At 39.0% G+C, this 53,191-nt stretch carries 47 protein-coding genes; 2 read left to right on the top strand and 45 right to left on the bottom strand.

The window, feature by feature from the left end:
* Positions 1-147: 147 nt before the first annotated feature.
* The 15 genes from PK547_01400 to lepB form a co-directional block, all read right to left on the bottom strand.
* Complete coding sequence (locus tag PK547_01400) at positions 148-942, bottom strand: HD domain-containing protein (protein ID HPR91373.1); 795 nt, start codon at positions 940-942, stop codon at positions 148-150.
* A gap of 304 nt (positions 943-1,246) precedes the next feature.
* Positions 1,247-2,131 carry a KamA family radical SAM protein gene (locus PK547_01395; protein HPR91372.1) on the bottom strand — a complete coding sequence of 295 codons (885 nt, stop codon included), beginning with the start codon at positions 2,129-2,131 and terminating at the stop codon, positions 1,247-1,249.
* 115 nt (positions 2,132-2,246) lie between these two features.
* Positions 2,247-2,849, bottom strand: coding sequence for a nucleoside-diphosphate kinase (locus PK547_01390; GenBank protein ID HPR91371.1), 603 nt, complete (start codon positions 2,847-2,849; stop codon positions 2,247-2,249).
* Between the two features lie 4 nt (positions 2,850-2,853).
* A complete protein-coding gene (gene aspS / locus PK547_01385) occupies positions 2,854-4,272 on the bottom strand; it encodes an aspartate--tRNA ligase (GenBank protein ID HPR91370.1) in 1,419 nt (472 codons plus the stop codon).
* A gap of 94 nt (positions 4,273-4,366) precedes the next feature.
* Positions 4,367-5,236, bottom strand: a complete 870-nt coding sequence (locus tag PK547_01380; protein HPR91369.1) for an MBL fold metallo-hydrolase — start codon at positions 5,234-5,236, stop codon at positions 4,367-4,369.
* A 3-nt stretch (positions 5,237-5,239) separates the two neighbouring features.
* Entirely contained in the window at positions 5,240-6,739 is a 1,500-nt protein-coding gene (locus PK547_01375; GenBank protein HPR91368.1) for a ComEC/Rec2 family competence protein, read from the bottom strand.
* Entirely contained in the window at positions 6,720-7,418 is a 699-nt protein-coding gene (locus PK547_01370; GenBank protein HPR91367.1) for an anaerobic ribonucleoside-triphosphate reductase activating protein, read from the bottom strand. The genes PK547_01375 and PK547_01370 overlap by 20 nt, the downstream gene beginning before the upstream one ends.
* A 3-nt stretch (positions 7,419-7,421) precedes the next feature.
* Complete coding sequence (gene nrdD, locus PK547_01365; protein HPR91366.1) at positions 7,422-7,679, bottom strand: anaerobic ribonucleoside-triphosphate reductase; 258 nt, start codon at positions 7,677-7,679, stop codon at positions 7,422-7,424.
* A 24-nt stretch (positions 7,680-7,703) separates the two neighbouring features.
* Positions 7,704-9,836 (bottom strand): ribonucleoside triphosphate reductase, encoded by a 2,133-nt coding sequence (locus PK547_01360; GenBank protein HPR91365.1) that lies wholly within the window; start codon positions 9,834-9,836, stop codon positions 7,704-7,706.
* An 85-nt stretch (positions 9,837-9,921) separates the two neighbouring features.
* Positions 9,922-11,139, bottom strand: a complete 1,218-nt coding sequence (gene ftsZ / locus PK547_01355; GenBank protein ID HPR91364.1) for a cell division protein FtsZ — start codon at positions 11,137-11,139, stop codon at positions 9,922-9,924.
* A 59-nt stretch (positions 11,140-11,198) separates the two neighbouring features.
* Positions 11,199-12,449 carry a cell division protein FtsA gene (gene ftsA / locus PK547_01350; protein ID HPR91363.1) on the bottom strand — a complete coding sequence of 417 codons (1,251 nt, stop codon included), beginning with the start codon at positions 12,447-12,449 and terminating at the stop codon, positions 11,199-11,201.
* A gap of 12 nt (positions 12,450-12,461) precedes the next feature.
* Complete coding sequence (ybeY, locus tag PK547_01345; protein ID HPR91362.1) at positions 12,462-12,959, bottom strand: rRNA maturation RNase YbeY; 498 nt, start codon at positions 12,957-12,959, stop codon at positions 12,462-12,464.
* 20 nt (positions 12,960-12,979) lie between these two features.
* Entirely contained in the window at positions 12,980-13,219 is a 240-nt protein-coding gene (locus tag PK547_01340; GenBank protein ID HPR91361.1) for a hypothetical protein, read from the bottom strand.
* 133 nt (positions 13,220-13,352) lie between these two features.
* Positions 13,353-14,648 (bottom strand): histidine--tRNA ligase, encoded by a 1,296-nt coding sequence (gene hisS, locus PK547_01335; GenBank protein ID HPR91360.1) that lies wholly within the window; start codon positions 14,646-14,648, stop codon positions 13,353-13,355.
* A 20-nt stretch (positions 14,649-14,668) separates the two neighbouring features.
* Positions 14,669-15,388: a signal peptidase I gene (lepB, locus tag PK547_01330; GenBank protein ID HPR91359.1), complete on the bottom strand. Its 720-nt coding sequence runs from the start codon at positions 15,386-15,388 to the stop codon at positions 14,669-14,671.
* Positions 15,389-15,496: 108 nt separating this feature from the next.
* Here lepB and PK547_01325 point away from each other — a divergent pair, with 108 nt between their 5' ends.
* Positions 15,497-16,492: an LCP family protein gene (locus PK547_01325; GenBank protein HPR91358.1), complete on the top strand. Its 996-nt coding sequence runs from the start codon at positions 15,497-15,499 to the stop codon at positions 16,490-16,492.
* A gap of 1 nt (position 16,493) precedes the next feature.
* Positions 16,494-17,072, top strand: coding sequence for an aminoacyl-tRNA hydrolase (pth, locus tag PK547_01320; protein ID HPR91357.1), 579 nt, complete (start codon positions 16,494-16,496; stop codon positions 17,070-17,072).
* 18 nt (positions 17,073-17,090) lie between these two features.
* Here the strand turns inward: pth and PK547_01315 are convergent, their stop codons facing one another.
* The 30 genes from PK547_01315 to PK547_01170 form a co-directional block, all read right to left on the bottom strand.
* The gene (locus tag PK547_01315) at positions 17,091-17,774 is read right to left on the bottom strand and encodes a hypothetical protein (protein ID HPR91356.1); all 684 of its coding nucleotides are present in this window, start codon (positions 17,772-17,774) and stop codon (positions 17,091-17,093) included.
* Between the two features lie 5 nt (positions 17,775-17,779).
* Positions 17,780-20,395 carry an AAA family ATPase gene (locus tag PK547_01310; protein ID HPR91355.1) on the bottom strand — a complete coding sequence of 872 codons (2,616 nt, stop codon included), beginning with the start codon at positions 20,393-20,395 and terminating at the stop codon, positions 17,780-17,782.
* 202 nt (positions 20,396-20,597) lie between these two features.
* On the bottom strand, positions 20,598-21,842 hold the full coding sequence (locus PK547_01305; GenBank protein HPR91354.1) for a cysteine desulfurase family protein: 1,245 nt from the start codon (positions 21,840-21,842) through the stop codon (positions 20,598-20,600).
* Positions 21,793-22,209, bottom strand: a complete 417-nt coding sequence (locus PK547_01300; GenBank protein HPR91353.1) for an iron-sulfur cluster assembly scaffold protein — start codon at positions 22,207-22,209, stop codon at positions 21,793-21,795. The genes PK547_01305 and PK547_01300 overlap by 50 nt, the downstream gene beginning before the upstream one ends.
* Positions 22,196-23,416 (bottom strand): cysteine desulfurase, encoded by a 1,221-nt coding sequence (locus PK547_01295; protein HPR91352.1) that lies wholly within the window; start codon positions 23,414-23,416, stop codon positions 22,196-22,198. The genes PK547_01300 and PK547_01295 overlap by 14 nt, the downstream gene beginning before the upstream one ends.
* Positions 23,417-23,455: 39 nt before the next feature.
* A complete protein-coding gene (locus PK547_01290) occupies positions 23,456-23,935 on the bottom strand; it encodes a SufD family Fe-S cluster assembly protein (GenBank protein ID HPR91351.1) in 480 nt (159 codons plus the stop codon).
* Between the two features lie 3 nt (positions 23,936-23,938).
* Positions 23,939-25,276, bottom strand: a complete 1,338-nt coding sequence (sufB, locus tag PK547_01285; protein HPR91350.1) for a Fe-S cluster assembly protein SufB — start codon at positions 25,274-25,276, stop codon at positions 23,939-23,941.
* A 3-nt stretch (positions 25,277-25,279) separates the two neighbouring features.
* Positions 25,280-25,957, bottom strand: a complete 678-nt coding sequence (locus PK547_01280; GenBank protein HPR91349.1) for an ATP-binding cassette domain-containing protein — start codon at positions 25,955-25,957, stop codon at positions 25,280-25,282.
* 99 nt (positions 25,958-26,056) lie between these two features.
* A complete protein-coding gene (gene rpoC, locus PK547_01275; protein HPR91348.1) occupies positions 26,057-29,734 on the bottom strand; it encodes a DNA-directed RNA polymerase subunit beta' in 3,678 nt (1,225 codons plus the stop codon).
* Between the two features lie 30 nt (positions 29,735-29,764).
* Positions 29,765-32,971: a DNA-directed RNA polymerase subunit beta gene (locus PK547_01270; GenBank protein HPR91347.1), complete on the bottom strand. Its 3,207-nt coding sequence runs from the start codon at positions 32,969-32,971 to the stop codon at positions 29,765-29,767.
* Positions 32,972-33,199: 228 nt separating this feature from the next.
* On the bottom strand, positions 33,200-33,430 hold the full coding sequence (locus PK547_01265) for a hypothetical protein (protein ID HPR91346.1): 231 nt from the start codon (positions 33,428-33,430) through the stop codon (positions 33,200-33,202).
* Positions 33,431-33,433: 3 nt separating this feature from the next.
* Positions 33,434-34,453 carry an endolytic transglycosylase MltG gene (gene mltG, locus PK547_01260; protein ID HPR91345.1) on the bottom strand — a complete coding sequence of 340 codons (1,020 nt, stop codon included), beginning with the start codon at positions 34,451-34,453 and terminating at the stop codon, positions 33,434-33,436.
* Between the two features lie 6 nt (positions 34,454-34,459).
* Positions 34,460-35,539, bottom strand: coding sequence for an FtsW/RodA/SpoVE family cell cycle protein (locus PK547_01255; GenBank protein ID HPR91344.1), 1,080 nt, complete (start codon positions 35,537-35,539; stop codon positions 34,460-34,462).
* Between the two features lie 5 nt (positions 35,540-35,544).
* Positions 35,545-36,369, bottom strand: a complete 825-nt coding sequence (locus tag PK547_01250) for a hypothetical protein (GenBank protein HPR91343.1) — start codon at positions 36,367-36,369, stop codon at positions 35,545-35,547.
* A 51-nt stretch (positions 36,370-36,420) separates the two neighbouring features.
* Positions 36,421-37,641 (bottom strand): hypothetical protein, encoded by a 1,221-nt coding sequence (locus tag PK547_01245; GenBank protein HPR91342.1) that lies wholly within the window; start codon positions 37,639-37,641, stop codon positions 36,421-36,423.
* Complete coding sequence (gene ppsA / locus PK547_01240; GenBank protein ID HPR91341.1) at positions 37,638-40,037, bottom strand: phosphoenolpyruvate synthase; 2,400 nt, start codon at positions 40,035-40,037, stop codon at positions 37,638-37,640. The genes PK547_01245 and ppsA overlap by 4 nt, the downstream gene beginning before the upstream one ends.
* 182 nt (positions 40,038-40,219) lie before the next feature.
* Positions 40,220-41,026, bottom strand: coding sequence for a hypothetical protein (locus PK547_01235; GenBank protein HPR91340.1), 807 nt, complete (start codon positions 41,024-41,026; stop codon positions 40,220-40,222).
* Between the two features lie 17 nt (positions 41,027-41,043).
* On the bottom strand, positions 41,044-42,054 hold the full coding sequence (locus PK547_01230; GenBank protein ID HPR91339.1) for a carbohydrate kinase family protein: 1,011 nt from the start codon (positions 42,052-42,054) through the stop codon (positions 41,044-41,046).
* Between the two features lie 8 nt (positions 42,055-42,062).
* Positions 42,063-43,052, bottom strand: a complete 990-nt coding sequence (locus tag PK547_01225) for a transketolase C-terminal domain-containing protein (GenBank protein ID HPR91338.1) — start codon at positions 43,050-43,052, stop codon at positions 42,063-42,065.
* Positions 43,053-43,054: 2 nt separating this feature from the next.
* Complete coding sequence (locus tag PK547_01220) at positions 43,055-43,888, bottom strand: transketolase (protein HPR91337.1); 834 nt, start codon at positions 43,886-43,888, stop codon at positions 43,055-43,057.
* 5 nt (positions 43,889-43,893) lie between these two features.
* Positions 43,894-44,562, bottom strand: a complete 669-nt coding sequence (locus PK547_01215) for a hypothetical protein (GenBank protein HPR91336.1) — start codon at positions 44,560-44,562, stop codon at positions 43,894-43,896.
* Positions 44,563-44,571: 9 nt separating this feature from the next.
* The gene (locus tag PK547_01210) at positions 44,572-45,015 is read right to left on the bottom strand and encodes an RpiB/LacA/LacB family sugar-phosphate isomerase (GenBank protein ID HPR91335.1); all 444 of its coding nucleotides are present in this window, start codon (positions 45,013-45,015) and stop codon (positions 44,572-44,574) included.
* Positions 45,016-45,019: 4 nt separating this feature from the next.
* Positions 45,020-46,039: a type I glyceraldehyde-3-phosphate dehydrogenase gene (gene gap / locus PK547_01205; GenBank protein ID HPR91334.1), complete on the bottom strand. Its 1,020-nt coding sequence runs from the start codon at positions 46,037-46,039 to the stop codon at positions 45,020-45,022.
* Positions 46,040-46,060: 21 nt separating this feature from the next.
* A complete protein-coding gene (locus tag PK547_01200) occupies positions 46,061-46,591 on the bottom strand; it encodes a DJ-1/PfpI family protein (protein HPR91333.1) in 531 nt (176 codons plus the stop codon).
* 115 nt (positions 46,592-46,706) lie between these two features.
* On the bottom strand, positions 46,707-47,192 hold the full coding sequence (locus tag PK547_01195) for an RNA methyltransferase (protein HPR91332.1): 486 nt from the start codon (positions 47,190-47,192) through the stop codon (positions 46,707-46,709).
* Between the two features lie 50 nt (positions 47,193-47,242).
* Positions 47,243-47,485 carry a glutaredoxin domain-containing protein gene (locus PK547_01190; protein HPR91331.1) on the bottom strand — a complete coding sequence of 81 codons (243 nt, stop codon included), beginning with the start codon at positions 47,483-47,485 and terminating at the stop codon, positions 47,243-47,245.
* A 55-nt stretch (positions 47,486-47,540) separates the two neighbouring features.
* Positions 47,541-48,146: an HD domain-containing protein gene (locus PK547_01185; GenBank protein ID HPR91330.1), complete on the bottom strand. Its 606-nt coding sequence runs from the start codon at positions 48,144-48,146 to the stop codon at positions 47,541-47,543.
* A gap of 157 nt (positions 48,147-48,303) precedes the next feature.
* Positions 48,304-52,182, bottom strand: coding sequence for a lamin tail domain-containing protein (locus PK547_01180; protein HPR91329.1), 3,879 nt, complete (start codon positions 52,180-52,182; stop codon positions 48,304-48,306).
* Between the two features lie 36 nt (positions 52,183-52,218).
* Positions 52,219-52,713 carry a hypothetical protein gene (locus PK547_01175; GenBank protein ID HPR91328.1) on the bottom strand — a complete coding sequence of 165 codons (495 nt, stop codon included), beginning with the start codon at positions 52,711-52,713 and terminating at the stop codon, positions 52,219-52,221.
* A gap of 272 nt (positions 52,714-52,985) precedes the next feature.
* Positions 52,986-53,191, bottom strand: a 206-nt coding sequence (locus tag PK547_01170; protein HPR91327.1) for a type II secretion system protein GspE, incomplete at its 5' end; no start/stop codon positions are given.

Raw genomic sequence — 53,191 nt, 5'->3', positions numbered from 1 at the left:
ACTGAAACCAAAAATCACCGTCCAACGGTGATTTTTGAATGTCCAAAGTCTAATGCCTAATACCTAAACATCATATATTCGTGCAGAGTAAAGGCTGGCATAAACAGAAAAGCTTGTTATGAATACAAACTAAATCCAAAAATTCTCTTATTCTAGTTCATAACTTTTAAGAAGATTCTCCTTGCCATCTCTAAGTAAATAGATTTCTACTTCAAAATATTTGGCTATGCCAGAAGTCCTAAGCTTTTCCCCAAGTAAATCATCAGCCTGAAAAATACCAGCAGTATTAGACATGTGAATTTTTATTTTCAAGGGGCGCTTTACTCCTTTAGTAATTTCTACGTTTTCTATGCCCAAGGCAGAAAGAGAATGAATATTAACGCTTCCGGCCGTATAAGGAGCTCGCGCCCTCCCCTTCTCCATGTCTAATGCATCAGCTACTTTCACTATTCCAGCTTCAATGGTCAAAGGAATAATGTTTGGTTCGTGGCTATAAATAGCATGTAAAATTTCAAAAACCATAATAATTCTCTGCTCATCGGAGTAAAGACCCGTTAAGACTTGCTCAATAATGGGTTTAGCCAAGAGGGTCCCCACCAATTCATGTCCAGCTCTGTGCACGGCGTGACCAATATCGTGTAAATAACTGCCCAGCACTACAACCAATTCGGCATCTTGGTCCGTTAAATCGAAAGAGTTGTAGTTTTCTTGCAAACTAGAATGAAGTCCGTATTCGTTTATAATTCTCAGCATTAAAAGAGCTGAATTGGCAACGATTTTGACATGGGTAGGTCCATGGTCGTTATAGCCCAGGCGGTTGACAGCAGTAACATTAGACATTGTCAGCAAAGTTTGAATTTCTTTGTGGGACTCTAAATTAGTCACTAATTTGACTAATTTTGGATTTCCCTCTGTCGGTAAATGAAAAGTATTAATATCCATAATAATAGCCTCAATGTTAAATATAGTTATTCTATAATGAAAAACGGTTTGCGGTCAAACATAAACTCAAAAAGCCATTCACCCAACGACAAGCTGGCGAATGGCTGCTTAAGAGACCCTGAGAGGTTTAGGCAATAATGCCAAGTGGGATACCTTGCTGAAAGCCCACGGGTTCTCAGACGCAGAGTCCCAAAACAAAAATGTTTGGTCTAAAATCTCTCTAGGGTCAAAGATATTATAGCAAAGCGCTCCCCCTTTGCCAAGAAAAGATATTCATCAGATATACCGAGGCAAGAAATAAGAGCTAATGCCTAATCTCTGGTTGCGCTAGTCCATATGCCAAGGGAATTTTATAAGGCGCCTTGGCAGAATCGAGTGCATAGACAGGACAAGCTAACCCACCTACTCGCCGACGGAGTTGGTCCATAATTTGAGCTTCTTTTTTGAGGGCCACGGTAAAATGTTCTGTACCCTTCGGTTCATCGTTATGAAAAATATAGTAAGGCTTAACTCCTAGGGTAAGCAAAGCGGTAAATAATTTTTCCAATGTAGAAACGTCGTCATTAATACCTTTTAAGAAAACGGTTTGCGAAAGTAAAATACAATTGTTAGCCCTTAATTTCTTTAGAGCTAATTTAGTTTCAGCCGTCAACTCGTCAGGGTGCTCAAAATTTAAAAGCATATACACTGGCTGCTTGGGGCTGTTCCTCAGAATAGAGAGAAGGGAAGAATTAATGGCCGCGGGATTAGAAATTGGCAAACGACTGCCTATTCTAAGTATTTTAACTTGAGGGAGAGAACCAAAAATTTTCAAAGCTGACGCTAATAGGTTTGGTACTGTTAAGGGGTCTCCTCCCGATAAGATAATTTCATTGATACCGGCATGTTTTTTTATATAATGAGCCATTTTACGCAAATCCTTTTCCCCGAGCTGACATTTTTGAATAGCAGACACAGAACGGCGACGAGTACAAAAGCGGCAATAAGCTGCGCAATTTAGTGTCAATAAAATCAATACTCGATTAGGGTATTTATGCACCAAACCATAAACAGGCATATTTTTGTCTTCTTCTAAAGGGTCGGTAGAATTATCCTTCTCTTCGCGGTTGGAGGGATAAAATTCTTTTTTAAACGCTTTGGATGTAAGAGCTATTTTTTCTATATAAGGATTTACCTTGAAAGCAAGCATAATATTTTCTAGAAGGATAACCTAAGAGTAGCGCCCATAGTAACATTTAGCCTATAAAATGGCAAACAAAAAACACTTTGCTAAAAACAAAGTGTTTTTAATTGCGCCAATAAAATTAAAAAATAGTGCTTTCATCCGAGCGCTCATAATCGAACAGGCTATCATTGGCAAACCATAAAGACAATTCATGCTCAGCTTCTTCTTTATTCCCAGAGGCATGAATTAAATTGCGAACTGCCCTTTTGTCTTTATTGGCTAGTGTGGGCGAGTCAACAGAGAAATCCCCTCTAATGGTGCCCATATCAGCAGAAGCAGGAATGGTCTTCCCCACTATTTTTCTTACCATTTCAATGGCATGCAAACCCTCCACGGCAATTTTTACAATAGGCCCAGAAGACATAAAATTCACTAACCAATTACGGCATTCTTGACCAATTTTTAAGGGGTCATCCGTCCCCATTTCCTCTATGGGGTCTAAGCCATAATCTTTGTAAGAAGCTAGGGTTTTTTCTCCCATGCCCTTAATCCAGCCCTCGTCATGCGGATAATGCTCGTCAATTTGTTCAGGCCTAGCCCACACCATTTCCATACCGACTACTTTAAGGCCTCTCATTTCTATACGACGAATAATTTCGCCAATAAGGGCTCTTTTAACCCCATCTGGTTTTATGAGTACTAATGTTCTCTCCTTTTTTTGATCTAAAGTGAAATTTTCCATAGCCCTATTTTTTAAGAATGTTAATTTCTATACCTAATTCTTTAATTTGCGCCTTATCAACGCTAGCCGGGGAATTCATAAGGGGGTCAAAGCCTTCTCCATTTTTGGGAAAGGCAATAGTTTCTCTGATATTGGGTTCGCCCTGAAAAAGGGTTATCAGCCTATCTACCCCTAAGGCAATTCCCCCGTGGGGTGGCACTCCGTATTTGAAAGCTTCTAATAGGTGCCCAAATTTTTCTTCGATGGAAGCCGGACTATTACCCATAATTTCAAAGACTTTTTCTAATAGTTCTGGCTGATAAGTTCTTAGCGAGCCACCGCCAGCCTCAAAACCATTCAGAGCCAAATCATACTGATCAGCCATAATGCTTCCAGGGCGTTCTGTCATGCGCTTTATAAGCTCAGGGACGGTTTCCCCTTCCAAGAATTGAGGGCGAGTGAAAGGATGATGCACGGCATCCCAACGCTTTTCACTTTCTTTCCATTCAAACATAGGAAAATTAACAATAAAGGCAAAGGCCAATTCATTATTGTCTTCTTTATTTTTACGAATATCAGGTTTATCGCTATGATATTTTTCGAGAGCGTCTTTGTATTCTATTCTGGGAAAAGGTGTCTGTAATATATGCTTTTCCGGCAAGTAAATTTTAACATACTCTACTATCATTGCCTCTACTAAATTAAGAATTTGATCGCTACTCCAAAAGCTAGTTTCGATATCGAGTTGAGTAAATTCCGGCTGCCTATCGCCTCGAGCATCCTCGTCTCTAAAACAACGGGCAAATTGAAAATACCTCTCAATTTGAGCTACCATCAACAATTGTTTATATTGTTGAGGCGATTGTGGCAAAGCATAAAAATTACCAGGAGAAATGCGAGCGGGCACCAAATAATCGCGAGCTCCTTCCGGGGTGGAACGAGTAAGATTGGGAGTTTCTATTTCGGTAAAGCCTTGGGCGCTCAAATAATTCCGCACAAAAAGCATAAAGTTATGACGGGTCTTAAGATTGTTCTGCAAGCGTTCTCTTCTCAAGTCCAAATAGCGGTATTTAAGCCTTAAATTTTCGTTGATATCGTAACCATCCCCTTCTATGTCAAGAGGCAAAACATCTGCCTTTGAATAGAGGGTAATTTTTTGCGCTCCTATTTCTATGTCGCCTGTTATAATTTTGTTGTTGCGATTTTTCTCGGGTCGCATATGGACAACCCCTTCTAAATTAATAACCCAAGCTGGACGCAATTGATTGGCTATATCATACACTTCGCCATCAGTTTTAGAAAAAACAACTTGAATAAGACCGCTTTTATCTTTCAAGTCTATAAAAATGATGTTGCCATGGTCGCGACGTGTAGCCACCCATCCAGAAAGAGAGACCTGCTCACCCTCTTCATGTTTTATATCTTTGATCCAAATTCTTTCCATATAAATGTTTAAAGTATTCTCAATATACCACAAAGAATTTAGTTTACAAAGTTATAGCTAACAAGTGCCAAAAGTTCTGACTAGCTAATAATTTTTATCGATAAGTGAGGTCAAATGAGCCGTTTTCTTTAAAAACGAATCCTATAGTACCCTGCCAATCGGTGCGAAAGGTAAGAATGTTCAAGTCAGCCAAGCGATTAAGCACTTCCATGGTAGGATGCCCATAAGAATTATTCCCCACCTCTATAATGCTATAGGCAGGATTAAGCGTTTTGAGCCACGCATAGCTATTAGAGCCCTTGGAACCATGGTGAGCAATCTTGAGAATATCTGTTTTTAAATCAGGATAAAGCATTAATATCTTACTTTCTTCTTTCTCTCCAATGTCACTAGTAAAAAGAAATTTCTTCCCCTCGTCTTGATAAAAAAACACTAAAGCCTGGACATTTAAATCCGTAGAAGAGTTAATATTATTGGTAAGGGGCCAAAGAACCTGAAAAAAACTATTCTTCGCTAACTCGATTCTACTGCCTGCCTTAGCCAAATAGAACCTAGCGCTTCCTAGAGAGAGTTCTTCTAAAAGACTTCTATAAGTTGGGCTAGGGTTAGAAACCTCCGGCATAATAACAGCACGCACAGGATAGGACTCCAAGACATAACGCAAGCCCTCGTAATGGTCGGTATTTGAATGGGTAATGATAGCCAAATCAATTGACTCTCCCAAGGGAACTAGCTGCCCCAAAGCTTTCAGAATTTGCCTGTCTGGTCCGGCATCAATAAGAATGTTCTTGCCTTTATACCTAACCAATTCTGCATCGCCCTCTCCAACTGATAAAAAATAGACTCCATTGGCTTGCAGAGAATGGTTTGAGAGCAGAAAAAGAAAGGCGAGGCAATCTATTAGGCAGAGCGCTAAAAGATATCGATACCCTTTTTTAAATTGTGCCGAGGTAAGAATAAACATATTTTAGATAATAGCTCTAGTTTTTCTTAACTGCAGGTGTACCCCATAAATCAAGAAGCCATAATAAAAAATAATCCACAGAAAAGATACTTTGGGCACTGGCAAAAGCAGAAAATCTAAAGGAGCAATAAATTTTAAAATAGCTAATTGCGCCTTAATAATTATTTCTATTAAAAGGCCTAAGAGATAAGCAATACTAGGAGCGAAAGAAAAAACAAAGAGAAGGGTGATAACTAGAAAGGTAGTGAAAGGAACTAAGGGTAAAATAGGAAGATTGGCTAAAAGGGGTTTGAGAGAGAGGCTATTGCCATTCCAAATTAAGATGGGACTAACTAATAGCATAACAAAAAAACTATTCCAGAAAGTCTCAAGGAAAACAGATTTGATACCACTATCTCTATCCTGTGCAAGCATTTCCGATTTCGGTTTAACAATTTGTTTACAGAATAAACCCAAAGAAGCTAAAAAAGAAAGCTGAAAACCCACATCATAAATCACTATAAGAGGATTTATAAGGATCATAACAAAGGCAGCAAGCAATAAAATATTCAAAAAATTGCCCATCCTTTCTAATTGTTCTGCTCCTAAAAGAAGACTTAACATGATACCAGCCCTAATAGCAGAAGCTGGATTGCCAGCCACGGTAATGAAAATGATATTAAATAATAATGATAATCCATAGGCAAAACGAGGAGAAAAATGCAGGAAGATGAACAATCGTTTAGTTAGAAGGAAAAGAATGGCTATATTAAAGCCAGAAACAGCTACTATATGGGTCATAGATGTTCGATTTAAAAGGCTTTTTAATTCAGGGTCAGTGGCTTTATCGTCCCCCAAAATGTAGCCTTGAGCTAAGCTTAAAAAGGGTTCACGAATATTATGGGATAAGGTGTCATGTAAAGACTGTCTTAATTTCAGGAGGAGATTAAAGAAAGAATGTGGCGGACCCAATTTAACATCTAACACGACCGGATTATTAAGATAGCCAAAACATTGAAGATTGGCCCCCTGGCTTATATTAAAATTACCTCTCATTTCCAAAAGGCTGCCAATATTTAACTCATTAGCGGTGTTAATATAAGTACAAATGTTGGTTTTCGCATATGGCCAAATTTGGTTATTTGTTTCTCTGAGTTGTGCCATTACAAAAATGCCCTTTTGCGCAGATTCTATTTTTACCACCTGTCCCCGAATGACTACTGACTGATTATTTAAAGACCCGATTAGATTACTTTGCGATTTAAAGTTTTTAAATGCGTGGCTACCAATAATATTGCCACCAAGCATGCCAAGAATAGCTAACCCTATTGCCCAGGTTTTATAGCTATTACAAAAAATACCAAAAATTAGCAGGATGATAGCTAATAATAAAATCAAAACTAAAAAACCTAGCTTAAAAGCTAGGCAGATGCTTATTATAACACCAAAAATAAACGCGAGGAGAACTATTCTGAGAGCATAGACCCTTTCCGTAAAATTGAATTTAGTCTCTAATTGCCACATGGGTAAAGCGATCAACTAGTTTTTCTTGAAGCGACTGCAACTCTGCTTCGCTTAAGCTGCGGCCGAAATAGCGCACATCCTTGAGGCATTTTCCATTATCATGAAAAGTTTGCAAGTAATAATTATCCGCTCCGCCTATCAAATCAGCAATAGCCAAAACATCTTGCGCTGTGATACCGGGAGCCATAGTGGTTCTGAACTCATATTCCAGACTACTTTGCTTAATAAGATTTATAGAATCCTTGAGTTTAGCTATGTCAACAGATGTGCCTGTCACCGTTTCATATTTAGCCGGCGCAGTCTTAACGTCCATGGCGATATAGTCCACTAAATGATCGGCTATCAACAAATGAAGCATATCGGGATTGATGCCATTGGTATCTAGTTTGACCAAAAAACCCAAATTTTTGACAGCTTTAATAAAAAGGGGGAGATCACCCTGTAAGGTAGGCTCGCCACCTGTAATGCATAGACCTTGGAGTAATTTCATACGACTTTTAAGAAACTCCAAAACAAAACCTTCGGTAATGAGGGGCTGACCCTTTATTTTCTCAGGTAAAACTAATTCTGGGTTGTGACAATAATAACATCTAAAATTGCAACCAAGAGAAAAAACAGTGGCAGCGACTTTGCCAGGATAATCTATTAAGGTTAATTCTTGTAACCCCCCAAACTGCATAAGCTAGTCAAGATTTTTGTCAAACGTTACTCTTTCTTTGAACTCTTCCTGTTTGCCTTCGTTCCATTGATTTACGGGGCGAAGATAGCCGACTATGCGAGAATAAACTTCGCATTTTTGAATATTCCTTAGGACCGGGTCCTTGTCATAGCAAGCCAAACACTTATAGTATTTTTTCCCAGCAAATTCATAACCAGCTACTTCGTCTTGTTCAGTAATTTCTTTTCCACAATCGTGGCAAAAATATTTTTCTGTTTCCATATAAATGAAAATAAATAATTAACACTAAGCCTCTGGCAAATCCTTGTCAAACGTTACTCTTTCTTTGAACTCTTCCTGTTTGCCTTCGTTCCATTGATTTACGGGGCGAAGATAGCCGACTATGCGAGAATAAACTTCGCATTTTTGTTCCACTACACATTTCGGACAATATTCATGCTTTCCGCTCAGATAGCCATGAGTGGGACACACACTAAATGTAGGAGTAAGCGTAATATAAGGCAAACGATAATTGGAAACTACCGTCTTAATAAGATTTTTCACCGCAGCGTAATCGGTAATAGCTTCCCCTACAAACATATGAAATACGGTTCCACCGGTATATTTAGTTTGCAAGTCATCTTGGAGTTTAAGGGCTTTGAACACGTCATTGGTAAAGCCTACTGGTAATTGAGTGGAATTAGTATAATAGGGGTTAGTAGTACCGGCAGTAATGATATCAGGATATTTGTTTTTATCGCTCTTGGCCAAACGATAAGAAGTTCCTTCGGCCGGAGTAGCCTCTAGATTATACATATTGCCAGTAGCTTCCTGATATTCTGACATTTTATTTCTCATGTGGTCTAAAATCTCCAAAGAAAAATTTTGTCCCTCTTTGGTGGTAATATCTACCCCTAAAAAGTTTTGCAGCGCCTCGTTCATGCCGATAAGGCCAATGGTAGAAAAATGATTCCCCCAATAAGAACCCCTAATTTTATAAACATTCTCAAGGTAATATTTAGAGTAAGGATATAAATTCTTTTGGGTCCAGCTCTCTAAAACTTTACGTTTAATCTCTAGGCTATTTTTAGCTAAATCCATTAGGTTGTCTAGACGGGCAAAAAATTCTTTGCGGCTTTTAGCCAAGTAACCAATTCTGGGCAAATTAATAGTGACCACTCCGATAGACCCAGTCATAGGATTAGCGCCAAAAAGACCTCCCCCCCTCTTATACAATTCTCGATTATCCAAGCGAAGACGACAACACATAGAACGAGCATCATCTGGTGACATATCAGAATTAACGAAATTGGAAAAATAGGGAATGCCATATTTGCCGGTCATTTCCCATAAACCATCGTACATGGGGTTATCCCAATCAAAATCTTTGGTAATATTGTAAGTAGGAATAGGAAAACTAAAAACTCGACCGTTAGCATCTCCTTCGGAATAAATTTGAAAGAGAGTCTTATTCAACGTGTCCATCTCTGTTTGAAAAGCTCCATAGCTCTCTTTTTGGGGTAGTCCCCCTATAATCACTGGCAAGTCTTTGTAGTGCGCAGGGACTTTGAGGTCTAAGGTAATATTGGTAAAGGGGGTTTGAAAACCAACGCGAGTAGGCACGTTGCAATTGTACATAAACTCCTGCAAAGCTTGCTTTACTTCTTTCTCACTCAGATTGTCATAACGAATAAAGGGAGCTAAAAGGGTATCAAAATTAGACAAGGCTTGAGCGCCTGCCGATTCTCCCTGTAAAGTATAGAAAAAATTAACTACTTGCCCCAAGGCAGCTCGGAAATGCTTGGCTGGTCGCGATTGGATTTTACCGCTCACGCCGCCGAAACCTCTTTGCAGAATATCATAGAGGTCCCAACCGCAACAATAAGCGCCTAGGATATCCAGGTTGTGGATATGCATATCATCGCTCTTGGCTGCCTGTCGAATCTCTACAGGATAAATTTTATTTAACCAATATTTCTTACTGACATCAGAAGCAACATAATGATTCAGCCCCTGAAGAGAATAGGTCATATTGCTATTCTCTTTAACCTGCCAATCTAAATTATTGAGGTATTGGTCAACCAAATCCACCGACTCGCTTTGGGCCGCTTTCAATTCTCTGATTTGGCGATGCTGCTCGCGATAGAGAATATAGGCCTTGGCGGTATCGACATAATTCTCTAAAATCAATACCTCTTCAATAATATCTTGGATATCTTCAACATTAACCAAAGGCGCTTTTTTAAAACGTCTATTTAAAAGAAGAATAACTTTCTTATAAATTTCTTTGGCCTCCTTCATCTCGCCATTTCCCGTGGCGGTAAGAGCTTTGTAAATAGCATTTTGTATTTTTTCAGCATCGAATTTTTGAATATCTCCGCTTCTTTTACGAACTTCTTTGATTTTATTAACAAACTTCTGATGAGTTGTAGCCATCATATTTGGAGATATTTTATTTTTTAAAAGCCAAATTATTTTAATAGGCACCAAAGACCCCCCTACCCCATTCTAGAAGGAATGGCAATTAGAAACGTTTTTTCTTCCGCAGAAAAGCTGGAATTTCTATATCCTCTATCTTCTCTTCGTTGGTTTTGACCTCTTTGGAGTTCGTGTCAGTATTAATTTCAACTTTCACGCTATTATTAGCGGAAACCGCTTCTTTCTTATTGGCATTATTAGCAAAGGTAAAATCTGCTTTAGTATCAAAGGGAACACTGGCATCTGCTTTCTTGGAAGTTACTATAGGACGAACAAAAGGCAAGACTAAATTTTTCTCATCAAAAGTATTTTCATTAAAACCTCCGGCAATAACAGTTATTTTAATTTCACCCTTCTTGAGACCTTCGTCATAAATGGCGCCAAAAATAACTTTGGCGTTTGGATCAATAGTTTCAGTGATTACCTTGGCTGCCTCATTAATTTCCGCCAGAGACAGGTCCGGACCACCACTCACGTTAAACAGGACACGGGTAGCCCCATTAATCTGCGTTTCTAGCAGGGGTGAATGTACTGCCGCCTGAGCCGCTTTCTGCGCCCGGCCCTCCCCGCTGGCCCTGCCTGTACCCATAAGCGCCTCTCCAGCATTAGTCATAATAGTGCGGATGTTAGCAAAATCCAAATTAATAATACCAGGATAGGTAATAAGGTCGGAGATGCCTTTCACTCCTTGATATAAAATATCATCTATTAAGGAAAAAGCGGTCAAAATTGGAGTGCTGCTATCTATCAGGTTAAAAACCTTATCGTTCGGGACTGTGATAATGGCGTCTGACTGTTCCTGAAGTTTTTGCCAAGCTTCATCGGCTATTTCTTGGCGTTTCCCACCCTCAAAGCCAAATGGTTTAGTCACCACGGAAATAACTAGGGCGCCATTTTTTCTTGCCAATTCGGCTACCACAGGGCTAGCACCGGAACCGGTACCACCACCTAAACCAGCCGTTACAAAAACTAAATCAGAGCCCTTGACAGCATTCTCTATCTGCTCCATGTTTTCTTTAGCCGATTCATAGCCTATTTCAGGATTCATACCGGCCCCCAGTCCTCTAGTTAAAACCTTTCCAATAGCAATCTTTTCATCCGCCTTGCTATGATGAAGCGCTTGGTCGTCAGTATTTATAGCAATAAAACTAATGCCTTTAATCTTGTGATCAGCCATTCGGGTAATAGCGTTACCGCCGGCGCCACCAACCCCCACGACTTTCATGCGAATATTTGTTTCAAACTCTGGTTTTATTTTGGCCACGTTGTGAGAAATTATTTAAAATGAATTAGTGCTTATTATATACCTTAAAAGCAAATTTTTTAAGGCACTAAGGTTTTTAACCAATTTTTGAATTTAATAAAAATGCTATTGTTTCCAACAGAATGTTCTGCGGGATTATTGTTTTTCACCAAGGTGTTAAGCAGAGACACGGCATTAATATCCTCTAGGGTTAAGCCTAAACGGCTATAGGCTATAGGTAAAGTGGCAATCTTACAGGGTAAACCCAATTTTATCCTCGCGTAATCAGCCAAATTTAATAAATTACTGCCACCACCATAAAAAGTAACGCCTCCAGGCCAATGACGGTTGGGATTAATAGCCACAAGGGTCTGGTTAATAGCTTCAAAAATTTCATCTAAACGGGCTGTTATCACTGCTGCTAGTTTCTTCCGAGACACTTCCATTTCTCCGGTATAGTCCTCTCCTACTAGCCCTAAGCTCTCTAGATTTAACACATCAGAGCGGTTCAGTCTGCGAGGGTCTATATAACCCTCTATTTTTTTAATTTTCTCTGCTAAAACTGGGTCAAATTGAAGACAAATTCCGATATCGTCTGTTAAATAAGCACTACCGTAGGGAATGCTTTTAGTATCCACTAAATTGTTTTCTTCATAGACGGTAATAGAAGTAGTGCGAGCGCCAAAATCAATTGCGACTGCCCCCAACTCTTTATCTTCTTTGGTAAGAACCAAGTCAGCCGCTGGCAGAGAACCAACATCATAAGCGTCTTCCTCGGGAAAATCCAAATAATTTATAATTTGGTTGAGATCGTCTAATTGTTGAGAAAGAATGCTAACCAAAAGGACATCAGCTTCGAGGCGCATTCCTTTAAGACCAATGGCTGAACGGTACTCACCGGTCCCGTCCACATAATATTTTAAAGGAATGGGTCTCAACAGGCTATAATTATTAGCTAAGATAACTGATTGAGCCGAATTAATGGCTCGATCAACTGTATTTTGGCTAATAATATTACCTTGTTCGTTGGTAATAGCCGTCCCTCGAGAAACAGTAGTTTTACAGTTAATAGGATTTACCCCAATAAGCAACTGGTCAATAGGGGTCCCAATTTTTTGCTCGCATTGATTAATGAGATTATTAAGGAGCTCTTCCAGGTCGTGAATGTTAGCAATAGAGCCCTTTCTAATTCCTACCGAGGGGACAGAAATATTGAAAAGAATTTGTAAGGGGTTGGCATCATCTCTAGAGTCAAGACGGCCAACAATAGCTTTGACGGAATTTGTTCCGAAATCCAAGCTCATAACGAATTTTTTGGAAGATCGAAACATAGGTGAGAATAATTAAACTGACTTTTTAATTAATTTTTCAATAACAATATCCGAGACCTGCTGTTCTTTCTTTTCCATCGCCTTCGCTTGCTTGTCTTTGTCATGGGTATATCCGTATAAATGAAGCAGGCTATGAGTGAAAGAACGAATAAACTGTTGGCGAAAATTTTGTTTGTTGTTAACGCTAAAGTTGTCTTTGGTCTTCTGCTTTAATACTTGGGGACAAATAAGCATATCTCCTAAGTGGATTTCTTCTTTCACCGGTTCGCCAGCTAATTTCAAGTAATAATCAGGAAAAGCAATAATGGGAGAGGCTTGTTTTTGGTGTCGCCAGGTCTCATTCATGGCAACCATTTCTTTTTCGTTGACTATTTTACAGTTCAGCACTAAGGGCAAAGCTTTAGGCAATTTAATACCTAACAATCTCTGAGTAGTCGTAATTATCAATTGCAATTCCCGAGAGGTTAACGGAATTTTGCTTTTACGACCAGTAAAACTAATAACGATCATAAAATCAGCTGCTACGGATTTTATCTATGTTTTTTCTTGGTCTTAAAAGGGAGACCTAAAACCTTTTTATGATTAATCTCGGCTGTCTTTTTTTGCTTATAAATAGCCGATTCATGCTTTGATAAATTGCTTTCTTTAGATTTGTGATAACGATTTTTTTTGACCTCTTTCACTAAATTACTCTTTTTTAGAGTTTGCATAGCCCGATACACATAGGTAGACAGCGGTTCATTATTTTTTCTGACGATATTGATAGCCATATTGCAAATTTTAAAGTCTAAAATTAAATTTTAAATAAATAAGTAAACGACGGCTTAAACAGCCAATATAAGGTAAAAAGAAAGTTAAAAGCTATAAAACCAGTATACTCATCTTCCCTGTTTTTGGCAATAATTATTCTAAAGCAAGTTTTTTCTTTATAGAAGGCACTAATTTATCTTGCATTACCACCTCCTGAATCCCACTTTCCATATCCCTAATGATAATCGTGCCCTCCCGTTCTTCTTCTTGCCCTAAGATTAGAGCTAATTTTACCTTTTCTCTATCGGCAGTTTTTAATTGGTTTCTGAGGCTGTCTTTGCTAAGGGAGCTATACACGCTAATACCGTTTTTTCTCAAATCTTCAGTGAGAAGAAAAGCTCTTTTTTTAGCTGCCTCACCTATTTGCACCAGATAAACTCTATTTTTCTTGATATTGGGTTCTTTGTCATGCAGGGCCTGAAAAACGGAAATAATTCGGTCAATTCCAAGGGCTACCCCCACTGCCGGTTGGCTACTGCCACCTAGCAGTTTTACTAGCCCATCATAACGTCCTCCCCCGCCAAGAGAAATGGCGCTATCGCCAGAAATAGTTTTTATTTCAAAAACAGTTTTGGTGTAATAATCTAGGCCCCTCACTAGATAGGGGTTCAGAGTGTAGGGCACTTGCAAATAATCCAACATATCTAGCACCTGATGAAAATGGTCATGACATTCGGGGCAAAGAGAATCCAGCATAGAGGGTAATCCCTGTCTTAATTCTTGACATTTTGCTTCTTTGCAATCCAAGAGCCGCAAGGGATTAGTTTTAAAACGTTCTTTGCACGCCGAACACAGCTTATTTTGCTTGGTCTTATAAAAACTCTTAATTATTTTCAAATAATCAGCCCGACAAGCGGGGCAACCAATACTATTGATTTCAAAGTTAATATCTTTAAAACCCAAAGAATTAAAAATTAAATAGCTAACCCAAATAATCTCAACATCAATAACTGGACTAGGGTCTCCGATAGCTTCTAGTCCAAACTGGAAAAATTGGCGATAACGGTCTTTCTGCGGATTTTCATGACGAAACATGGGACCGCAATAATATAGCTTTACCGGCTGAGGCCAAGTAGACATATTATTTTCTATATAAGCCCTTACCACTCCGGCCGTTCCTTCTGGACGCAAAGTCAAAAAATCACCGCCTTTTGTTTTAAAGGAATACATTTCTTTATTAACAATATCAGTTTCTAGCCCCACCCCCCTAGAAAAAATATCCGTCTCTTCCGTTATGGGAGTAATAATCTTTCTGAAGCCATAAGCTTCGGCTAAATCATTGGCTACAGTCTCGAACTTGCGCCACCAAGGAATATCCCTGGGTAAAATGTCATGCATCCCTTTTGGCGCTTGCACATTGCGTTTAATTTCTTTTGTTGTTTTAGGCATAGATTAATTTGCAATTTTAACTAAAGACTATAGGGGTCGGTGCCAAAGGCGGCAGCATGGCTTAATGGCCAAACCCTTAGCCAAACTCTCCCCAAAATTGCTTTCCCATTTAGACTCCCCCAAGAACGCGAATCATAAGAATTCATACGATTATCACCCATAACAAAATATTGTTGCGGAGGCAGGGTGACATTAATATCACTGGTAGTTTTTACCAAATTTGAGAGGTACGGTTCATTTAAAATAAAACCCTCTGGATGTTCGGCATTATAAATTTTTACCGTGCTATTTTGAATCGTAATTTTTTCCCCCGGCAGGCCAATAACTCTTTTGATGAAAAAGGTAGAGGAAGCTGTATACACTTTGGCTGATACCAAGTAGCCTGTCTTGTGGTAAAAATCTATAAATTTGTTCCTTTCCACCCTGGAGACACTTACAAAAGAAAGGGAAAGTAAACCCTTTATATTAATTTCCTTATTAGCCACATTGTTGTTTGCAGTTAAATCGGCAGGGGCCTCAAAGATGATAACCTCCCCCCTTTTAATGGGTCTTAAGCGGAAGGATAATTCATCTACGACGAGATAATCTTTATCAAAAAAAGATGGTTCCATGCTTTGCCCATATACTATAAAGGGTTGGATAATAAAATAACGAACAGGCAAAACTATCGCCAAAGCAATTAAAACTACTTCCAGGGTTTCTAAGAAAAAGCTTTTGAGATTGCGCCAAAAATTAAGCATGCTCGACTAAATTTAGATAATTATTCTGCCGCCAATATACCATAAACATTGGGCAAAAGCAACCTAAAATTTGCCGCTCTTTAGCTTTTTTGTTATAATAAATCGCTGATGAAAAAATGGGTTAAAATAATGGGAACCATTTTAGGGGTAGCTATAGTGGTTTTTCTTATAATCTCGTTTCTACCTACTAAAAGCCTGCTTGTTTTAGGCTCCTTTTTGGAAAATGCCAATAATTCAGGCTTAACTATAGATCAAAAAATAGAATCTCGGCCTATTAATATTGCTATTATGGGTTTTACGGGCGCCGGCAATAATGGGGCCTATCTTACTGACAGTCTGATGGTAGCCCATATTGACCCTAAAGCTAATAAAGTAGCTCTTATTTCCATTCCTCGCGATTTGTTAGTTACCAATCACCAAGGAATTTCTACTAAAGTAAATAGCATTTTTTGGGAGGCTAACGAAAAAAATAACAATATCTTTGGCAATCCCGATTTTTCTACTATTAAATCAGAATTAGAAACTATTACCGGTTTGCCTATCGACTATGCGGCTATTTTTGATGTTGAGGCTGTTCGAGCCATAGTAAATGGCTTGAGCGGACTAAATGTTTATATTAGCGAAAGGGTAACTGACCCAAATTTGAAAGATTCTACTGGTACGGGCAGCTATTTTGATTTAGAGCCGGGCTGGCGTTATTTAGATGGCAACATGGTAGTATCTCTTGTTCGCAGTCGTTACGCTAAAAATGGAGATTTCTTTAGAATCAAACATCAGCAACAGGTGCTTCTGGCCCTAGGAGAAAAACTAAAAGATTTAAATTTTTTAACCGATGGAGGCAAACTCCTGCAAATTAAAAAGGATGTGAATGGCCATCTTGCTACCGACTTAAATAATAATCAACTTTTTACACTAGCTTCAATCTTAGCCAAAATTCCACAAGAAACTTGGAAATTTGCCGCCATTTCTTTTGAAGAACCTAATCCCCTTTTGGTTTCCTCTACCATTACTACAGATACCGGCTATGGCTATGTTTTGGTGCCTAAAGCTGGCATTAATAATTATTCTGCCATTCAATCCTATATCGCCCAAATAATTAACTAAAATGGATAATCAAACTTGGGTTATTTATGGTTTAGGCAACAAGGGCACTTCTTATAAAAATACTTACCATAATTTGGGCTGGTTATTTTTAGATTCTCTGGCCAAAACATTAGCATTAAAAGAAGATTGGCAATTCGCCTATAAAAAGCAGTTCCTGCTTTTGAGGTTGGAGCCAGAAAATGTCGGGGTAAATTTCCCTTTGATTTTAGTAAAAAGAAACGGCTATATGAACGAAAGCGGCAACTCGCTTAAATCACTGCTTAATTATCTCAAAACAGATCTAGACCATTTAATGGTTGTCCATGACGACACGGATTTACCATTACTAGATTATAAATTCTCTTGGGATAAGGATACTGCTGGGCATAAGGGAGTAATCTCCATCAATCAGAATTTAAAAACTAAGGCATATTGGCGTTTACGTTTGGGCTCACGCCCCATGGATAATAATAGCAAGGCCATGGATTTCGTCTTAAAAAAACTTAGTACCAAAAACTTGCTAGAGTTTCAGAGGGCAGTCCCCATAGTCTATGGCGAGCTACTGAAAAAAATTACAGATATCAAAAAAGCCGGTCGTTAAGACCAGCTTTTTTGTTTTTTACTTCAGCATCAAAATACCTAAAGAGACACCAATAATAACCAATGTTTGCGCAAGAATAGTTTTAAGAGATTGTTCTGAAAGGTCTTCCCTAAACCTTTCGTTAAAGTAAAGACTCCAGAGCATAAGAAAAAGAGCTTGGCCAAAGGGGTTTAACGGCAAAAGTACCGCTAACCAAGCAAACTGAACAATCGCAAATAAGTAGATTAAGTCTTGCAATAGATTGTCCCCCAAACAAGCTGTTTCATTATTGGCTATTTGCAAAAGCAATCTAAAACCGCTAAGCAGAAGAATCAAACTAACTCCGAAGGACAAATATTGATTTAAACTATAAACCCAAAAAAACCACGTAAAAGCCAGAAGCCAAAAAAATATTTTTAAGCGCGCTTGATAAGAAAAAAGCGGATAATCTTTTTTATCAAGCTGCCCAAGAAAAGCAATATAAAGCCCCAAGAAAATAATTAAACCAGTTGTTTTGTTGACAATGCTGCTTAGGGCTAGAGAAAGAAAAGCAATAAAAAACAAAAAGTAGGTATTGTGCCAGGCTAAACCGCTTAATAATTTCCAAACAGCCAAAACTAAAACAGCCAAACCGATACTGAGCCAAAGCGGCCAACTAAAAAATAAACCTACAAGCAAAAGAAAAGCATACAAAACAACAAAAAAGATGGCCCCCTTTTTCATTTTAGTTATTTTTTTAGAGGCGTTAGCTTTAAATCGTTCCCCTCAACACTTACTTTCCAATCGGAATTATTCCTGGCGACACCGCTAACAATTTTATCCGCCAAGGAATCTAAAATATGACGCTCGATAAAACGTTTAATTGGTCGAGCACCGTATTCTGGGTCATACCCATGTTCGGCAATATAGTCTTTGGCCTTGCTATCAAGAGTAATGGAAATATTTTTTTGCCTTAAACGTTTGTTGATTTGCTCAATTTGCAAATCTACTATCTTACGGATATCTTCCAAAGTTAGAGGGTTAAAAACCACAATTTCATCTAAACGATTGAGAAACTCTGGTCGAAATGTCTCTTTTAACGCCCCTAGCACCTTTTCCTTATATTCGCTAAGAGAGGGCGCTTTCTTTTTTTCACTATCAGAAAAACCAAACTGACTCTGAGCAGTAATATACTCGCTGCCAGCGTTAGAGGTCATAATAATAATGGTATTTTTGAAATTCACGGTTCGTCCTTTGCCATCGGTGAGCCTGCCATCGTCCAAAACTTGAAGCAAGATATTAAAAACATCAGGATGCGCTTTCTCCACCTCATCGAAAAGAATAAGACTATAGGGTCTATGTTTCACTTTTTCGGTAAGTTGTCCACCCTCATCATAACCAACATATCCTGGTGGTGAACCAATCAATCTGGCAACCGTATGTTTCTCCATATACTCAGACATATCAAAGCGTAGAATAGATTTTTCGTCGTTAAACATGTATTCTGCTAGAGAACGCGCTAGCTCTGTTTTGCCTACGCCGGTAGGACCTAAAAACATAAAGGAGCCGATGGGTTTGTTTTCCTCCGTAATTCCAGAACGACCACGCCGAATAGCCCGTGATACCGCGCTGACAGCTTCAGTTTGTCCAATCACCCGGTTTCCTAGAATATTCTCCATATGCATAAGCTTCTGAGACTCATTCTCAAGCATTTTCGTTACTGGAATACCTGTCCATTTTGAGACAATGCTAGCGATATTTTCAGAGCTTATCTCCTCTTTCAAGTAATGTTTGCCACGTTTACGCAATGTGTTTAATTTAGCTTGCAATTCCTGCAGCTCTTTATTCTTCTGAGGAATATCACCATATAAAATCTTGCCTACTTTTTCTAACTGGCCCTCTCGTTCGTAAGTTTCCACTTCTTCTTTAGCCATGCTAATCTCCCTACTTAAAACATTGATTTTTTCAACCGTTTCTCTTTCTTTCTGCCAATCATTTTTCATTTTCGACACCTCTTTACGATATGTCTCTATTTTATTTTTCAAAGTTTTGTCCTCTTTATTGCCAGCGGCTCTGTCTATTTCTAGGCGGCGCAATTCTTTTTCGGCATTTTCCAGACTTTGGGGAGTGCTATCAATTTCTAAACGCAACGAGGAGGCGGCTTCATCAATAAGGTCGATGGCTTTATCTGGCAAGAAACGGTCGGTGATATAACGTACAGATAAATCCACCGCTGCGCGTATCGCTTCGGGAGTAATTTTTAATCCATGGTAAGTTTCATATTTTTCTTTCAACCCTTCTAAAATAGCAATAGTATCCTCGGCCGTCGGCTCTTCTACTATCACTGGTTGAAAACGGCGAGCTAAAGCCTGATCTTTCTCTATAGAATTTTTGTAATCATCAAAAGTGGTTGCCCCAATCGTCTTGAACTCTCCCCGAGAGAGTACTGGCTTTAAAAGAGTCGCAGCATCAATCGATCCTTCTGCTCCGCCGGCGCCAACAATAACTTGAAGCTCATCAATAAAAACAATGACTTGCCCCTGTAATTTTTTAATTTCATTTAGGACTGCTTTTAGCCTCTCCTCAAACTCTCCTCTAAATTTGGTGCCAGCAATCATGCTGCCCAGGTCCAATGAAACAACTCTCTTGTTCTTTAAGGATTCGGGAACTTCATTTTTGACAATTCTTTGAGCTAAAGCCTCCACAATAGCAGTCTTTCCCACGCCCGGTTCACCTATTAAGACGGGGTTATTTTTAGTGCGACGAGAAATGACTTGCATAATTCTTCTCAGCTCTGCTTCTCTTCCAATCACAGGGTCTAACAAATTTTTGCGAGCCATTTCGGTTAAATCAGTCGAGTATTTTTCTAAGGCTTTGAAACTAGCTTCAGGGTTATCATTGTTAACCGTTGCGCCATTACGAGTGATTTTAAGGTCCTCCAAGAGCTTAGCCGAAATTAACCCCAATGATTTCAAGATATCATTGGCACTATTATCTGTTAAGCTAATAGCAATAAAGAGGTGTTCGCAAGCGATATATTCGTCCCCCAGCTCTTTGAGAAGAGCGTGAGCTCGCTCAAAAATTTGAATTACTTCTGGGGTTAAATAGAGCTGTCCAAAATTGGCGCTTTTGGCGCTTGGACTGGGCATAATTTTTTTAAGCTCTTCTTCCGCCCTGCGAATAAGACTATCTACATTCACCCCCTCCATTTCTAACATGGGCTGAATTAAAGTATCGCCTTCTTTGAGCAAGCCCAAGAGAATGTGAACTGCTCGTATTTCTAAATGAGAGTTCTCTATGGCAATTTGTTGGGCTCTTTCTAAACTAGATTGAGCTTTTAGTGTAAATTTATCTAAAGATGGCATAGTGATAGTTTTCTTAATCCTGTTACGTTACGAGAGTATTCCGAATTCTAATATTCTGTCCTTCGGACAGATTATAGCAGGCTGCTACCTGATATATTCTGTCCTTCGGACAGATTATAGCAGGCTGCTACCTGATATATTCTGTCCTTCGGACAGATTATAGCACAAGAAAAATATAGTGCCAAAACTTCTTTATATGAACTTAAAGCGTATTTTTGAGTGAGAGTAATTGGGTATAAAGTCCGGCAGTTAGTTGAGCCGCATGCTTGACATTGTCATAGTCTAGAGAACGTCCAAAGCTAAACCGCACTGATTCCTGAGCCCTTTCTTTATCGTGATAAAGGGCATAGATAACATGGGAAGGCGTCCCTAAACTAGCAGAACAAGCAGCGCCTGGGCTAGCTAATACACCTTTTTCACTTAAGCCAGCCACCATGTCCGAGGCTAAAATGCCAGGAAAATAACAATTAATTATTGAGGGAACAGAGGCATTCAAATCTCCATTCAAAAGAATGTGAGAATGATACTCTTGCAAGGTCTCCCAAAAAAGGGAGCGTAATCGAAACAAACGTTCATGGTCAGATGCTGAGTTTTGCTTAAGAATTTCTAGTGCCTTAGCTAGACCGATAATAGCTGGCAAGTTTTCCGTGCCTGCTCTTAAATTAAATTCTTGATGCCCTCCTACTATAAGAGGAACGATAGTTTTTAACATCTGGGAATTAAAAATAGCTAATCCCCCAATGCCCTTGGGGCCATTAATTTTGTGCCCAGAGAAAGTAAGGCAGTCTAAATATTTTAAATCAGGCCAATGGAAATAATTCAAACCTTGGGCAGCATCGCTATGGAAATAAGGATAAAGAGTTTTCTGCTGGTTTTTAAATTTTGCCAAAGATTGACCTATAGAGAGAAGCGGTTCTAGGGACCCTATTTCGTTATTGACAGCCATAATAGAGACCAATACCGTTTCTTTAGTAAGGGCTTTCTCTAAAGTACCAATATCCACCAGGCCATTTTGACCAACTGGTAAGATAGTGGTAGTAATAACGCCTTCGTTTTTTAATCTTAAGATAGGAGCAATGACGGAATCATGTTCTATGGCGCTATAAATAATATGAGGCTTTTTCTGTGTCGGCAGTTTTATGCGAGAGCAACTTTCTATAATCCAATTATTCGCCTCGGTAGCCGAACTGGCAAAAAGTATTTCTTGGCTCCTAACGGCAAAATAATCAGCCACAATTTGCCGATTATAGGTTAGAGCGCGCGCAGCTAATTGCCCAGCAGCGTGAACAGAGTTAGGGTTAAAATAGATCTCACTATAATATGGCCCCATAGCTCGCAATACCTCCTCGTAAATAGGGGTAGTGGAAGCAGCATCAAGATCTATCCAAGGAGGAACGCTATTTTTTGCTTTTCTTTTGAACAGCAGGTTTAAATTTTGAAGAAACATAATTTTGCCAAGTTTTCCAAACTAAATAAGCGCATTTTTTTCTTACAGGACTAAAATTAAAATTTAAAGATTTAAGGAATACTTTCTCTTCTATCGGTTTAGGAATTTTCCCTTTCTCTATTAAGGCACACATCGTTTCCGCCCCCAAAGCTGATAAACTGCAACTCTCCCCATTAAATAGCGCCTGCTTGATATGACCATCTTTATCTAGTTTTAATTGTAAAATGATTTTATCACCGCAAGATTCGTTTACCCCTAAAAGAGTAACATCGGCATGGGGCAATAAGCCCCGATGTTTCAAGTTGGCGCTTTCCCCCACTAATTCTAAAAGACTTGTAAAAGAAGTCTCGGGTTTATTTTTTTTCATAATTTATCGATCGATTAATTTCTTGCAGCGTTTTGAGGAAATATTTTACTTCCTTCAAAGTGTTATATGCCCCAAAGCTGAGGCGAGCCGACGCTGGTATTTTGAGCCAACTGTGTAATGGTCCGGCACAATGCACTCCCGCCCTGACCATGATACCCTTCTCGGCTAAAAGCTCGCTCAAATCATGCGCATGAATGCCTTTAAGATTGAAGGCAATAATACCACAACGATCTTTGATTGTCTGGGGTCCCAAAATGGTAACCTCTTTAATATCTTTTAATCCGGATAAGGTATTTTTTACAAGCAATTTTTCTTTTTCTTGAATGGCAGTAAAGTCCGCTTCATTTAAATAGTCGATAGCGGCCCCCAAGCCAATAGCTTCGACATAAGCTGGTGTCCCGGCTTCAAATTTTCGCGGCAAATTAGCCCAACAAACAGCTTGGCCATCAAAATCATTTATCATTTCTCCGCCGAGAAGAAAAGGCTCCGTTCTGGCCAACCATAATTTTTTCGCATAAAGAACCCCTATACCAGTAGGTCCATACATTTTATGCCCAGAAAAAGCCAAAAAATCACAATTTAGATCGGCGACATTAAGAGATAAATGAGGAACTAATTGGGCGCCATCCACTAATACCAGAGAGCCTGCTTGATGGGACAGATTAATAATTTCTTTGAGAGGACTTATGGTTCCCAAAACATTGGTCACCCCGGCGATTGCTACTAATTTAGTTTTAGAAGATAATGTTTTTCTAAATTCATCTAAATCAAAATAACCCTCACTATCCAGGCCAATCACTTTTAATTTCACGCGATGCGTTTGGGCTAGTTGCCACCAAGGAAGATAATTACTATGATGCTCGGCGATAGAGAGAATAATTTCGTCTCCTTTTTTAAAATAATCTCTAGCTAAAATTTGGGCTATTAGGTTGATGCTTTCAGTAGTATTGCGAGTAAAAACAATTTCCTCGGCACTTGCCCCTATAAAGCTTGCTACTTTCTGCCTGGCAGAATCATAAGCAATAGTGGTCTTCTCTGACCAATAGTAATTCCCTCGATAGATATTGGCATTGAACGAAGTATAAACCTCGTTCATAGCATCTAAAACGCTTTGGGGTTTTTGAGTTGTTGCGGCATTGTCAAAATAAACCAAAGGGATTCCCTTGGCTCCTTTTTTCTTCAAAATAGGAAAATAGTCTTGAGACATACCTTCAAATTTTAGCACAAGAATTAAATATCCGTATGTTTAGGTAAGATTGGTATAATTATTTTCCAAATAGCTTCTAAGCCAATTCTTATCAACCCCTCGACTGTCTAAATAATTGAGAATATCCTTATTTAAACTGCCAAAAGCTAAGCTATGTTTAAGGTGGCTATCCTTATGACGAAGGGTGATCTGCTGTTTAACAAAAATACGGCTAGCTTCATCAAATAACAAACCTTTTAAATTTAGATTAATGGAAGCCGCTTTCGCTTTGGGAGTATCTTTGGCAGTAAAAATTAAATGGCAACGGCTGCCATTGCAAATAAAAAATTTACCCTCCACATTAGCAGTACTCTTTGCCCCTGTAAGTAAAATAGACAAAGCATACTCATAGGTTTTAGACTCTTTAAAACTGCCTGTTACAGTTAGGTTTAATTGATGATATGCTGGCACTCTGAAAGAAACTGGTTGAGCAGATTTTAACGCATTTAAATTAAGAACAACCTCAGTTATTTTAGACATAAACTAGATTGAAGTAGAAAGAGTAAGCGCTAACATTTGTTTAATTTCCAAAAGATAGTCAGCGGGAAGCCAATGGCTGAGGGGCTCATAAAAGCTCAAAATAAGGATTAAATAGGCTTCCTCTGTGCCAATCCCCCTGGTCGCCAAATAATTTAAAGTCTCTTCTTCTATCTTGAAAAGGGAACCTTCAACTTCTGTTTTGGCAGTAACATTGTCTAGTTCAGTTATAGGCTCGGTAACGTAGGTGGCTTTATTGCCAAAGAGAATGTTATCACAACGAGAAAAATTACTGGCTGAATCAGCCGTATTCTTAATTTGCAAGAAGGGTTGCCAGTAACTGTACCCCCCATCAAAGATAAGACTTTTAGAACTAATGTCTGTCAAAGTATTTTTCCCTGAATGGATGACTTTAGCGCCACTATATTGGGTCTGCCCTTTGGTAAGAGAGTTAATAGATTGATAAATAGCCCGGCTATTATCTCCTCTCAAATCTGATAAAGGATATTTGACTGTTAATTTAGAACCAAAATTAGCATCCATCCATTCAATTTGACCGTTTTTTAAAACTTTAGCGCCCTTGGTGGCAAGATTATAGACTTCTTTAGACCAATTTTGGACTGCTCCATATCTTACCTTAGCCCCTTCGTTCACAATAACTTCTACCACACCTGCATGTAAACTCCCTCCTGCAAACATCGGCGCAGTGCAACCTTCCAAATAGGAAACTTGGCTATCTGGTTCCGCAATAATCAGAGTTCTTTCAAATTGGCCAAATTCTTCTCTATTGATCCGATACAGGACCTGGATAGTTTTGTCTACTTTGACACCCTTGGGAACATAAAGAAAACTGCCACCTGAAAATAGGGCTGTGTTTAAGGCAGAAAATTTATTGTTATCAGTGGCAATAACGGATCCAAAATATTTTTGCACCAATTTGGGATATTTTTGAATAGCCTTATCAATACTAGTAAAGATAACTCCCTCTTTTTGCCATTTCTTTTCTAGCGAGTCGTAAACCATTTCCGACTCTTCTTGCAATCCTATACCGCCCAGTCTCAACATATCGTCTTCGGGTATGCCCATGTTAGCCATGAGCTGAAAAAATTCCTGATTCTTCTTTTTTTTCCAATCGTCTGGATTGATATCAGGTTTTAGGTAATATTTTAAATCATGCAAATTAATCTTAACTAAGGGCACTAAAAAGGCAGGCAAAGCAAGCTTTATAAATTGTTTGAGCGCATTTAGCCGAATTTCTCTCACCCAAAGGGGCTCCTGCTTTTGGGCGCTAACAGCAAGCACTACTTTTTTTAATTGAGTATAAAGTTGTTGATCCTCTTCCATAAATTAAACTCGATTTTTTACTATAGTTCCATTTTTCAAAGTTAAACTTTGGTCTGCCCGCAAGGAATTTTGCCAATTTGCCTGATGGCTAATAACCAAAAAAGTAGTATTTTTCTTTAAGGTTAAAATAATTTTGGCAAACATTTTTAATGACCGGGTATCTAAACCCGCCTCTAATTCATCAACAATGGCTAGACGAGGACGCAGAATTAACAATTGCAAAAATTCTAATTTTTTTAATTCTCCCCCCGAAAAGCCCACCCCCAAAGGGCGGTTTAATACTTCTTCGCCCAGTCCCAAAGTTTTTCCTTTGACCAAAATTTTTTCTTTACCGAAAGGTTCTTTAGCAAAATTATTAGAATCAAGATATTCAAGAAAATCTATAGTTTTTAGACTGTCTATGACTGGAGTTTTTTGCCAGGCTAGAAAAATACCTAATTTAGCCCTTTCTGGAGCGGAGAGTTTGGTAATATTTACACCATCAAAATCAATCAAACCCTCTTTTACAGTATAAGCATCAAGTCCCATAATGGCTCCGGCCAAAGAAGTCTTCCCGGCGGCATTAGGTCCCAAAAGCAACGTTAAACTATTTTCTGGCAAAGTAAAATTTACCCTAGTTAAGATATTTTTACCGCTAGCGGCAATGCTAAGACCTGCAACCTTTAAAAGTTTTTTTTGCATTTGGATAGCCATTAATCAAGATTAATAATAATGATAAGAAAGAAAAAAATAGGGCTCACACTGCCCTATCTTAATCTAAAAACCTAATTTTAGCAATTCTTAATTCTCTGTCTGGGCCTCGGCTTTATAACCGGTACCAGCTGGAATCAACCGTCCAATAATGACATTCTCCTTCATACCTCTTAAGTAATCTATCTTGCCTTCAAGAGCAGCTTCAATTAATGTATAGGCAACTTTCTGGAACGAAGCAGAGGCCAGGAAGCTGTTGCTGTTTTCTGCCACCTTAGTAATGCCTGTAAGAACTTGAGTAGCTTCAGGAGGTTTTTGCTTATTCTTGACCATCTCATCACGCACATCTAGATAACGGTATTTGTCTACAATTTCACCGGCGACAAAAATGGAATCTCCCGCATCGGTAATTTGCACCCTAGAAAGCATTTGTCTGACAATCAGTTCCAGGTGTCTGTCATTAATGGCCTCGTTGACTAGGCTATAAACAGCCCTAATTTCTTGGATAAGATATTCTTCTACTGCGCGCCGGCCAGCTACTTTGTGCAGAACCTTGGGATTGAGACTGCCTTCAGATAAGGATTGTCCGAGCTGAACCCTATCGTTCTTTTTAACATAAAGATTAAGCTCCTTGGCCAAATAATAATCCCAGTTGCCGAATTCATCGATTTTAACATTACTCTGAATAGCAGAATGATTACTGGCGCGACCGCGTTTGGTAACAGCCTTCTCTTTCGCTACAATAGGAGTCACCTTAATTATATGATAAGGACCATCGGCGACAATAGAATCTACGATACCCTCAACTTCTACCACTGGCACTTCCCCTTTGGGCGGGCGCGCCTCAATAATTTCTTCCACTCTAGGCAAACCCTGGGTAATATCAACGGCTCTGGCTACACCGCCACTATGGAAGTTCTTCAAAGTTAATTGAGTACCCGGCTCACCAATAGATTGAGCAGCCACCACACCAACAGCTTCTCCGAGCTGAATCATTTTATTAGTAGCCAAATCCGCTCCATAACATTTTTGGCAAACACCTACATGAGATTTGCAGGTAAGCGGTGTTCTTATTTTAACTAGAGGGTTGGACAAATGATCAATTTCACGAGCCACTTCTCTGGTAATCATTTCCCCTGCCTTTAGATTCACTTCCCCTTCTTGGAAATCTTCGGCTAAGCAACGGCCATAAATAAGGTCATAGAAAGATTCGTGCAATTTTTGAGCATAATCTTTGGTAGCTTCAATAAAGATATCGGTATGGCAATCTTCTTCCCTAATAACCACAGATTGCGCCACATCAACCAGTCTTCTTGTTAAGTAACCAGCATCAGCCGTATGCAGAGCGGTATCGGCTTGACCTTTACGACTAGCATGGGTGGACAAGAAGTATTCCAAAGCGTTCAGACCTTCCTTATAAGAAGCTTTGATAGGTAATTTGATAATTTCGCCAGCAGGATTAACTACTAGGCCTTTCATACCCATCATTTGCATAATTTGATTCCAACTGCCACGAGCGCCAGAAGCAATCATGGTATAAGTAGCTTCGGTAGGGTCAAACAATTTCTTTACAGAATCACTAATTTTATCCGTAGCCTCTGTCCAAAGAACAATTTCTTTTCTTTCTTTTTCTTCTTTAGTGAGCAAGCCTTCATTATATTGTTCCTCTAAGGAAGCCACTTGGGCATCAGTGGAGTTGATAATAGTTTCTTTCTCAGGTACCTTATGAATACTATCCATAGACCAGGAAAGCCCTGCCAAAGTAGCGTATTCAAACCCGAGGGTTTGAATGCCCTTAATCAACTGAGCAGTAGTATCCACGCCATATTTTTCAATTAACTTGTTAGTAAGAGAAGAGAAGTCTTTAGAAACTAAACTTTGATTAATGAAGGGGTAATCATCAGGCAAGTTGCGATTGAAAATAATTCTGCCCACAGTTGTTTCCGTAGCTTCGGCTAATGGTTTGTATTGCATGTCGCCCTTTATCTTGCGAATCTTAACCACGGCTCGTAAATCAATTTGTCCATAAGTCTGCGCCATTACGGCTTCGTCTTCATCATTAAAAGCTAAGCCTTCTCCTTTAGTTCCCGGAATATTTTGGGTGAGCCAAAAGCAACCGGCAACCATTTCGTGACGCGGAGACATAGCAGGCGCCCCACTAGCAGGTTTTAAGAGACCAAGGGAGGAAAGCATTCTTGTCTTAGCTTCATTTTGGGCCTCGTCAGAAAGCGGTAAATGAACAGCCATTTGGTCTCCATCAAAGTCGGCATTAAAGGGTTCACAGACAAGGGCAGGAATTCTAATAGCCAAACCCTCCACTAGGGTGGGCTTAAAAGCTTCAATACCTAAACGATGAAGAGTGGGGGCGCGATTGAGTAAAACCAATTTATTTTTAATAATTTCTTCGAGAATTTCCCAAACTTGATCGGTGCCATCTTCTATCATTTTGTGGGCAGCCTTGATGCTAAATACCAATCCCCTTTCTTTTAACTCCTTAATAACAAAAGGTTTGAAAATCTCCAAGGCCATTGTTTTAGGAATACCGCATTCATCTATGTCTAATTCTGGTCCGATAACAATTACGGAACGACCAGAAAAATCAACTCTTTTACCTAATAAATTTTGCCTGAAACGGCCTTGTTTGCCTTTAAGGATATCAGCCAAGGAGCGCAAGGGTCTGTGTTGAGACTGTTGCAAAGCGCTGCCACTATTGCGACGCATGCCGTTATCGAGCAGAGCATCTACGGCTTCCTGCAACATTCTTTTTTCATTACGAATAATAACCTCTGGCGCCTTAAGCTCCATCAATTTTTTTAAACGATTATTTCTATTAATAACTCGTCTGTATAAATCATTTAAATCATAAGAGGCATAGCGTCCGCCATCCAGCTGAACCATGGGGCGCAAATCAGGAGGAAGTACGGGCAAATTAGTGAGAAACATCCATTCTGGACGAGCCTTGGAAGCAATAAATTGCTCAATCAGTTTCAAGCGGCGATTAATTTTTAAAGCGCTTTCTCCCACCGCTTTGGCAAGACGCGCCCTTAAGTCTTTGGCTACAGCTTCTAGGTCAATATCTTTGAGCAAATTAAAAATAGGGGTACTACCAGTTGAAGCTTCAAATATCTGTCCGTATTTTTTAGATAAATTGTAATACTGAGCCTCGGAAAGCACTGCCTTGCGTTCAATGCTTTTAGCTTCGGTTTTGGCAGCATTATAAGCATCAAGTAGAGATTGCTTTTGATCACTGTCAACCGCCTTTAATTTACTCTTATATTCTTTATCAATATCGATGAGCACTTGTTTCTTAGCCTCTTCATCAACTTTAGTAATAATATAGGCTGTATAATAAACTACTTTTTCAATTTGGGGCAAAGGAATATCTAAAACTAACCCTATGCGAGAGGGTAGGTTTCTAAGGAACCAAATATGAGCTACGGGCACGGCTAAACCAATATGTCCCATACGCTCACGACGCACTATAGATTTTGTGACTTCTACTCCGCATTTATCACAAACAATCCCCTTATAACGCATTCTCTTATATTTTCCGCAAGCGCATTCATAATCCTTAACAGGACCAAAAATTCTTTCAGAAAATAAACCGTCTTTTTCTGGTTTTTGGGTGCGGTAATTAATTGTATCTGGTTTGATAACTTCACCGTGAGACCAACTTTTAATTTCTTCTGGAGAAGCTAAACGCAATCGCAACGCATTGAAATTATAGTTGCTGGTACTAGTATTGTAATTATTAAATTCTAAGTCCATGACAAAAATTTAAAACGTTTTGAATAAAGTTTAAGCTTCTGGCACACTACCACTCTCTGCTATTCCTGAGACATTATTAATGGTGTCAATAGTGAGGGAAAGAGCTTTTAACTCGGCGGTAATAACATTGAAAGCGGCGGGTATATGGGGAGGTTTAATGGCCTCGCCCTTGATAATAGATTCATAAGCAGCGGCGCGACCGATAACATCATCTGATTTGATGGTAAGCATTTCTTGCAAGGTATAGGCAGCGCCGTAACCTTCCAAAGCCCAGACCTCCATTTCTCCGAATCTTTGTCCACCCATGTGGGCACGACCGCCTAAGGGTTGCTGTGTAATCAAACTATAGGGACCAATGGAACGCATATGAATCTTATCGGCTACCATGTGGTCTAGCTTCAGCATATAAACCTTGCCTACAGTAATTTTTTGTTTAAAAGGCTCCCCCGTATAACCGTCATATAAAGTAACCTGACCAGATTCTGGTAACTTAGCTTTATTTAATTCTTCTTTGATTTCTGTTTCAGTTGCTCCATCAAAAGGAGGCGTCACCGCATGATAGTTCAATTTATCCGCAGCCCAACCTAAATGAGTCTCTAAAATTTGACCAATATTCATTCTGGAGGGAACGCCTAAAGAATTCAAAATAATATCAACAGGGGTACCGTCTTCTAAATAAGGCATATCTTCTACAGGCAAAACTATAGAAATAACACCCTTATTGCCATGTCTGCCAGAAAGTTTATCCCCCACTCTTACTTTACGTAGTTCTGCTACCTCTACCTTTATTTGCTTAAGAGTGCCGACATCTAGTTTGTCACCTTCATCACGAGACAAAATTCTAATATTAGTTACACGACCGCGACTGCCATGTTTTAGAACCAAAGAGGTATCTTTCACATCACTAGCTTCTTCGCCAAAGATAGCTTTTAACAGCCTTTCCTCTGGAGTTAAATCGGTTTCGCCCTTATGAGATATTTTTCCTACCAAAATATCGTTATCTTCTACTTCGGCACCGATACGTACAATACCCTCTTCATCTAGATTTTTTAATTTGTCTTCAGAAACATTAGGGATATCCGGTGTCGTCATTTCCGGTCCATTTTTAGTATCTCTAACATCCACTACAAATTCTTGCAGTTTAATAGAAGTAAAACGATCATCGGCTAAAACTTTTTCTGATAAAATAATAGCATCTTCATAGTTGTATCCCCTCCAGGGCATAAAGGCAACAGTTAAATTTTGTCCAATAGCCAAATTCCCCTTCTCCATAGCTGCGCCATCAGCAAGAAGATCGCCTTTTTTCACCTTAGCGCCTTTTTCCGCTCTAGGCTTCTGCATCAAACAAGTAGATTTATTAGTTAAAACAAAATTCTTTAAAGGATAATTATGAACTTCCCCTTTGATATCTTTAATAGCTATATGCTGACTGTCTACTTCGGTTATCTCACCATCATGGCCAGCCGTTAGAAGTTGCCCAGAATCACGAGCGCCCACACTCTCAAATCCCGTCATTACCAAGGGAGCTTCCGGTCTGATACAAGGCAGGGCTTGCTCTTGCATATGCGCAGCCATAAGGGCGCGCCGAGCATCATCGTGCTCCAAGAAGGGAATTAGGTTAGCAGCCAAAGAAAGAATTTGCTGAGGAGAAACATCAACATATTCAATATCTTCGGACTTATATAAACCAGGCTCTGCTTGAAAACGGGCTTCCACAAAATTTTCAGCTATTTTTCCAGCTTCATCCAATTTGACACCACCTTGAGCAATCTTATATTTAGCTTCAGTAAAGGCATCCATCCACACAATTTCATTAGTCACTTTCTTTCCAGTGACCTTGGCGTAAGGAGTTTCTATAAAGCCATATTTATTAAGACGACTATAGAGAGCCAAATAAACCACCAAACCGCTGCTTTGACCTTCGGGTGTTTGAATAGGACAAATTCTACCATAGTGGCTAGGGTGAACATCTCTAACTTCAATAGTAGCTCTCTCCTTAGTGAGACCACCTGGACCGGAAGCGGTTAAACGCCTTTTGCACTCTAGCTCATCCAAAGGATTGGTTTGTGCCATAAATTGCGAGAGCTCTGAAGTATTCAAAAAGTCTTTGAGGGCAGAACTCAAATAACGAGGACTAATCAATTGCGCTGGAGTTAAACTCTTGGGGTCATATGTAGACATCCTGTCTTGTACCCCCCTCTTCAAGCGCATAAGTCCGATACGTACTCTTTCTTCCAACAATTCGCCAGTGGCTCTCACGCGGCGATTGCTTAGATTATCAATATCGTCTGGTTCAGCCTCAGGGTCATTATTAAGTTTTATAATTTCTCGGAGAGTAGCAATAATATCTTCTTTGGTTAAGAGATAATTATTATAATCTTCAGGGTCAGAATCAATGCCCAAACGCTGATTAATTTTAAAGCGACCAACACGAGCTAAATTATAACGGTCGCGACGAAGGAAGACTCCATCAACAAAGTTTTTGGCGTTATCTAAAATAGCCAAATCGCTTGGTTTCAGGTGGCGATACATTTCTAAAAGCGCTTCATCTCTGCTGTGCGTTGGGTCCTTAATCAAAGTATTCTCGATGTATTGGATTTCGTTATCTTTTTCTATACCGGCAAATAACTGCTTGATTTCCTCATCGGTTTCAATTCCAAAAACACGAAGCAAAATAGTCGCCGGCATTTTGCGCTTTTTATCAATTCTAACATTAATGACATCATTGCCATCCGTTTCGAATTCCAGCCAAGAGCCATGGGCAGGTAAAAGTTTGGCTCCGAATAGTTTGCGACCCTGTGAGTATTCCATAGTAAAGAAAACTCCAGGGGAGCGAATAAGTTGAGAGACTATAACTCTTTCTACACCGTTTACTATGAAAGTGCCCTTATCGGTCATTAAAGGAATATCGCCGAAATAGACACTTTGTTCGTTTTGCCCCTTGGTCTTATAATTATTTAATCTTAAGTTAATATTTAGGGGCGCTTCATAGTTCAGGTTCTTTAATTTGCATTTGTCCTCTGTAGCTTTCGGCTCTCCAATAGTATAATCCAAAAATTCTAGGCTCATGTCCTTGGTCGTGTAGTCCCTAATAGGAGAGACTTCTCTTAAAAGATTTTTGATGCCCTCTTTTATGAAATAATCATAAGAGTCTTTCTGGAATTGCACCAAATTGGGAATTTCCATTAAGGCTTTGTTGTGAGAACCAAAAACTTTTGTTTTAAGAAGCTGCTGCATAAAAATGAATTTATTCCTAAAATTATATAAAGGCTAATAAAAAATACCTTAGGGGTCCCCTATTCCATAAACAAATAGCAATTCTGTCAAATGAAAAAGAGGCACAAAAAAAGGGCCCTAAAACAAAACAGAGGGCTTATAACCTGTTCCCATGAAAGTTATAAAGGTGACGCGCCACTTATAAGAAAGTTTTATGGTTGTAACTAACGATATGAGCGTCTACTTGCCTTACTGGCTATTCTTTTGCCAGAAGACAATGGTTTTAAATATCGTTTGGGCTACTCTTTTAGAAACTAAGCTAGTATCGTCCACTACCTTTAATTTCCAATTAATAGTCTGTGATAGCTTTATATTACTCACTTTCAAGTATTTGTCAAGATTGTTGAGGATAAGGTCGGCTTCAGGTACGGAAAGAGACTGGCGTTTACCCTTATAATCAAACGATAAATTAAATGGCATAAGTTATTTGAGATATTTAGCTTTGTTTAATAAGTGCTCCTCATAGGTCTTAGCAAAAATAGTATGTGAATCTGCCTGAGAACTTAAATAGTATAAATAATTAGATGATTTAGGGGCTAGCGCCGCTTGAATAGCTTCAAAGCTCGGATTACAAATGGGCGTGGGCGGCAATCCAGGATATTTATAAGTATTATAAAGAGAATGACTCTGAAAGTCATTATCGGTAAGGTTACAGCTTGCGGCTCCGTTGCTTTTTTTAATATAACAGATGGTAGCATCCACTTGAAGCGGCATGCCAATAGCAAGACGCTTTATTAAGATTCCCGCCACCAAACTTCTATCTTGAGGGGAAATAACTTCTTTTTCCAATAAAGAAGCCAAAATTATGTTATCCTTAAACGAGAAATGCGAAGCCTCTATTTTTGTTTGTAAGGGCTGATAAACTTTTTTGCTAAAATTATCTAACATAGTAATAAGAATCTCTTTGCTGGTCATATGAGGGTCTAAAAAATATGTATCTGGATAAAGCAGACCGTCGGGGTTATCTGTCCCCCAGCTCGTCAGAAAAGGATAATTGGCTTTCTCGCTTTGAGGCAGCAAACTTAAATCAAACTTATCTTCAGAAGTAATGAGTTTTTTTTCTAGCAGCAGCGTTTTTACATCAAAAATACTAAACCCTTCAGGAATCGTCACTTTAAAGGCAGGATTAGTTTGTCCGCTAGCAATTTTTTTCGCAACGTTATTAATAGAGACACTACCCTGAAAATTATAATTTCCAGCCTTAAGATTTCTTAAGTCTCCATGCCAAGCTAACCAAACTTTAAAAATTTCAGGAAACTTGATGACACCCGCTTGAGCTAAATTAGAAGCAATAGTATTCACACTATCCCCCTCTTTAATATCTATGGTTATGCCTTGTTCTGGAAGAGTAATCTCATAATTACTAAGGCCCCAAATCAAAAGAAGGGAACTTAGGAGAATAACCCCCAAAATATTATTTAATTTTCTGCGAGAGAAAAACATTTTTTCTTAACTATTCTGAATAACAATATTACTAACAATCCCTAGGGCCACGAATTCTAAAAGAAGGTGAGAACCGCCAAAGCTGACAAAGGGCAAGGGTAAGCCTACGATAGGCATAACGCCTAAATTCATACCCAAATTCACTACAAAGTTCAAACATAAATTAACCGTAATTCCGGTAACCACTAATTTGGTAAAATTTTCTGGCAAATTTAAACTAATCTGGGTAAGGTTATAAAAAATAATGCCAAAGGCTAAAAGCACCAAACTTACTCCCACAAATCCCAATTCTTCTCCTAGGGCAGAAAAGATAAAATCCGTTTGCGCCGCAGGTAAAAAACGCAATTGAGTTTGCGTCCCCCAGCCTAGACCTTTTCCCAGAAAACCGCCTGAACCCAAAGCAATAATAGCTTGTCTGGCATTATATTGACTCCCTTGCCAATCTTTATCGTTAACAAAAAAAGAAAGTAAACGTGTTTTTTGATAAGGCTTGAGACCGTAGGACCACGCTAATCCGCCAATAAGAGCAAAAACCACTACTAACAACAGGAATTGTTTGAAACGTAATCCGGCTAAAAGAAGCATGCCAAACCAAATACCAAAAATAACAGCTGCTCCGCCTAAATCTGGTTGTAAAATAGCCAAGCCCATAGGAATAGCAGCATAAAGACCAGAAATCAGAATATGCTTAAATTGCCAAATTTCAATATTACGATTGCTGAAGTATTTGGCTAAAATTAAAATCACTGCTAGTTTGGCCAGTTCAACTGGCTGAAAATTAAAAAAACCTAAGTTCAACCAACCAGAAATGCCGTTAACTCTAATACCCGCAAACAGCACTATCGTCATCATGAGCACTGAGGCAAAATAAAAAACCAAGAGAAAAGAAGAAGAGTTTCTGAATAATCTATAATCTATTAACCGAAATAGACCGTAAACTGCGCAAGCAATTCCTAAAGAAATAAGCTGTTTCTTCAGCAATTGCCAGCGATTAGTTTCCGAACTGGAAAGAGAGGCGATAATTAAAATCCCTAAAAAAGCTAAAATTGCTACTGCCCCCAGTATCCATTTAAGAGAAGTGCGCATAGAAATTAATAACGATTATCTACCGAAAAAACATCGGTATGGGCCTTACGGTAGCATACCGTAGCGCCTAAAGGCAAGGACTCTCGCCAAACCATGGTCGGTACGCCACGCATATCTTCAGTGGTAACATTGTCTAAATAAATCTGATTAAAGCTTAATGGCTGTCCGGTTTTTTTATCACAAAGCATCACATCCACAAAGGCCCTTTTATAGTTTAGAGTGGAACGATTAACCAAATCTGTGGTAATGCTAACTGGACTGGCTTTCTTGGCATTATCGTATTTCATTTTCAAGCCGACTAGTTCCAAGACATCGCCAGTATTGCTGACCGCCGCGGGAACCTTTTTCCAGTCTGAAAAAGAAATATTGGAATCCACATCAAAGCGAACTGAAACTGGCTCAAAAGTATTATTATCGGCTAAGGCCTTAGTTTTAGCTATTATTTTCTCTTCACCTGGCAGGATATAAAAAGGCTCATCCAAATCTATTCTTAGCGCCTCTCCATTTCTATTGGTTAAAGTAAAATGACCTTGAATACCAGTTAATCCATATTTAGTATTAGGATTAAAAATTTTCGCCACTAAATCATGGCCTTTAAGTTTATAATCCAAAATATACGTATTTTCGATTACCAATGGTTTTAAATCTCTCAAATCACAGGCTAAACATGGTCCGCCGCAGTCTATGGCATCTTCATTTTGATTTTGTTTATTATCAAAACAAGTAGGCTTGGGTTTAAAAATATTTCTTCCTATGAGAACTAAAGCCAAAATAATTAAGACCGTAGTTAGTCCGATAACAATTTGTTTTTGATTTCTGTAACTAATCATAAAACCATACAAAAAAAATAAAACTAATACATTATAACAAAAAACTGACTTTTAAGAGTTAATCTCTTTCTCTATCTCTGCCAAACGGTTGTATTTCAACATTCTTTCTTGTTGAATAGGCGCGCCAGACTTGAAGGCGTCAGCTCCAATCCCAACAGCAAGGTCAGCAATAAAATCATCGTTAGTCTCACCGCTTCGGTGGCTGACTACTGTTTTAAACCCATTTTTTTGAGCCATCATGGCTACCTCTATAGTTTCAGAGATTGTGCCAATTTGATTGGGTTTAAGAATCAAGCCATTGAGGGCTTTTTCTTCTATGGCGGTAGCCAGCCTATCAGGATTAGTAGTGGTGAGGTCATCCCCTATTAACCATAATTTATCTCCCCAGAGAGCATTCAAATTTCTAAAACCACTATAATCATTCTCTGCATAAGGGTCTTCTGCGGACAATAATTCATAGCGATGAAATATTTGGGTGTAGTAATCGGTTAGCTCCGACGCAGTAAGACGATTGCCCAACAGCTCATAAGTATTTTTGTCTTGATTGTAAAAACTATTAGCAGCCATATCTAGTCCAAGATTAAGGAGTACTCTTTCTTGTACGTTCTCTTTAATGTCCATAAGAATTTCTAAACCCTTTTCTGGGTCATCCTCAGGAACAACAAACCCGCCTTCATCGCCATGAATAATGGCTGGGTATTTGTTGGTTAGGTAATCTTGCAACTTCGTTAGAACATTATGGCACTGTTCTAAGCTAACTACTGCCGATTCCGTGCTAGGAATAATAAAATACTCTTGAAAAGGCAGGTGCGCGCTAGTTATAGCCTTGCCGACATGTTCTCCTCCATTGATGAGGTTAAACATTAAATAAGGCAAATGCAGGTGGTTATTCTCTCGCCCGCTTAAAATAGCAATAGCCTGATAAAGAGGTAGATTTTCTTCTAAAGCAAATAGCCGCCAAAAGGCTAGGCTTAAAGCCAATAGAGTATTACTACCTAGATTGTTTTTATTGCCTGTACCATCTAAGGAGAGTAAGTATTCATCAAATTCAAAGGGATCGACAAATTCTTTTTTCAGTAATTTTTCTTCCAAACTTTTAATTATTTCAAGAGCAGCTGGTACATCTTTAGTAACCGCTTCCAAAGAGCCTTTGCTTTTTCCGCTAGGAACACTGTCTGTCGCCTTATTTTTAGCTGTAGCCAAAGTTATCTGCAGGGTATTATCACCGCGAGAGTCTCTAATGCTAGCAGCAAAAAGTGAATTAAGTTTCATAACTCTATTTTTTTGGCGGTCAGGGCTAATGCTGTTTTCACTATACTGTCTGGGTTCAGCGATAAATTATCTATTTTTAAATCCATAAGAATTTTAGCAAATTCAGGGTAATCTGAAGGCGCTTGGCCACAAATGCCAATATATTTCCTCATACTCTTGGCTGTTTTAATGAGGGTCTTAATCATGGTTACTACCGCCTCATTACGTTCATCTCCTATCTTGGCCAATGCACGATTATCTCTGTCTAAACCCAAGACAAGCTGAGTAAGGTCATTGGACCCAATACTAAAGCCATCAAAAATACGCAGAAACTGTTGGGCAAGGATAACATTTGCGGGAATCTCTGCCATCATATAAACTTTGAAGTCTTTTTGATTTGGTTGCAAATCATGCTTCTTCATAATAGCAACAACTTTCCGAGCTTCTTCAAGGGTACGGCAAAAAGGAATCATGGCATACACATTTTTCAGACCAAATTGTTCACGCGCTTTTTTTAACGCCATAAGCTCAAGCTCGAAGGCGGGTTGAAACTTTGGGTCATAATAACGAGAAGCACCCCTCCAACCTAGCATAGGATTTTCTTCTTTGGGTTCGAAGAGGTCTCCCCCCAAGAGACTTGCATACTCGTTAGTTTTGAAATCAGAAAATCTTAAAATAACTGTTTTGGGATAAAAAGCAGCCCCAATTTTAGCAATCCCTTCAGCCAACTTATCCACATAAAAATCAGCTTTATTGTTATAACCTACTGTTAATTGAGCAATTTGTTTTTTCAGGCCAATATTTTTTATATCTTGGTAATTGAGCAAGGCTAGCGGATGAATTTTAATACGAGAAGAAATAATAAATTCTTCCCTGGCCAGTCCCACTCCGTCATTGGGCAGAAAAGAATATTCAAAAGCTTCATCTGGATTACCCATATTAAGGGTAAGCTTAACTGGCAACTTTGTTCTTTGTGTCAAATGATACTCCTTTACAGACCAAACTGTTTTCCCTTTCCAAATAAATCCCTCTCCGCCGCTAGAACAATCAACTGTTATTTTCTGTCCTTTTTTAATTTTTTTACTGCCATTTCCCGTGCCGACAATGCAAGGAATACCTAATTCGCGAGAAACAATAGCCGCATGACTAGTCCGACCACCTTCATCAGTCACTATAGCTTTAGCGATTTTCATGATGGGTTCCCAATCCGGGTCCGTCATTGTAGTAACCAGAACTTCACCTGGTTTAAACTGCCCTATTTGCTTCGGAGACAAAATTATTTTAGCCGCGCCTTCAGCAATAGCAGAACCAACAGCGGCGCCTTTGACAATTAATTCTCCTGGGGTAGTCATGACATAGTCCTTGACCACAGAATAATCTTTCTGGGATTGAACTGTTTCAGGGCGCGCCTGCACTATATAAAGTTCGCCGGTTAATCCGTCTTTAGCCCATTCTATATCCATTGGTTGCCATGCCCCTTTTAATTGAGAGTAATGCTTCTCGATTTTTAGCGCCCATTCTGTTAATTTTAAAACCTCTTCATCTTTCAAAACAAAACGCATTTGTTCTTCCTTAGAGGTAGAAATCCTTATAACCGCTCCCAATTTTTTAGGATTATAAATTAATTTTTTATTTTTACTGCCTAAAGTGCGGCTAATAATAGCAGGGTAATTAGTTAAAAAAGTGGGTTTAAAAATTTCGTATTCATCACCGACAACTTGCCCCTGCACAGCCGTCTCTCCTAATCCCCAGACAGCGCTCAAAACCACAATATCCTTAAAGCCTGTTTCTGTGTCCAAAGTGAACATAATACCAGCCCCACCCTTGTCGGAGCGAACCATTTTCTGCACTACGGCCGAAAGATAAACCTCCATTGAAGTAAAACCTTTATCAGCCCTATAAGATATAGCTCTGCTAGTGTAGAGCGAGGCAAAGCAATTTTTTACCGCTATAAGCAAATCTTTTTCGCCTTTTACATTGAGATAGCTCTCCTGTTGGCCAGCGAAACTGGCATTGGGCAAGTCCTCCGCCGTAGCCGAAGAACGAACAGCAACATCTAGGTTGGTGGTTTTATAAAGCGCGCTTAGTTCTCCATAGGCTTTGGAAATATCCCTGGCCAAATCATCCGGCATTGCGCCTCCAAAAATTAAACCCCTGATTTGCTTAGATTTTTTCTCTAAATCAGCTACTTTTCTAGGATTAATGGTCTTTAAAATTTCACTGACCGGAGTTTCTAAATGGTTATAGGCTAAAAAATATCTATAAGCTTGGGCGGTAATGGCAAATCCATTGGGCACAGGTACTCCTTCTTGTTTTAAATGGCTATACATTTCCCCCAACGAGGCAGTTTTGCCACCCACGAGGGAGACATCCTTAGTAGTAATGTCTTTCAAGAATAGAATGTATTTGCTTGTCATAAATTTTAAAAACTAAATTTTAATTGAAATCTAAATAACTAAATGCTTGAAAATCATTATCCTCCCCTTGTTTTATAAACTTTCTACCTTACGGACTAAATAGCTTCCCTCAGTATAAGGCAAATAGATTTTAAAGACAAATCAAAAAATCACCCTTTTTGGGGGGTGATTTTAGAATGTTTTTAGGCCTCGGCCGAATTTGATGATTCTAAAGGAGTGGCTGGATTTTCTGGCTGTGTCGAGGTTGGGGGCGTTTCGGTTTGGGAGACGGCTTTAAGGGAAAGATAGAGCTCATAATTAAAGGCGAGGTTAAATATTGGGACAAGCATTTGTAATAGCTGCCCTACAGGACCAAGCCATTTTAAAAGAATAGAAGCAAGCCCAACCAAAAGCATCCAAACAAATAAATTGTCTGTTACCATCCAGGCATGATTTTTAACTAGATTTTGACTGGCTTTTAGAGCCGTTGTGTTAATTGAACTAGTTTCTATCACTATGAAGGGCACGGCGAAATAAAGAATAGCCAAAATAATTCCAGGAATGACAAACGCCAGGGATGCCAAAGCAATAAGAACACCTGAAAGAAAAAGAGTGCCAAAATATGCCCAATATTTTTTCTTACTTAAATTTAATATTTCCTTAAGGGTTACAGCAGCATCCTCTTTTATAGCTATTAAAAATGCCAAAGAAACAAAACTATATAACATCATAGCTGCTAACCCAATTACCACCGCCAAAACCACGGCTATACCCATCCTGGGAGTAGAAAGCATTGAGGTTAACATCTCGGGATTATAATGGCCTTGAGCCATGAAACTTACAAAAGAGATGCCAGAATTAAAAACAAAAATCGCGCCCACTAATAGAGCAGCAACTAAACCAATGCCCATTTCTAATAATAATAGGTATGCGATATTTTTAAAGCGAGGTTTAATACGTTCCCACGCCCGAGAAATCAATTGATTGAAATTTTCAAAAAATGTTTTCATAAAAAATAAATTAAAAATTAAATTTTGTCGACCATTTTAATATGAACGGTTTTTATAATTTCTGTAGGTAAATTTTTAAAGGAAAATAAGCCTGTAGAAGCGCCCACGAACCTTACTACATTATAAGCATTAACTGTCCCCAAGCGCAAGGCTCTCTCTATGCCGGCAGCCGATTTATCCCAATAAGATAAATTTGGGAAATTATATAACCCATAAACGAAACCGCTCAGAAAAGAGTCGCCTGCCCCAGTTTTTTCTACTAAAGTTTCTGGATGGATGGCTGCTGCGCTCCAAATGGTTTGGCCATCAGACGCCATGGCTCCTCTTTCGCCATCAGTCATTACTACTATGCCTTGTACTAACTTATCCAAAGTTTTAAAAATTTTTTGCCAATGCGCATATTTTTCACCAGTCAAATAAGCGCCCTCTTCCCTATTTAACATAAAAACATCTATCCCATTCAAAAGATTGGGATGGCTTTTAAAAATATCCAAATCTCCCCTGCCAGGATTAGCCGCTAAAATAAATTTCTTATTCCTCTTCTCTTTCAATAACGCCTGCCAAATTTCTTTCTGGCCATTTAAGGAGCCTACTACTACCACTCGACTCTCGGGCATTTTTAAAAAAACGTCCTTGGGCCATTTATAAGCTTCTTCTTTATGGTTAAGTATGGTACGCTCACCGTCTTCATTTACCAAAATGATTGACAAGGGCAAATGGCTTAAAGAATCTAACTGCCAGAGAAAATTAGAGATTCTATTTTGTCTTAAAATATTGGGAATTTTGATATTATCTTCGCCGTTGCAATTTAGGCCTATAACACCAACACTCAAGCCTTGTTTTTTAAAACTAATGGCTGTATTTAAAGCGCTCCCGCCATAAGTAGACACAATTTTCCCCACGCCTAATTTAGCTCCTAAGGGAAGGCAAAGATAAGGTCTTTTTTTTATTTTCTGCGTATGAGCGCGGTCAAGATTACACAAGAATATATCTTGAGTGATGGTCCCGATGGTTAAAATATCCAACATAATCAAAATTAACGATTAAGAATTCTTTTTACGGCCGCAATAATGTCTTTAGCGCCCAGCCCATAATATTCCAATAGCTCTTCAGCTGTGCCCGATTGACCAAATTGGTCATTAATACCCAAAATTTCCATGGGAATAGGCAGATATTGACTGTAAAACTCGCTCACGGCTGAACCGAAGCCGCCAGCCTTTTGATGATTCTCTACCGTCACCACTTTGCCAATATTTTTTCCTATTCTTATTAGGGTAGTTTCATCTAAGGGTTTAACAGTAGAAAAATTAATCACTTCAACTTCTATCCTTCCTTTCAATAGCTCCTTCGCTGCTATCAAAGCTTTGTAGATGATGGGGCCGGTTGCTAAAATAGCTACTGTTGCTTTTTGATTATTTTCTGGCGCCCAAAAAGTTTCCGCTTGACCAATTTTGCAATGAGTATCTAGAGTAGTAATTAAAGGCGTTTTATCTCTATCCAAACGAATATAGGTCGGACCTTGCCATTCAGCCGCTAATAAAGTTAACCGGCGAGCTTCCAGATAGTCGCAAGGCGAGAGCACTGTCATATTGGGCAACACTCTCATAAGGGCAATATCTTCCAGCGCTTGGTGAGTAGCGCCATCCGGTCCCACAGTCAACCCGCTATGTGAACCCACGATTTTGACATTTTGATTGTTGTAACAAATAGTGGTTCTGATTTGCTCCCAAGTTCTGCCGGGAGAAAATACAGCATATGAAGCAGCAAAAGGAATTTTACCCAGATGCGCTAGGCCAGCAGCAACCCCAACTAAATTTTGTTCTGCTACTCCTACTTCAACATAGCTTTCGGGAAAGCGAATTTTAAATTTTTCTACCTGAGTAGATTCGCATAAATCTGCAGATAAAGCTACTACTTGCCTATTTTTTTCTCCTGCCAAAAGGAGCCCTTCTCCGAAACCCACCCGAGTGGTCTCTCTTTTGGCCTTCTCTAGAAAAATCGTTTCCTTAATTCCGTTTTTAAGCATAACTATTCGCTTAATAATTTTATAGCCTTTTCGGCTTCACGAGCATTGGGAGCTTTCCCATGCCATTGCGGCTTATTCTCCATAAATTTTACGCCATAACCAGGAATAGTTTTGGCAATAATTGCCACTGGTCCAACTTTAAAATTTTTAGCTTTATGCAAGGCATAAATTACGCTTTTTAAATCATTACCATCTATTTCCATCGTTTCCCAACCGAAAGAAATATATTTGTCAGCAAGCTTCTCCAAGGGCAAGACTTTTTCTGTCGTTCCGCTTATTTGCATATTATTTCTATCAATAATAACGACTAAATTGTCCAAGTGATACTTGTTCGCCAAAAGGACCGCCTCCCAAGTATTACCTTCATCCTGTTCCCCATCTGACATGAGACAGAAAACATGATTCTTTTTATGATTCATCTTAAGAGCCAGCGCCATTCCTACGGCCTGTGAGAGTCCTTCCCCTAATGGGCCCGAGGTAGTTTCTACACCGGGTAATTCACCCCTGTGCGGATGACCCTGCAGAGGAGAGCCAAAACTACGCAATTCTTTAAGCTTGTCTACAGGGAAAAACCCGGCGTAAGCCAAAACCGCATAATAGGCCGGCGCATAATGGCCGCAAGAAACTACTACGATATCTCTGTTATCCGCTAAAGGATTACTGGTATCGTATTTAACACTACCGCCAAAATAGAGACCGACAAACTCCTCCACGCTTCCCAAAGGACCAGCGGTATGCCCGGAACCGGCAGCGAGAAGCATTTGAATAATTTCAATTCTAATTTTTGTGCACAAGGTTTTGAGCGCCTTAATTTGCTCTTTGGAAGGTAAAGACATAACAGTTAAGCTATTAATTCTTCAAGCATTTTGATACGCGCGAGCGGCTTTTCTTGTCTTTCAAATATAGCTGAACCCACTGCCACTATGCTGGCGCCAGCCTGAAAAATAGATTTAATATTTTCTTCGTTCACCCCGCCGTCTACCTCGATTTTGATTTTAGGATATAACTTGTGAAAATAACGCACTCTTTCTAGAATGGTAGGGTCAAATTCTTGACCGCTAGGGCCGGGTTTAACCCCCAAAAGAAGCAACACATTAATATCATTACCATAAAGTTTTAATTGCTCCAATACGGTGCTATTTAAAGTATCTGGGTTAACAGATAGGCCCACTTCTCCTTTTGTCTCTTTCGCCCAAAGGGTTAAACTTTCTAAATTATTTTTTACTTCAACGGGAACAATGATGCGCTTCGGTTTAACATGAAGCCATTTAGCAATGACTTCGCTCGAATCGCGCACCATTAAGTGCAATTCAAACAAGTAACGAGCCGAATTTTTACTCGGCATTTGTTTGTCATTAATTTTAGACGGATCAGAAAAATTCTTCCAATTAGTAAACTTGCCATCGGCCACATCTATTTGAACCCAACCCGTGTAATTACCGAGCCTTCCTAAGGTAGCAAAAAAATCTTTACTAGTTTTGACATTAATAACTGGTATTATTTTGTCCATAAAATTAGTTTAAATTTTTTCTATTTGCGCTATCTGACTTAAACGACGTTTATATTTTGTCTCATTCTTAAAAGAGGTTCTAAGCCAAGCAATTACTACTTTTTGGGCATCCTTTAAAGTGATGTAATCTGCTGGCAAACAAATAATATTGATATCATCATCTGCTTTAGCTGTTTTGGCAACAGCTGCAGTCCAAACGAGTCCGGCTCTGACATTTTTGAATTTATTGGCTACGATGGAGACGCCCACTCCATTTCCACAAATAAGCAACCCGTAATTTTTTTTAGATGCCCCTACCTGTTGCGCCACTGAGGCTGCTATAGGCGGATAATCATCATTTTCTTCAAGTTTAGAATTACCCAAATCTGTAAAAGGAATTTTTTGCTCAAGCAAATATTTTTTCAATCCTTCTTTTAAAGAGAAACCTCTATGGTCAGCGCCGATAAATAACATAATTTTATAAATAAGGTTGTAATTTAACCACGTGTTCCAAAAGTGTCCAAGTATAGCCCCATTCATTATCATACCAGGCCATGACTTTAACTAAATCGCCGTCAACCACCTTGGTCAAACTGGGGTCCACCAAACAGGGACAGATATTGCCGAGAATATCGCTGGAAACCAAGGGGTCCTTAGTTATCTCCACAATCCCCTGCCAACGACTCGATTGGCTAGCTGCCAATAAAATATTGTTGACTTCTTCTGCCGTTGTTCGGCGCGAAGCCAAAAAAGTAAAGTCTATAAGAGAACCAGAAATAACCGGCACCCTAACAGATAAGCCATCAAATTTATTTTCTAAATTTTTTACTACTTGAGCAACAGAGATAGCGGCTCCAGTTGTGGAGGGCACAATATTATTTGCCCCCGCCCGTCCGCGACGCCAGTCTTTGGAATCGATGCCATCCACTATTTTTTGAGTAGCCGTATAGGCATGGACGGTGTTGAGCATTCCTTTCTGCACCCCCAATTCGTCACTCAATATTTGCGCTAAAGGAGCTAGGGCATTAGTTGTACAGGAACCGTTAGAAGTAATATCTGACAAGGCTAAATCGCTCTCATTAATACCTAAAAGGACAGTTTTGGCTTTAATATCATCTTTTTTAACAGGAGCAGTGATAACTACTCTCTTAGCGCCGGCCTTAATATGGGCAGAAGCCTTATCATAACTTTCAAAAATACCGGTAGCCTCTACTACTACATCTATACCCAAATCCTTCCAGGGCAACTTAATAGGGTCTTTTTCTTGTATTATGAGAATGCTTTGATCGTTTACTACTAAATAATTATTATTATTCCGACTTTGCACTGTTACTTCGGCATTAAATTCTTTGTACACAGAATCATGTTTTAGCAGATAAGCCAAGTTGCTAACATCGCTTAAATCATTAATAGCCACTATCTCTATTTGCGGATAGTTTAAAGACTGCCTTAAAAAGGCTCTGCCGATTCTTCCGAATCCATTAATAGCTATTTTCATGAAGATAAATTTATTCTATTTTTAATTATTTTTAAGTTTAGACACAAGCGCTTGGGCAAAATCTGCAGCAGCCTCTGGTCCGTTGGCGGTAATAATATTTCCATCTTGAACCACGGGTTGGGGCAAGTAAACACATCCGTTTTCCTCTAGTATTTTAACAAATTTTTTATCAAGAGGGCTAGACCAAACTGTGGCTTTCTTGCCATTCAGAATGCCCGCTTTGGCCAAGATGGTAGGGGCTATGCAGATAGCGCCTATAATTTTTCCTTGTTTATTAGCTTCAGCAAGCAAATTATGCACAAGTTTGTCTTCAAAATAAACTTGGGCACCCCCACCGCCAGCTAAAACTACGGCTACGGCTGATTCCAAATCCACATTTCTTAAAGAGGCATCAACTAAAGCTTCTCCCCCGTCTACCCCCTCAGCTAATCCCTTCTCTTGAGCAACTGTTTCCACAAAAAAACCGGCCCGTTCTAAAATCTCCTTCGGCACGAAGTATTCTTCGTCTTTGAAATATTTTTTGGCTATTATGAATATAATTTTTGGAGACATATGTGAATGTGGAATTTAGAAATTGGAATTTAGAATGAATGTAGCCTTTCTCCAGATTCCCTATTCCAAATTCTTGCTTTATGAACTTTATAAACTTTAAGAACTTATATAGCTATTATATCATTTTTTTACTGTGACCGTATTTAAGCTGATACGCTCCTAAAGCAAAGGCCACTTCAACATTGAGAGATTCTTTCATTCCCTCCATGGGAATTTTGAGTACGGCATCGCAGGCTTTAAGAGTAGCTTTGGATATACCTTTTATCTCGTTCCCCACAATTAAGGCTATTTTGGCACTAGGACGGTAGCTATAAAGGTCAAGACTTTCTTCCCCAGTTTCCAGAGCCACTATTTTATAACCTTCCTTTTTTAGTTTTTTAATAAGATTAGAAGCCATGCGAGTTTTTTCCCACTCGATTTTATTTTCCGCCCCCAAGGCTGTTTTGTGCAATTTAGGATGTTCTGGAGTAGGAGTAAAACCTACAAGATAAAGCTTTTTTATACCGCAGGCATCCGAAGTTCTAAAAATTGAACCCACATTGTAGAGGCTTCTGATATTGACAAGAACACCAACTATCTCACAGTTTCCTTTCTTCATCATGTATGTATTATAGCAACAAAAAAGACGGCTTTTAAGCCGCCCCTTTATTTTTATTTTTCCTCCTTGATATTAAGCACTTCGTTTAGTCTTTCTTTATTAAAACCTATAATCAATTCATCATCTATTTCTATAACAGGCACCCCCATTTGTCCGCTTTTTTTTATAAGCTCTTCGGCTAGTAATGGGTCTGTAGATACGTCAATTTCTTCAAACTCAAAACCGTGATTTCTAAGATAATCTTTGGCCGCAGCGCACCAGGGGCAATTAGGCGTACAATAGACTTTTATGTTCATAAGGTTAATTTAATTTGACCACATTATAGCACCCGAGCCTGTTCTTACCAAATTTCTAGATGGCGTTGATTTCGGCTTCTACTGGCAATAGACTTTTTAAAATATCTAACTGCCCTTGAATTCTGTCGCCCATATCATTATCCAGATGAGTTTTTAATATGCCAGCGATAGTAGAATAAAAGGCAATTTTCTTTTCTGGCGAAGCATTAAACCTTTCCCACATAGAGGGGCCAATAGCTTTATAATCAGAGATATAGGAAGCGGCATTGTGAATTTTATCAGCTCCGCAAACAATTAACGAATCCGCGCCGGCAGTTTGCAAGTGTTCTATATACTTTTGTTTTCTTTCCTCCCAAGTTAATTTTTTGTCCGTGCTGTCATTGGCTGTTTTGCATTCGCTTACATCTTTAACTATATCAGCCACTCTTCTGCCGAAATCACTCTCCAATTGCTCATAAGTATAGCCTTCTACATCCTCTAGTGAGTCATGTAAAAGTCCGGCGATTATAACATCTTCATCGTCCGTATATTCTGAAACAATACACGCCACAGCAAAAAGATGGCTGATGTATGGTAAAGTTGGATTCCCTTTTCTGAACTGTTTACAGTGTAACTTACTAGCGTAGTTTATCGCTTCGCTTATTCTCGGTGTCAATTTCATAGACAGTTATTGTAACACTCGACAAGGATTGGAAGCAAGACTAATATGCCATTAGCAGTGAAACTTGTGCCTATTTTTTAATAATTTCATGCTCTTAGGGGTCTATTAAGATAAGTGCCTCACTGCCTCAATAGTTATTCTCCAGACAGAGATTAGGTTAATTAAGCTTGGGGGTAATAAAATACCAATTACCATAAGAGCTGGCTACCTCATAACTCATATCTAATTTTATTTGAGACAAATCTGCAATTCCTAGAGATTTTAAATTGTCCGGCGTCAAGCCATCATTATTTTGAAAATTATAACTACCAGGTTGAGAATTATTGGAAATATTAGTTAAAAGAATACTGTAATGCTTATTTTCAAATGGTATACCCCTTGAGCCATAGCTGATTTCTCCGCCACAATATTGTCCTGGAGGACAAAAAGTCTCCCATGGAATAGATAGTAGGCCGCCTATACTACTATTATTAAGACTATGCCATTTAAAAGTGAGGAAGAAATTAGTATTGGTGGAAGGATATTCAGGCTGTTTCACCACGTCAAAGTCTAAAAATAAATGTTGACCGGTACCTGATTCTGGAGGATTGGTTTGGAAATGTAACTGAACATTTTGAATATAATCACTGAGCGGCTGCTGGTCTGGAATCAGCTTGGGCACAGTGATATTGCCCAAACTGAGTTTAACGCCTTGAAAACCTAATTCGTCAGTCGCCGCAATAGCGCCATAAAAAATAGTATCTTTAAAGCGATTATCTCCTGTATCAAATTCACTATTTTTAAGAAAGATATTGTAATATCCATCTGCGTCTAATCTTAAGCCAGTCTCGCTATCATTTATTTGGAAATATCGGCCCCAATTGCAATAACTGCTCATTTCTCTTCCCTCTTGGCTATCTAAAAATACTCCATATTGAACAGATTGGGGTGATACATTATGGTCCATGGCTGGTTTAAATTTAATCCTTATGCCGCTAGTAGTAGAATCATAATTCAAAGACAAAGATTGCGCATCCATGCTAGGAACTTCAAAATAACTATCCTTGAAGTAATGGCGATAATTATCCGCTTTGAGCAGTTTTAAATGCGTTCCCTCGTCTGCCAAACCATAGGTGGCAACAGTTATATAGTCATGATTGGTCAAGGGCTGCTCTCCAAAGCCATGACTCCCAAAATCATCTATATAGCCATAGGTTTCTACCCAAATATTTTCTTGGTAATAATCTTGATAGTTGCGGCTATTATTAGGATTAGATTGACTAGCTTCCGGTTTAGCCAAAAGTAAAACACTGCTACTAGTGACGCTATAGGGCCCCGAATAAATGAGCAGCAACGCTTTTTGATTATCTCCTTGCCGCACGCCCCATTCACTGGGCTGGCTCCAACTGACATAATCATATTTATCTCCGCTAGGAGGATCTTGATTTAGATAAAAGACCACTGCTTTAATTTCTTGATTATTTACTGGGGTTAGTAATTCGCTCTTTTTAACTTTTAAATAAGCTTTTTTCTCCGTAGGAGTATGCCAGTTCCATTCGAGGCTAGGATACAAATTGTCACCGGGTTCATTATTAATCGGCATTGTAGTTGTAGTTGTAGTCGTATTAACAGGCGCAGAGCAATTAAGGGAGTTTTCTTCTCTCGGAGAACCGTACCCAGATTCGCCACAGTAAGTATGCCAAGTTAAATCACTGCCTCTTTCCATAGTTTTAAAGCTTTCCCTATTTCCCGCTAACCAATTGGGGTCCGCTTTAGCTTGGTCCATTAATCTGCAACCAGCGTCATAAAAACTTAAAATTTCGTTTTCATTATTAAGGGCGCCTGTATAAATTAGGTCAGCTGCCACTTCGGGCACAGAATCATCATTAGTTCTTTCTAAAAGCCATAACTGATGAGCAGGCAGAGTTGTCCCTGTCGGGATAATGATCTTAATGTTCCCTGTTTTATCTAGTATTTGCCAGGAAGAAATATCTACACTATTATCACTAATATTTTTCAATTCTATCCATTCATCATTCACACTGTGCGCGCTCCCCATCCAAGCGATTTCATTGAAAATAACTTGTGGATTATTCTCCAAAATATTACTAGAACAAACAGGAACTGTAGTCGTCGTCGTTTCTTGAGTTGGTATAGTTGTAGCGGTAGAAGCAGTAGTAGTTGTGGCAGGGGGGTTATTGGAGGTTCCATTATTAGTATTAGAAGGTGGCACCCAACCGGAGGGGCTGTTCTCCGCTTTGGGCGTGCCGAAAACATCGTTAAGGCTAGTAGCATAACTGTAAGTATGCCAGGTTAAATCACTGCCTCTTTCCATCGACCTCTTAGAACTGACATCTCCAGCCGGCCAAGTAGAATCGGCTAAGACTGTGTCCATTAAAGAACACTGGCTAGCAAATAATTTCAAACCATCGTTAGAATTATTTAAAGACCCCGAATAGATAAAGTCGCTAGACGTATAAGGCGCGCTAGTCTCATCGGTCCTCTCTAGCAAATAAAACCCATGGGCTGGAATAATTGTATTGGATGGCAAGATAATATTTATATTGCCAGTTTTACTAATTATCTGCCATTGTCCAATATTAACATTTTGGTTGGTTAAATTTTTTAATTCAATCCATTCATCATTCGCACTGTGCGCACTTCCCATCCAAGCAATTTCGTTTAAAATAACCGTTTGACTAGCATTAAAATTCGTTGAGCTAAAAGAACAGCTAGCAAGTTTTAATTTAGTAGTGGTGGTAGTTGTCGGTTTAGTTGTAGTCGTAGTCGTAGTGGTCTTTTTAGTAGTGGTAGTAGTGGGTCTAGTCGTCGCAGTCGACACAACCGTTTTAGTAGTGGCAGTAATTTTAGTCTTAGTAGTGCTAGTAGTAGCTTTCAATGTAGTTAGGGAAGTTTCAGGAGTGGCACTGCTATTGCTCGGATAGGTAGAAACTGGGGTATTTGTTGGCCCACTATTTAGGTTTACCGTTAAATTCAAAAGATTAGCCGCTAATTTAGTTAAAGCGCTTTGATTATTTTGGGCAAGATAGTCTTTTTCTTGAGCGGCCTTTTGCACTTCTTTAAAAAACAAGTCAATAGCGCTACTGCCATAGGAAACAGCTAAGGGAGACAAACTCTGCCAATAGTCTTTGAAAACAATGTCATTGTTAAGGGTATAAACATCTAAACCAGATTTCACTCTATACCCCACCCCTGATTGTTTATAGGCTAAATGAATCGTTTTTCCGTTATAATCTTGCCCCATAACAAAATAGCCTTCAGGCAGTTCTCCCTCGTATTCTGGCTGAGGATACTTATATTCACTGCTTCTGATAGTATCATCGCTATAGTAATAATGATTTACCTTGCTCGCCAAGTCATCGAAAAGACTGTTAAGGCTATCAAATTTTGAAGAAGTTAAACCTTGTTTTTTTAAGGCAGTGGCATAATTTTTAAGAATAGCCCTATCGTATATTTTAGCTCTTTGTTCATAGTCACTCCATGAATATTTTCCCAATATGTCGGGATGAGAATTAGCTCTAACGTGAGCTGGCACAGTAGCATCTTCTATCAAATGCAACACATGCCCTAAGGCCACGAAGGCTTCTTTTTCATGTCCGCTCAGATATTCATAAATAGCTTTGTTCCATGTTTGATTACTATCAAGATTATTAGGACCGAGCCAAAGAGATTGCCAAGTGTCTCGGATGGCTGAAAAATCCATAGCCCCGAAAGCTATTTGGGCATTTTCTGATTGAGACCATTCCTTGGAAGTATAGCCAATATCAGTATTAATAAGGGAAAGATGCCAACCCCGGTTATAAATAGGGTCATAAGCATGATTCAAACATCTTAAGCCATTATCTTCATTCTGGCTTCCCTGTATAAGCCATTCCATCTGGGTATCAGTGATTTTCTTAGGAGCAGAAAAATTATAAAAATTAGCTATATTTTCTGTTAAGCCTGAGTGTGTCGTTAAGGGCGCATAGGCTAAGCCAGAATAGACGGGTATTAAAGTCAAACCGAAACAAACACAAATAAAAATAAAGTATTTCATAAAACAATAAATATAGGGCATTTAAAAATCGATGTTTTACATCGATTTGATTTTCCAAGTTTTATAAGTTCCTGTTATATCATTACCGGGGCGTCTTAGTTCTACTGAAAATTCTCTAAAATTTGGTTTATCGCTTAAAATATTTATGGTCACCATGTCGGGACTATCGGTTATGTATTCTCTCTTAGGGTTTTTATCATCTATAATTTGGCTCAAATAATCTAATAAAACAGTTTTTTCTCCTTTGGCTACAAGCTTGTTCAGGTCTTCTAGTATTCCAGCTTGCTCTTCATAAACAAAATATTTGCTAGCTTTTTGCAAATCACCTTGTTCTAGGGCTGATTTAAAAAGTTTAATAGTTTCTATGGGGGTGGCCCCGCCATTGTCATCGCTAAGAAGATTTGTTTTCAGCTCGCTAAACTTCCTCTGAGCCATTAAGCTTGGCACTATTTTAACGCCTGCATATATTAATATTCCCAAAATAATTGCCCCGCCCAAAATACCTACCAATAACCAATATTTTTTATGCATAGTTAATATTTTTTGTTTTGCGAAACGCAAAACCATTTAAAAAATAATGCAATTTATTATTGCCTTAAAAAGGTGGCAAAAGTCAATAGTTTTTATGGTTTTGCGGAAGCGAGGCCTCCGTTACGGAAGCTCCGCTTCCGTAAAATATATTTTGATTCTATAAAAAATTAATAAACAAAAATCACCCATCAGGGTGATTTTAAATTTTTATTTTTTTGTTCTATCTTCTACTTTATAAACTTTAAAAACTTGATAAACTTTATAAACTATAGTTATTCTTTTATGACTCTGAACAATTCCTCAATAGTAGTCTGGCCCAATTCTGCTTTGCGAAGACCGTCTTCAAACATGGAAATCATGCCTTCTTTGGCAGCCATAGCGCGCAATCCATCCAAAGAGAATTCCGGCTTCTGGATATATAAGCGCATGGGCTCGCTAATATTTAAAACTTCATAAATAGCCACACGCCCTCTGTAAC

The sequence above is a fragment of the Candidatus Paceibacterota bacterium genome, assembly GCA_035404205.1.
GTDB lineage: Bacteria > Patescibacteriota > Minisyncoccia > UBA6257 > JAVHQB01 > JAVHQB01.
This window is presented reverse-complemented; position numbering and strand designations above follow the sequence as displayed.

What these genes read in the sequence shown, in the direction of transcription:
- PK547_01400 (HPR91373.1), bottom strand. Translation starts at nt 942, where the DNA reads ATGGATATTAATACTTTTCATTTACCGACAGAGGGAAATCCAAAATTA.
- PK547_01395 (HPR91372.1), bottom strand. Translation starts at nt 2,131, where the DNA reads ATGCTTGCTTTCAAGGTAAATCCTTATATAGAAAAAATAGCTCTTACA.
- PK547_01390 (HPR91371.1), bottom strand. Translation starts at nt 2,849, where the DNA reads ATGGAAAATTTCACTTTAGATCAAAAAAAGGAGAGAACATTAGTACTC.
- aspS (HPR91370.1), bottom strand. Translation starts at nt 4,272, where the DNA reads ATGGAAAGAATTTGGATCAAAGATATAAAACATGAAGAGGGTGAGCAG.
- PK547_01380 (HPR91369.1), bottom strand. Translation starts at nt 5,236, where the DNA reads ATGTTTATTCTTACCTCGGCACAATTTAAAAAAGGGTATCGATATCTT.
- PK547_01375 (HPR91368.1), bottom strand. Translation starts at nt 6,739, where the DNA reads ATGTGGCAATTAGAGACTAAATTCAATTTTACGGAAAGGGTCTATGCT.
- PK547_01370 (HPR91367.1), bottom strand. Translation starts at nt 7,418, where the DNA reads ATGCAGTTTGGGGGGTTACAAGAATTAACCTTAATAGATTATCCTGGC.
- nrdD (HPR91366.1), bottom strand. Translation starts at nt 7,679, where the DNA reads ATGGAAACAGAAAAATATTTTTGCCACGATTGTGGAAAAGAAATTACT.
- PK547_01360 (HPR91365.1), bottom strand. Translation starts at nt 9,836, where the DNA reads ATGATGGCTACAACTCATCAGAAGTTTGTTAATAAAATCAAAGAAGTT.
- ftsA (HPR91363.1), bottom strand. Translation starts at nt 12,449, where the DNA reads ATGTTTCGATCTTCCAAAAAATTCGTTATGAGCTTGGATTTCGGAACA.
- ybeY (HPR91362.1), bottom strand. Translation starts at nt 12,959, where the DNA reads ATGATCGTTATTAGTTTTACTGGTCGTAAAAGCAAAATTCCGTTAACC.
- PK547_01340 (HPR91361.1), bottom strand. Translation starts at nt 13,219, where the DNA reads ATGGCTATCAATATCGTCAGAAAAAATAATGAACCGCTGTCTACCTAT.
- hisS (HPR91360.1), bottom strand. Translation starts at nt 14,648, where the DNA reads ATGCCTAAAACAACAAAAGAAATTAAACGCAATGTGCAAGCGCCAAAA.
- lepB (HPR91359.1), bottom strand. Translation starts at nt 15,388, where the DNA reads ATGCTTAATTTTTGGCGCAATCTCAAAAGCTTTTTCTTAGAAACCCTG.
- PK547_01325 (HPR91358.1), top strand. Translation starts at nt 15,497, where the DNA reads ATGAAAAAATGGGTTAAAATAATGGGAACCATTTTAGGGGTAGCTATA.
- pth (HPR91357.1), top strand. Translation starts at nt 16,494, where the DNA reads ATGGATAATCAAACTTGGGTTATTTATGGTTTAGGCAACAAGGGCACT.
- PK547_01315 (HPR91356.1), bottom strand. Translation starts at nt 17,774, where the DNA reads ATGAAAAAGGGGGCCATCTTTTTTGTTGTTTTGTATGCTTTTCTTTTG.
- PK547_01310 (HPR91355.1), bottom strand. Translation starts at nt 20,395, where the DNA reads ATGCCATCTTTAGATAAATTTACACTAAAAGCTCAATCTAGTTTAGAA.
- PK547_01305 (HPR91354.1), bottom strand. Translation starts at nt 21,842, where the DNA reads ATGTTTCTTCAAAATTTAAACCTGCTGTTCAAAAGAAAAGCAAAAAAT.
- PK547_01300 (HPR91353.1), bottom strand. Translation starts at nt 22,209, where the DNA reads ATGAAAAAAAATAAACCCGAGACTTCTTTTACAAGTCTTTTAGAATTA.
- PK547_01295 (HPR91352.1), bottom strand. Translation starts at nt 23,416, where the DNA reads ATGTCTCAAGACTATTTTCCTATTTTGAAGAAAAAAGGAGCCAAGGGA.
- PK547_01290 (HPR91351.1), bottom strand. Translation starts at nt 23,935, where the DNA reads ATGTCTAAAATAACTGAGGTTGTTCTTAATTTAAATGCGTTAAAATCT.
- sufB (HPR91350.1), bottom strand. Translation starts at nt 25,276, where the DNA reads ATGGAAGAGGATCAACAACTTTATACTCAATTAAAAAAAGTAGTGCTT.
- PK547_01280 (HPR91349.1), bottom strand. Translation starts at nt 25,957, where the DNA reads ATGCAAAAAAAACTTTTAAAGGTTGCAGGTCTTAGCATTGCCGCTAGC.
- rpoC (HPR91348.1), bottom strand. Translation starts at nt 29,734, where the DNA reads ATGGACTTAGAATTTAATAATTACAATACTAGTACCAGCAACTATAAT.
- PK547_01270 (HPR91347.1), bottom strand. Translation starts at nt 32,971, where the DNA reads ATGCAGCAGCTTCTTAAAACAAAAGTTTTTGGTTCTCACAACAAAGCC.
- PK547_01265 (HPR91346.1), bottom strand. Translation starts at nt 33,430, where the DNA reads ATGCCATTTAATTTATCGTTTGATTATAAGGGTAAACGCCAGTCTCTT.
- mltG (HPR91345.1), bottom strand. Translation starts at nt 34,453, where the DNA reads ATGTTTTTCTCTCGCAGAAAATTAAATAATATTTTGGGGGTTATTCTC.
- PK547_01255 (HPR91344.1), bottom strand. Translation starts at nt 35,539, where the DNA reads ATGCGCACTTCTCTTAAATGGATACTGGGGGCAGTAGCAATTTTAGCT.
- PK547_01250 (HPR91343.1), bottom strand. Translation starts at nt 36,369, where the DNA reads ATGATTAGTTACAGAAATCAAAAACAAATTGTTATCGGACTAACTACG.
- PK547_01245 (HPR91342.1), bottom strand. Translation starts at nt 37,641, where the DNA reads ATGAAACTTAATTCACTTTTTGCTGCTAGCATTAGAGACTCTCGCGGT.
- ppsA (HPR91341.1), bottom strand. Translation starts at nt 40,037, where the DNA reads ATGACAAGCAAATACATTCTATTCTTGAAAGACATTACTACTAAGGAT.
- PK547_01235 (HPR91340.1), bottom strand. Translation starts at nt 41,026, where the DNA reads ATGAAAACATTTTTTGAAAATTTCAATCAATTGATTTCTCGGGCGTGG.
- PK547_01230 (HPR91339.1), bottom strand. Translation starts at nt 42,054, where the DNA reads ATGTTGGATATTTTAACCATCGGGACCATCACTCAAGATATATTCTTG.
- PK547_01225 (HPR91338.1), bottom strand. Translation starts at nt 43,052, where the DNA reads ATGCTTAAAAACGGAATTAAGGAAACGATTTTTCTAGAGAAGGCCAAA.
- PK547_01220 (HPR91337.1), bottom strand. Translation starts at nt 43,888, where the DNA reads ATGTCTTTACCTTCCAAAGAGCAAATTAAGGCGCTCAAAACCTTGTGC.
- PK547_01215 (HPR91336.1), bottom strand. Translation starts at nt 44,562, where the DNA reads ATGGACAAAATAATACCAGTTATTAATGTCAAAACTAGTAAAGATTTT.
- PK547_01210 (HPR91335.1), bottom strand. Translation starts at nt 45,015, where the DNA reads ATGTTATTTATCGGCGCTGACCATAGAGGTTTCTCTTTAAAAGAAGGA.
- gap (HPR91334.1), bottom strand. Translation starts at nt 46,039, where the DNA reads ATGAAAATAGCTATTAATGGATTCGGAAGAATCGGCAGAGCCTTTTTA.
- PK547_01200 (HPR91333.1), bottom strand. Translation starts at nt 46,591, where the DNA reads ATGTCTCCAAAAATTATATTCATAATAGCCAAAAAATATTTCAAAGAC.
- PK547_01195 (HPR91332.1), bottom strand. Translation starts at nt 47,192, where the DNA reads ATGATGAAGAAAGGAAACTGTGAGATAGTTGGTGTTCTTGTCAATATC.
- PK547_01190 (HPR91331.1), bottom strand. Translation starts at nt 47,485, where the DNA reads ATGAACATAAAAGTCTATTGTACGCCTAATTGCCCCTGGTGCGCTGCG.
- PK547_01185 (HPR91330.1), bottom strand. Translation starts at nt 48,146, where the DNA reads ATGAAATTGACACCGAGAATAAGCGAAGCGATAAACTACGCTAGTAAG.
- PK547_01180 (HPR91329.1), bottom strand. Translation starts at nt 52,182, where the DNA reads ATGAAATACTTTATTTTTATTTGTGTTTGTTTCGGTTTGACTTTAATA.
- PK547_01175 (HPR91328.1), bottom strand. Translation starts at nt 52,713, where the DNA reads ATGCATAAAAAATATTGGTTATTGGTAGGTATTTTGGGCGGGGCAATT.